We start from the raw sequence: 45,715 nt of genomic DNA, 5'->3' as shown, positions 1-45,715 counted from the left end.
TCGTGAAGTCGCCGTCGTCCAAGGCACCGGTGTTGCCAGTGTTGAAATCGGTGATCGTGTCGTGGCCGTCCCCGGGATTGTAGACAAAGAAGTCGTCGCCCAGCCCGCCGGTAATCGTATCGTCACCGGTGCCGCCGTGAAAAGAGTCGATCGCGGCGGGATTGATGCTCTGCACCACGTCCTCGCCATCAGGGGACTTGTCATTTTCGGTTCCCGTTGTGAAGCCAGCATCGGCGAATGTGCCGAGCGTGGGGACGCCGTCCAATTCGCAGAGTTTAATCGGGGAATGTTGTTTGGACTTCATCCAACTCGCCGCCAGCCGCGGTGGTGTCGTCGCGGGCCCATGCAACCCACTGGTTGCCATGGTCGACCACCTCCGCCTTGTCTGGGGCGATCCCGACCGGATAGCCCGTTTCGGCTGCTCGCCTATGCGAATTTAGCGAGACGACATGCGCAACCATTCTTGTTCGGCGTTCAGCGCTCGGTCCATGAAACCGCAGCGTCTCAGACGACTCAAGAGAGGCAAATGAACCATACGACCGAACTGCAGGCATCTGACAGAGCGCTCTGCCAATTGATCAGGCTCACGGGATGTCGGATGATCAAGACAGCGCAGCGGCCACTACCCGGTTACAAGTTGAGAGCAGAGGTTTCGACGGCCAGTACCATCCCAATCGCAACATGCGGACAAATCGGGGGGATAAACCAAGCTTAACCTCAGACAACCACTTGTCCAGAATAGGCTTTTCAAGAAATTTTGGTGCGGTCGAGAGGACTCGAACCTCCACGGGTGTTACCCCACAGCGACCTCAACGCTGCGCGTCTACCAATTCCGCCACGACCGCACTGTCTTGACTTGGTGGAGGGGTCTCTAACGGAGCCGCGCAAGGTTGTGAAGAGGAAAAAACCCTGTTCGGCGGGTTTCTTGCACAGTCGGACCGGCGCAGCGCGCGCCACCGCCCGCTGGACAAGTCCCCCGATGCCGTGCCATCCCCCAAGGCGGCAAAACGGAGGCGGGGCGTCACCCCCGGACAGCGCATGGAATGGAAGATCACCGAGGGTCTGACCCCCTATGATGAGGCGCTGGCCTTTATGGAGGATCGCGCCACGGCGATTGCCGAAGGCCGGGCCGAAGATTGCATCTGGCTGCTGGAACATCCGCCGCTCTATACCGCCGGCACCTCTGCCCGGATCGAGGATCTCAAAGACCCTGACCGCTTTCCCGTGCATCCCTCCAAGCGCGGCGGGCAGTACACCTATCACGGGCCGGGACAGCGGGTGGTCTATGTGATGATGGACCTCAACAAACGCGGGCGCGACATTCGCTGTTTCGTTCAGGATCTTGAGACATGGGTGATCGCAACGCTGGCCGACTTCAACCTGACCGGCCACATCCGCGACGGCCGCGTCGGCGTATGGATCGAACGGCCAGACCGCCCGCGCCTGCCCAGCGGGGCCATGGCCGAGGACAAGATCGCTGCCATCGGTATCCGGCTGCGCAAATGGGTAAGCTTTCACGGCCTGTCGATCAACGTGGAACCGGACCTGAGCCATTTTGACGGTATCGTGCCCTGTGGCATCACCGACTACGGCGTTACCAGCCTTGTGGATCTGGGCCTGCCTGTCACGATGGCCGATCTGGACGTCGCCCTGCGGACGCAATTCGATCAGGTGATGCTGGGGCGCTGACGGGCCATTGCCCAGCCCAGCAAAGGCGAGGGGCCGTGCATCCGCGCGGCCCCTCCTTGGTCGGGGCAGAAAAATGACCCCGCGTCCGTCTTAAATGTCTTGGTGCTTTCAAATCGTTCGGTGCAACGCGGCCCCGGACAGCGGGCCGCGCCACGAATCCCAAGCCTTGCCAGTCTCAGAGCTTGCCAGTCTCAGAGCTTGCCAATCTCAGAGCTTGCCGGTGAAGACGTGGAACAGGATATCCTCACGGGCGATGCCACGGGTGACAAGTTCGGCGTCGGACATGGCGCGCAGGGCCTCGACGCGGGCGGTGCGCTGGCGGTAACGGCGGTCAAAGGGCGTCTCGAAGAACCGGGCCATACGCTGGCGAAGGGTGGCGCGGCTGCTCACAAAGCTATTGTCGAAATAGGCCATCTTGATCTCCCCCCAGTGGGATGCGTGTCGGGATGTCGTGTTCAGCAGATGGTCTCAATCTACGCCCTTGGCCGCGCCCGCATCAGTCAGGAAACCCGGACAGTCCGGAATACCGGACCTGCGCCGGGCCAAATCGCTGTCTTTGGGGGAAGACGACAAAAAGAGAGGGGGCGCACTCACAACGCCCCCTCTTGCAATCATTGCAAAAAATCGTGGGGCACGCGGCCCGTAAAGGGTTTGGTTCTAAAAACTCTCGACGCCGCCGGGCGGCGCCCGTGACGGTCAGGCCTTCGACAATCAGGCCTTACCGGCGAAGACATGCAGCAGGATATCCTCGCGGGCGATCCCGCGGGCGGCCAGATCGGCGTCCGACAGGGCGCGCAGCGCCGCGATCCGGGCGGTGCGCTGGCGGTAGCGGCGGTCAAACGGCGTCTCGAAGAACCGGGCAACACGCTGCCGCAGGCTGGTGCGGTTGGAAACAAAGCTGCTGTCGAGATAAGCCATTGTGATTTCCCCTTGTCGATCTGGTGCAGGATCTGGTGTCGCTGTGTTGATCCCAAACTAGAAAATCCGCCGCCGCGCCAACAGTCTGGAAACCATGACCGTATGGTTTACCCGACCCACCTGCCCCGCCTGCATCCGCTCGTGAGCGGGCCGGTTGGACCCGCCAGCGCAAACATGCGTTTTCGACAATCCTTTCGATGCCTTGGCACGTGGGGCCACGCCACGGGCCAAGGTGCGACAAAAAGATTTGATCTGCGTCAAATCCGGCCATTGCCGCCCCTAGGGTCACATTCTAAAACGTGAAAGGAACATTGGGCGCGGGCGGATTCCCGATCCGTACCCTATGCATTGGGATCAGCAGGAGGCAAACAATGGCAGACGCCGCCATTCACGGCCACGAGCATGAAGACAACCGGGGGTTCTTTACCCGCTGGTTCATGTCGACGAACCACAAGGACATCGGGATTCTCTATCTCGTCGTCTCGGCATTCGCAGGCTTCATCTCGGTGGCTTTCACCGTCTACATGCGGCTCGAGCTCATGGAGCCGGGCGTTCAGTACATGTGTATGGAAGGCATGCGCCTTTCCGCAGCGGCGATTGCCGATTGTACGCCAAACGGACACCTCTGGAACGTGCTGATCACCGGCCACGGCATCCTGATGATGTTCTTCGTGGTCATTCCGGCGCTCTTCGGCGGTTTTGGCAACTATTTCATGCCGTTGCAGATCGGCGCGCCGGACATGGCGTTCCCGCGGATGAACAACCTGTCGTTCTGGATGTACGTCGCGGGCACCACGCTGGCGGTCTGTTCGGTCTTTTCTCCGGGCGGCAACGGCCAGCTGGGGTCCGGTGTGGGCTGGGTGCTCTACCCGCCGCTGTCCACCAATGAGGCCGGGTTCTCGATGGATCTGGCGATCTTCGCGGTCCACGTCTCGGGTGCCTCGTCGATCCTTGGCGCGATCAACATGATCACCACCTTCCTGAACATGCGTGCCCCCGGCATGACCCTGTTCAAGGTGCCGCTGTTCTCTTGGTCGATCTTTGTCACCTCGTGGCTGATCCTGCTGTCGCTGCCGGTTCTGGCGGGCGCAATCACCATGCTGCTGACCGACCGCAACTTCGGCACGACCTTCTTTGATCCTGCCGGTGGTGGCGACCCGATCCTGTACCAGCATATCCTGTGGTTCTTCGGCCACCCCGAAGTGTACATCGTGATCCTGCCCGGCTTTGGCATCATCAGCCACGTCATCGCGACCTTCGCGCGCAAGCCGATCTTCGGCTACCTGCCGATGGTCTGGGCGCTGATCGCCATTGGCGCACTGGGCTTTGTCGTCTGGGCGCACCACATGTACACCGTCGGCATGTCGCTGACCCAGCAGAGCTACTTCATGCTGGCGACGATGGTCATCGCGGTCCCCACAGGGGTCAAGATCTTCTCGTGGATCGCAACCATGTGGGGCGGCTCGATCGAGTTCAAGACACCGATGCTCTGGGCGTTCGGCTTCCTGTTCCTGTTCACCGCAGGCGGCGTGACCGGCATCGTGCTCAGCCAGGCAGGCATCGACCGCGCCTATCACGACACCTACTATGTCGTGGCGCACTTCCACTACGTGATGTCGCTGGGCGCCGTGTTCGCGATCTTCGCGGGGATCTACTTCTACTTCCCCAAGATGACCGGCCGGATGTACAACGAAACCATGGGCAAGATCCACTTCTGGGCGATGTTCATCGGGGCCAACCTGACCTTCTTCCCCCAGCACTTCCTGGGCCGTCAGGGCATGCCGCGCCGCTACATCGACTACCCGGAGGCGTTTGCCACTTGGAACTACGTGTCGTCCTGGGGCGCTTTCCTGTCCTTCGCGTCCTTCGTGTTCTTCTTCTACGTCATGTTCCACGCGCTGACCCGTGGCGCACGAGTGACGCAGAACAACCCGTGGAACGAATACGCGGATACGCTGGAATGGACCCTGCCCTCGCCGCCGCCCGAACACACGTTCGAGCAGCTGCCAAAGCAGGAAGACTGGGACAAGAGCCCCGCGCACTAAGCGCCGCACTGACCCGACAGACAGAAAAGGCCCCGACACATGTCGGGGCCTTTTTCATAGGCGCCGCGCAAAACCTTCCGCCAGCGCCCGATCAGGCGACATCCGCCGGCCGACACGTCCCGCGCGCCCGCTCCTGCCGCTTGTGCGGGCCGTCCATAGCCCCTGCCACAGGCCTCGAAATCCCCCAAACGCCAGGCCACCAAGGCCGCGACGTGCCATCGCTTTGACGCATCGCATTTCTGAGGTATATCCAATCAGGTAGCGTCGGCGGTCCGGTCCCCCGGCAAATGGAATTCGACAGATCAATGCCCTACCAATGGAAAACCCCAAAGCGTGAAGTCACCCAACATCTGCAACTCTGGCCGCATAACTCGCTGTCACCAGAAGGTTTTGCAGCGATGATCCTTGGGTTCTTCCTGTTTGCGTCATTGCCCCTTTACGGGGTGATCGGCACGGCTGTGCTGTGGGGATTGCTGCCTTTCATGCTGGCCGCCACCGCGGCGCTGTACTATGCGCTGCGTCGCAACCAGCGGGACCGCCGCATTCTGGAGGACCTGACCGTCACACCCGATACCACACGCCTGATCCGGACCAATCCCAAGGGCGACCGACAGGATTGGGAAAGCAACACCTACTGGGTCAAGGTCGCCTGCCACGAGACCGGCGGCCCGGTGCCCTATTACGTCACGCTCCAGGGACAGGGCCGCGAGGTCGAAATCGGCTCGTTCCTGAGCGAGGATGAACGCAAAGCCCTGTTTTCCGACCTGTCCGACGCGGTCCGCCGCGCGGCGCATCCCTGAGGGCGCGCGGCATGGCTCAGGTTCCCGCAACGCCCAAATGGCACCGCGCCGCGCTGCGGCTCTCGGTGGCGCTGGACCGCGAAGGCTGGATTGACCGTCTGACGCCCGCGCCCAGCGAGGCAGCGGCCCTGCGGCTGCGCGACGCGCTGGAAACGCGCGTGCCGCCGCTGCGCAAACAGGTGGTCTTTCTTATCCCGCTGGTTGGCCCGGACAGCGTCGGCGACTGGGAGGCGGTGACCGCGCGCCTGTCCGCGACGCTGGACTGTTTCATCGCGCAAAACGATCCACACTGGCAGGCCGTGATCTGCTGTCAGGACCGCCCGCCCCTGCCCGACGATCCGCGCATCACGTTCCTGCCCTACACCGCGCCGACACCCGGCAATGACAAATGGATGAAGCTGGCCGCGCTGACCGCCCATCTGGACAAGATGGATCTGCCGCCCTGCTACGTCATGAGCTTTGACGCCGACGACCTGCTGCGTCAGGGCAGCGTGCGTGAGATGCTGCGCCGTCAGGCCCCCGGCGGGTATCTGGTGCAATCGGGCTATGTCATGGATGAGGCGGCAGGCACCATCGCGCTGGCCGATGTGCCCACCCTGCGGCAACCGCTGCGCAAACCGTTCTGGAAGCTGTGTGGCTCCTGCGCGGCATTGGGGCATGACCCGGACCTGCCGCAAAGCGCCGCCTTTCTACAGGCGATGACGCAGCACGAACACCGGATGTTCCCCTATCTGGCCGCGCTTGCGGGGCGCAAGCTGTCGCCGCTGTCCGAACCGGCGGTGCTCTACGTGCTGAACCACGGCGAGAATTTCGGCGCGCGGCGCGGTCGGGTCAGTTTCAAGACCCGCTTCGTTGAACGCTTCCGCATCGACGACGCCGAGGAACTCTCGGCCATTGCCGACGGGTTCCCGGTGCCCGATGCCGTCGACGACGAGATGCCGCAAGCGCCCGCCTGACCTCTGCCTGTGGAACGGCCAAGGCCGTGCGGCTTTGCCCCGCCGGTCAGGCCGACAGCCTGTCCTTGACCTTGGGGCCCACCGCGCCGAAATCCATCTGTCCGGTGTATTTCGACTTGAGCACGCCCATGACGCGCCCCATGTCGCGGATCGACTCGGCCCCGACCTCGGACATGGCCGCGTCGATGGCTGCGGCGACTTCCTTGTCGGTCAGCGCGCGCGGCAGGAATTCCTCGATCACCTCGATCTCGGCCAGTTCGCGTTCTGCAAGATCCAGCCGGCTGGCCTCTTCATAGCTCTTTGCGCTTTCGCGCCGTTGCTTGACCATCTTGCCAAGGATCGCCAGCACGCCGCTGTCATCGACGCCCTGTTCGTTGCCTTCGGCCCGGACCGCGATGTCCCGGTCCTTGATCGCCGCGTTGATCAGCCGAAGGGTCGACAGACGCTCACGCGCCTTGTCCCGCATCGCCTGTTTCACCGCCGCGTTCACTCTTTCGCGCAGCTCCATGAGCCCCATCCCCAGTTCTGGTCTCCGAATGCGGCAGGCTACATCATGCCCAGCGGTGTTGCAAGCGCAGCAATTTCCGCCAACCCCCTGATACCAAACGATTTATGTTTTTACTCAAGCACTTGACCCGCGCTGCCCCGCGCAATACGTTCCGGCAAATTTGCCGCCATCGAGGATCTGCTCATGCCCGCTGCTTCCGCACGCCCGACCGCCTGCCTTGCCCTTGCCGACGGCACGCTCTTTTACGGCACCGGGTTCGGGGCCACCGGCCAGACCACGGCGGAACTGTGTTTCAACACCGCCATGTCCGGCTATCAGGAGATCATGACCGACCCATCCTATGCCGGTCAGATCGTCACCTTTACCTTTCCGCACATCGGCAACACCGGCGTGAACCCCGAGGACGATGAGACCAACGATCCCGTCGCCGCCGGGATGGTTGTGAAATGGATGCCGACGCAAAGCTCGAACTGGCGCGCCGCGCAGGAACTGGGTGACTGGCTGGCGACACGGGGCCGCATTGCCATCGGCGGCATCGACACCCGCCGCCTGACCCGCGCCATCCGGCAATTGGGTGCGCCGCATGTGGCGCTGGCCCATGACCCGGACGGCAATTTCGACACCGATGCGCTGGTCGCAGCGGCGCGCGGCTTTCCGGGCCTCGAAGGGCTGGACCTCGCACTGGATGTCACCTGCGCGCAAAGCTATCGCTGGGATGAAATGCGGTGGGCCTGGCCCGAGGGCTATCAGCGCCAGACAGAGGCGCGGCACAAGGTGGTCGCCGTCGACTATGGTGCAAAACGCAATATCCTGCGCTGCCTTGCCTCGGCGGGCTGTGAGGTCACGGTCCTGCCCGCCACCGCCACCTATGATGAGGTCATGGCCCACCAGCCAAACGGCATCTTCCTGTCGAACGGTCCCGGCGACCCCGCCGCCACCGGCGCCTATGCGGTGCCGATGATCCAGCGCCTGTTGTCAGAGGCAAATCTGCCGGTCTTTGGCATCTGCCTTGGCCACCAGATGCTGGCGCTGGCCTTGGGGGCCAAGACCATCAAGATGAACCACGGCCACCACGGGGCAAACCACCCGGTCAAAGAGGTCGAGACCGGCAAGGTCGAAATCACCTCGATGAACCACGGCTTTGCGGTGGACAGCCAGACCCTGCCCGAGGGCGTGCTGGAAACCCATGTGTCGCTGTTTGACGGTTCCAACTGCGGCATCCGCATGGCCGACCGCCCGGTGTTCAGCGTCCAGCATCACCCAGAGGCCAGCCCCGGCCCGCAGGACAGCTTTTACCTGTTTGAACGCTTCGCCGCCTCGATGGACGCGGCCTGACCGGCGCGCAGCCTGAAAAATCTTGCCGGGTTAAGGGTTTGACCGCCGAAAGCGGCCAAACCCGCAGGTCTGGTTAAGACTTCGTTTACCATCTCTGTGCAAACCTTCTGTTAACTGTGTTTATCGGACAGGGGTATGTCGGAGCAACGCCTCCATCTCGCCGCCGCCAAACTGGCGCAGGCAAAGGCCCGCCGCGGTCAGCCCATCAGCCATATCCTGATGGAGGACGGCAATGTTGCCCCCTCCGACATGCTGGGCGCGATGGCAGAGGCCACGCGCATCGACCAGCCGGTGCCGCAGGTTGTGGTGGCAGAGGCCATCGCCTCGCGTGAGGATGTGCTGGACGCGCAGGCCCAGCATTACGGGGCCATGGTCCTGAAACGCGGTGACAGCCCCCCCGATCCCGCTGTCATGGACCTGCTGCCGCCAGAGTTCTGCCTCGAATACGGGGTGCTGCCGTGGATGCGGGTCGGCGATACGCTGTTGCTGGCCACTGCGCGGCCCGATGAGTTTCCGGCCTTGCTGCACCTTCTGCCACCCGACACCGGGCCGGTCGTCATGGCCTTGGCGCTGGAGGCGGATATTCACCACCTGATCTCGGCCCGTGCCGGCGCGAAACTGGCCAAGGCGGCAGAGACATGGGTGCCCGCAGAGGACAGTTGCCGCGACCTGAACCGGACAACGCCGCGCGGGCGGCTCTTGGCCATTGCCGCCGCCGCGATCTGCCTGCTTCTGCTTGTCCTTGCGCCGCACCTGCTGTTCGCCGCCGCGCTGGCGCTGGCGCTTGGGTCACTGGTCCTGTCGCAACTGATGAAGCTGGCCGCCCTCGCCGCCCTGCCCCGCCAGACGACCCCCGCCCCGGCGCGTCTGCCGCCGAACCCGCCGCTGGTGTCGATCCTCGTGCCGCTGTTTCACGAACAGGACATCGCCCGCACGCTGGTTGCGCGGCTGTCGCGGCTGACCTATCCCAAGGCGCTGCTGGACGTGGTTCTGGTGCTGGAGGCAGAGGACAGGCTGACGCGGGACACCCTGTCCCGCACGGAATTGCCGCCGTGGATGCGCACCATCACCGTGCCGCCGGGGCGTGTCACCACCAAACCGCGGGCGCTCAACTACGCCTACCGCTTTACCCGTGGTCAGATCGTTGGCATCTACGATGCCGAAGACGCGCCCGCGCCGGATCAGATCGACCGCGTGGTGGCCCAGTTCCATGACGCCCCTGCGGATGTGGGCTGTCTGCAAGGGATACTGGATTACTACAACCCGCGCGCCAATTGGCTGTCGCGCTGTTTCACCATCGAATACGCCAGTTGGTTCCGCGTGCTTCTGCCGGGCCTGTCGCGTCTGGGGCTGGTCGTGCCACTGGGCGGCACCACGGTCTTTTTTCGCCGCGAGGTGCTGGAAAAGGTTTGCGGCTGGGACGCGCATAACGTGACAGAGGACGCGGATCTGGGAGTCCGTCTGGCCCGCCACGGCTTTCGCACCCACCTGATGCCCTCTGTGACGCGCGAAGAGGCCAATAACCGGTTCTGGCCGTGGATCAAGCAGCGGTCGCGCTGGCTCAAGGGGTACGGGATCACGTGGTGGGTCCACACCCGCCAGCCGCGCAGGCTCTGGCGGGATCTGGGGCCAAAACGCTTTGCCGGGATACAGCTTTTGTTCCTGACCACGCTGGTCCAGTTTGCCCTTGCGCCGGTGCTGTGGTCCTTCTGGCTGATCCTGATGGGCCTGCCACATCCTCTGGACGCGCATCTGACCCGCCCGGTGATCCTTGGCCTCACCACCGTGTTCCTCAGCGCCGAGGCGGTGTCGATCCTTGTCGGGCTGGCCGCACTGGCCCGCAGCCCGCACCGCTTTCTGATGCCTTGGGTGCCAACGCTCTTTGCCTATTTCCCACTCGGGACGCTGGCGATCTACAAGGCCCTGTGGGAGACGATCAAGAACCCGTTTTACTGGGACAAGACCCAGCATGGACGCTCTGCCCCTGACCGCCCGGGCGAGGACCTGCCGCCCGACGCCTGACCGGGGCAAAGGTTAAGACCGGGTAAAAACGCCTCTGTAAGCCATTGATTTATTTAAGGCGTGAGCCTGTCCACGCGTGGACAGGCCATTTGGATCAGACCGACATATGCTCTGCATTGTCCTGTTTGAGGCGGGTGATGAAGGCGACAGAGATATGATCCCGCAGCGCCCGGTAGGCCGCCTCTTCATCGCGGGTCGAGATCGCATCGACAATCGCACTGTGTTCGCCCAAGGCGATCTCCCCGCGCCCCTCCGCCGCCAGCGAGGTCGTCGCCATCAACGCCATCGACCGATAGACAAGGTCCAGTTGCTGCACCAGATAGCGATTGTGCGAGGCAAGGTGAATCATCCGGTGGAACCGCCGGTTGGCCCGCGCCATCGCCGCCGGATCGGCCAATAACGCGCGATCCTCCTCGATCATGTCGCGCAGCACCATGACCTCTTCCTCGGTTGCATGCCGCGCCGCCAGCCGCGCCGCCAACCCCTCCAGCTCGGACCGCACCGCGTACAGCTCGGCCATCTGGTTGTGATCCAATGAGGCCACGATCAGCGACCGCCCGTCCCGCGCCAGCAAAGACTGCGTCTCCAGCCGCTGCAACGCCTCACGGATCGGTGTGCGCGACACGCCGAAACGCTCTGCCAGTTCGCTCTCCACAAGACGGTCGCCGGGCCGGTAAATGCCTGAATCGATCGCCTCGAGGATCATCGTGTAGGCATCTTTTTGTGCCGATTTGACCTCGTGCATCCGAACCCTCCCTGCGTCCACCGCGCCACGATAGCGCCACCGGCCCCGCCGGTTCAAGCTGGGCGGATTGCCGCGCGCCCTGAATCACCCTAGCTAGGTTTCATGACCAAGGACAGATTTGCCCACGTACGGGCCTGGGTCTTTGACCTGGACAACACGCTCTACTCCCCGGCCGTCCGGCTTTTCGACCAGATCGAAGCGCGGATGAACGCCTATGTCTCGCGCGTCACTGGCTTGGCCAAAGAGGACGCCGCCCACCTGCGACGCGACTACTGGGCCCGGTATGGCACCACGCTGGCCGGGTTGATGACGCATCACGAGGTCGATCCCGAAGATTACCTGATCGACGTGCATGACATCTCTTTCGACGCGCTTGCCCCCGATCCGCATCTGGCAGAGCTGATCGCCACCCTGCCCGGCCGTCGCATCGTCTATACCAACGGCAGCGCGCCCTATGCGGCCCAGGTGCTGAAAGCACGCGGGCTGGATGCGGCCTTTGACGCGATCTATGGCGTCGAACACGCCGACTATACGCCTAAGCCCCGGGCCGAGGCCTTTGACCGGATCTTTGCCCTCGACGGGCTGGACCCGACAGAAGCCGCGATGTTCGAGGATGACCCGCGTAACCTCGCCGCCCCGCACGCCTTGGGGATGCGCACCGTCCACGTCGCGCCCGAAGCCACCCCCGCCCCGCATATCCAGCACCACACGGACGATCTCGCAGGTTTCCTGCGGCGGCTGCGCTGATGCACCGGGAATTGGTCCATCAAAGCGCTATCTGAGATGCGTCATTTCGCGCCTGTCCGCATGGCTCGGAAATGTTATGTCCTCTGCAAGACAAATAAGGAGTTGTGAATATGTCGACAGCCGAGCCCCCTGTCACCGCCGACATCGCGAAGACGCCGCTGTCGGGCGAAAAGATGTTTTACCTGATCGCCCTTGTTCTTGTCGCCGTTGGCGCCGGCATGACGCTGCTCTTTGGCCTGCCCGGACTTGCCATGACGGCGCTGGCGCTGGTTCCGGTGATCTACGTCCTGCTTATCGCCATCAGCGTCGGCAAGTAAGCCGCATGGTCTCTGCCCCTGTCGCGCCCTAGATTTCGGAAAAATCGGAGGCAACGGCATGGACTACGACATAGTCATTTCCGGCGGTGGTATCGCGGGCCTGACCGCAACCGCCGCCTTTGCATCTGCCGGGTTCTCGACCCTGTGTGTGGACCCGACCCCGCCAGTGACAACCCGCGACGGCGACGGCGCGGACCTGCGCACCACGGCCTTTCTGCAACCGGCTCAGGCTTTTCTGGATAAGATCGGCCTCTGGCCCCGGCTGGCCGACCATGCCATGCCATTGCAGGTCATGCGCATTGTCGATGCGGGCGGGCCAGTGGCCGAACCACGCGTGACCAAGGATTTCGAGTCCGCCGACATCTCGGGCAAACCCTTTGGCTGGAACCTGCCCAACTGGCTGCTGCGGCGCGAGATGGCCGCGCGGCTGGGTGAACTGGCCAAAGTCGATTTCCGCCCCGGCACCGCCACGACGGCGCTGTTCACCCGCGAGGGCGAGGCTCGCGTGACACTGTCTGACGGCAGCAAGCTGCGCACGCGGCTGGTGGTGGCGGCGGACGGGCGCGGCTCTCCGATGCGGCAAGCCGCGGGAATCGGGGTCAAGACCACGCGGTTCGGGCAAAAGGCGCTGGCCTTTGCGGTCACCCACCCGATCCCGCACTGCAATGTCTCGACCGAGGTTCATCGCACCGGAGGGCCATTCACCCTTGTCCCCTTGCCAGACCTGAATGGGCAGCCCTGTTCCGCTGTGGTCTGGATGGAGGGCGGGCCCAAGGCGGAACGGCTCTTCGCGCTGGACCAATCGGATTTTGAGGCGGAAATGTCGGCCCGCTCCTGCAGCCTGTTCGGCCCGCTGAAGCTGGCCTCGCGCCGCACGATCTGGCCAATCATCGCGCAAGAGGCGGAACGCCTGACCTCTCAACGTCTTGCACTGATCGCCGAGGCGGCCCACGTTGTCCCGCCAATTGGCGCGCAGGGCCTGAACATGAGCCTCAAGGATCTCACCGCGCTGCGCGATCTGGCGATGGACCGCCCCGGGGGGCTGGGCGACCGTCAGATGCTGGACGCCTACCACCGCGCCCGCATTGCCGATATCCGCGCCCGCGTGGCGGGGATCACCGCGCTCAACCGTATCTCACAACTCTCGACAGAACCGCTGCGCGACATCCGCGCAAAGGGTCTGGATGCGCTCTACAGCCTCAAACCCGTGCGCACCTCGCTTATGCGTCTTGGTCTGGGCGCGAGCGGCTAAAAGAAAGGGGGCGCTGCCCCCTCTGCGCCTTGGGCGCATTCACCCCCGGAGGTATTTGGACCAAGAAGAAGCGCAGAACGGTTCGGCTTCTTCTTGGTCCAAATACCTCCGGGGGAGGCTTCCAGCGGAAGCCGGGGGCAGCGCCCCCAGCCCGGTCGCGTCAGAGAACCTCGTCAACGACCTCGCGCAACCGCGTTACTGTGCCATCGACATCATAGAGCTTGTCCAGCCCGAACAGTCCGATCCGGAAGGTCGAGAATTCCGGTGGCTCATCGCATTGCAGCGGCACGCCTGCCGCGATCTGCACGCCCTTCGCAGCAAAAGCCTTGCCCGTCTTGATCTCGGGATTGGCGGTGTAGCAGACCACCACGCCCGGCGCGCCAAAGCCCTCAGCAGCGACGGATGTCACGCCTTTTTCAGCGAACATCGCCCGCACGGCATTGCCCAGCGCCCATTGCGCATCCTTGAGCTTGCCAAAGCCATAGTCGCGGGTCTCGACCATTGTATCGCGGAAGGCGCGCAGCCCGTCGGTGGGCATGGTGGCGTGATAAGCGTGGCCGCCGTCTTCATAGGCCTTCATGATCTGGTGCCACTTTTTCAGATCCACCGCAAAGCTGTCCGAGGCGGTCTCTTCCAGCCGTGCAAGCGCGCGCTTGGACATCATCACCAGACCGGCGCAGGGGGTCGAGGACCAGCCCTTTTGCGGGGCAGAGATCAGCACGTCAACGCCGGTCGCTTTCATATCGACCCAGACGCAGCCAGAGGCGATGCAGTCCAGCACCATCAGCGCCCCCACGTCATGCGCCGCCTTGGCCAACCGGGTCACGTAGTCGTCGGGCAGGATCACACCGGCAGAGGTTTCCACGTGCGGGGCAAAGACCACGTCCGGTTTGACCTCGGCGATCTTGGCCTCGACCTCTTCGATCGGGGCCGGCGCAAAGGGCGCGTCGACCGCGTTGCCCGTGCGCCGCGCCTTCATCACCGTGGTGTCGCCACCAAAGCCGCCCGCGTCAAAGATCTGCGACCAGCGGAACGAGAACCAGCCGTTGCGCACCACCAGCACGTCCGCGCCGCGCCCGAACTGGCGGGCGACCGCCTCCATCCCGTAGGTGCCGCCGCCGGGCACCACGGCCACGGCATCGGCGTTGTAGACCTCTTTCAACATGCCAGAGATGTCGCGCATCACCTGCTGAAAGACGGCGGACATGTGGTTGAGCGAGCGGTCGGTGAAAACGACCGAGAATTCTTCCATCCCCGTGGGGTCGATATCGTCGCGCAAAGGCATGAGGGTTCCTCCTGATTTCACATCCCGTGTTACCGCGCCCGCGCCAGCACGCAAGCGGCAGCCCTGTGTCAGGCCGCCGCAGGTGTCATAAAGGACCGGGGCGGCGTTCCTCACTCAGCAGCACATTGGCATCAATGTTTCCGACACCGGGCAGCGTCATCACGCGGCGCCGCAGGACACGCTCAAAGTCAGCAATATCGCGCGCCACCACCCGCAGGCGGTAATCATAGGCCCCCAGCACATGTTCCACCGTCTGCACTTCGGGGATGGCGGACACCGCGCGCTCGAAATCTTCAAGGCTGACGCGGCCCTTGGTGGCCAGCTTGACCCCCAGAAAGACTGTCACGCCAAAGCCCAGCGCCGGTGCGTCCAGATCCAGCCGTGCGCCGCGAAACACCCCCGCCTCACGCAGCCGCCGGATGCGCCGCCAGCAGGCCGGTTGCGACAGACCCAGTTCCCGGCCCAATGCCCCCGCAGAGGCCGTCGAATCCTCTGCCAAGGCCCGTACCAGTGCGCGGTCGATGTCATCCAGAGCAATCACAGCGGCAGCGCCTCTTGTTCCTTGACCCGCGCCACATGCATCAGCGCCTCGATGTCGGCAATATGCGGCAGGGTCAGCAGGCGCTCGCGGTACAACTGTTGATAATGGCCCATGTCGCGGGCGATCACCGAGAGGCGCACGTCCACCTGTCCCAGAAAGGTCTGGATCTCCAACACCTCGGGCACCTCGCGCGCGGCGGCGATGAATTCGTCGAACGCCCGGCTTTGCGTCTTATCCAAGGTCACGCGCAGGGACACCTCTACCTCATAGCCCAGCGCCCGCCAGTCGATCACGCCGCGCACGCCGTTCAGGATGCCTGCGGTCCGCAACCGCTCCAGCCGCCGCGCCAAAGTCGAGGCGGTCACTCCGGCCCGCTCGGCCAGCGCGCCACCGGCTATCTCCGGCTCTGCCATCATGTGGCGCAGGATGCGCCGGTCCGCGTCGTCAAGCATGATTTCACCACTAATCTCAAGAATCGAGAATGATATATCTTCTTCTTGGGAAAAATACTCAAAAAACGCAACCACTCTCACCGCGCTGGCGGTAGGGTGCCCGCCACAACAACACGACGCCACAAAAACAAGACACGGAAGGAATGCCCCATGCGCGTTTACTATGACCGCGACTGCGATGTGAACCTGATCAAGGACAAGAAGGTTGCTATCCTCGGCTACGGTTCGCAGGGCCACGCCCACGCGCTGAACCTGCGCGACAGCGGTGCCAAGAACGTCGTCGTCGCCCTGCGCGAAGGCTCTGGCTCCATCGCCAAGGCCGAAGGCGAAGGCCTGAAAACCATGGGCATCTCCGAGGCTGCCGCATGGTGTGACGTCCTGATGTTCACCATGCCCGACGAACTGCAGGCCGACACGTGGAACCGCTACGTCAAGGACCACATCCGAGAAGGCGCGGCGATTGCCTTTGCCCACGGTCTGAACATCCACTTCGGCCTGATCGAGGCGCCCAAGGGTGTCGACGTCATCATGATGGCCCCCAAAGGCCCCGGCCACACCGTGCGCGGCGAATACACCAAAGGCGGCGGCGTGCCCTGCCTTGTGGCGGTTCACAACGACGCTTCGGGCAAGGCGCTGGAAATCGGCCTGTCCTATTGCTCGGCCATCGGTGGCGGCCGTTCGGGTATCATCGAAACCAACTTCCGCGAGGAATGCGAAACCGATCTCTTTGGCGAACAGGCGGTTCTCTGTGGTGGTCTGGTCGAACTGATCCGCATGGGGTTCGAGACGCTGGTCGAGGCCGGGTATGAGCCGGAGATGGCCTATTTCGAGTGTCTGCATGAGGTGAAGCTGATCGTGGACCTGATCTACGAAGGTGGCATCGCCAACATGAACTATTCGATCTCGAACACCGCCGAGTATGGCGAGTACGTCAGCGGCCCGCGCATCCTGCCCTACGATGAGACAAAGGCCCGGATGAAGGCGGTTCTGACCGACATCCAGACCGGCAAGTTCGTCCGCGACTTCATGCTGGAAAACGCCGTTGGTCAGCCGTCGTTCAAGGCGACCCGCAAGATCAACGACGAACACCAGATCGAAGCGACCGGCGAAAAGCTGCGCGGCATGATGCCGTGGATCTCGGCCGGCAAAATGGTCGACAAGTCCAAGAACTGAGCCGGCCCGAGCAGATCACATCAAAACGGCAAAGGCCCCGCTTCGGTGGGGCTTTTTTCTGCACAGAGACTGCGTTTTTTCGGACAACCGTTCGTTTCCGCCCTAGGCTCACGTCTATTAACCAAATTGCGCGGGGCGATCCCTTCATGTGGCGGTCCGCAACCGTCCCCGTGGCGGCAAGTCCCCAGCCCCCAGAGCTTGCAACCAGACAGGGATAGTCACATGGCCCTCATCATTCGCAGCACCGACCAGACCACTGCCGACACGATCAGCACCGGCGACGACTATATTCTGCGCGAGGGCGTTCTGCTCAGCAATGACGCCAATACCGCGCTGACCTTTGACACTGTCGGGGGCAGCTATGCCCAGATCGCGGGCATGATCGCCGTGTCCGGTGGGGCATGGGCGCTTCAGGTCAACTCGGACGCGCCAAACGTCACAGTCGGCGTCCTGTCGACCGGATCCCTGTCTGCATCTGACGTCGCGGTCAGTCTTTTGGGGGCGGGTTGGATCGCCAACAATGCGGGCAGTATATCGGGGGGTCAGGGTGCCTCTGGTTTTGCGGTGCAAGTCGGCGGCACCGGGACGGGCGGCGTCTTTACAAATTCCGGCGCGGTCACCGGTAGATATGGCTTTGCTGTCTTTGCAGACGACACCGGGATCACCAACAGCGGCACCATCACCGCCGTACTTGACGCAGTCTTTACCGGCACTTCAGTCGATGACCTGTCGCTGGACAACAGCGGCACCATTCGCGGAGGTGACTCTGCGGTCAGCCTGAACGGAACCAGCAGCACGCTCGTCAATTCCGGCTCTATTGCCGGGGGGGTCAACGGTGTCTTCAGCGGCGCAAATGGCAATGACATTGTCAATTCCGGCACGATTGACGGCGGCAGCTATGGGATCCTTCTCAGCGGGGCAGGCGCTGGCAGCGCGACCCTGATCCAGAACCTTGGGGGGATCACCGGGGCAGATACCGGGCTTCGTTCCTCACAAGAGGTCATCCTGACCTCCTCCGGCGCGCTGTCCGGCTCCAGAGGCATCCACCTCAATGATGGGGCGGATACCTCTATCATATCGAACTCCGGACGGATCGACGGCGATTTCTTCGGAATTGATATCGATGCAGGAGCGGACAACGTGACCGTGGGCAACCAAGGCGTGATCGCTGCGGCGGGGTTTGGCGTAGTGAGCGATGCCGTGAACACGCGGGTCACCAACAGCGGCACAATCGAAACCGGTCCATCAGGCACGGCCGTTTATCTCGGCGCGGCAGGCGGGGTGCTGACCAACAGCGGCACCCTGACCGGACAGGACGCCGTCACCTTTCTGGCCTCCGGCCGGGTGATCAACAGCGGTGAGATCCATGGCTCGCGCTCCGGTCTGGAACTCTATTCCTACATCGCACCCACGCCCGCGATGGTGGTCCACAACGCAGGCACGATCAGCGGCGGCAGCCGGGCCGCCGTCGACAGCTTTATCGATGCCGTCACCCCGCTGGTGGTGCGCAACACCGGGACGCTGACCTCGGACCAGACCGCGGCCATCTCGACCTCCAACGACTCCGCCGTCAGCCTGTTCAACTCGGGCCTGATCATCGGCGGCGCGGGGACAGCCCTGTCCACCGGGACAACCAAGGTCGACCGGGTGACCAACCTGGGCCAGATCGAGGGCAACGTGCTGCTGGCAGGCGGCAACGACGTGATGGTCAACGGCGGCACGGTGATCGGCAATGTCGACCTCGGCTCTGAAAATGACCTGTTTCGCGCCACCGGCGATGGGATCGTCACCGGGCAGGTCATCGGTCAGACCGGCAACGACACGCTGATCGGCGCCAATGGCAACGACAATTTCGCCGGGCTCGCGGGCGCGGACCTTCTGGTCGGCCACGGCGGCGACGACACGCTGTCGGGCGGCGCCGACGCGGACTTGCTGTCGGGCAATGCCGGCGACGACAGCCTCGACGGCGGCACCGAAAACGACACGATCAACGCCGGCGGCGGCAACGACACGCTGCTCGGTGGCGACGGCGACGACGTGCTGTCGGGCCAGGCCGGCGACGACCTGATCGACGGCGGGTTGAACAACGACATCCTCGACGGTGGCGACGGGGTCGACACCCTGCTGGGCGGCGCCGGTGACGACCAGCTGCGCGGACGCGATGGCGTGGATTTCCTGACCGGCGGCGCCGGACGGGACGTGTTGTCCGGCGGGTCGGATGCCGACACCTTCGTCTTTGGCGCGCTGACCGACAGCGTTGTCGGGGCCAACCGCGACGTGATCGTCGACTTCGAGAAGGGCATCGACATCATCAACCTTGTCAACGTCGTACCCGGCGTGCTGAGCTTCCGCGGAACTGCCGGATTTACCGCCAGTGGCACGGCAGAACTGCGCCTGCAGGAAACCGCCGGAGGCTCGACGTTGATCTGGGTCGACGCTGACGGCAACGGCACCGTCGACATGGAAATCAACGTGGCAGGCGTGCAGGGCCTGACGGCAGACGATTTCGGCCTCTGAGGTCGTCGCACGTTCGCTGTGCGCCCCTGCGGATAGTTATATCATAACAATCCGCCCATTTAGGGGGGCATGACCCACGACATCGAAACCCGCAGCGGTCTGCCCGAAGACATGCAGACGCTGCTCCGGGTCCTGCCACGCGATGGCTGGCAGGATCACCCGGGCCTTGCCGACAGCACGCGCAACTGGATGCGCGCCCATCAGGGCTTTCGCCAGTTGGGTGCGATCGTGCAAGACGACACCGAACGCTTTCTGGACAAAGGGCTGGACGATCAGGCCTATGCCGGACGGCTGGCGCATTTCGGCAATCTGCTGGTGCGCAACCTGCACGGCCATCACACGTGGGAAGACCGCAAGTTCTTTCCCGAACTCGAAGGCGCCGACCCGCGTTTTGCCGATGGGTTGCAGATGCTGGAAAGCGATCACGTGGCACTGGACAGCCTGCTGAACCGGTTCACACGGGCCGCCAACCGGACCGTGCAACTGGCCACGCTGGACCCGCGCCAGATGGACGAAGAGGCGCGCCCCGTGCGCGACATGGCCGAAACGCTGGGCGGTTTTCTAGAGCGCCACCTGACCGACGAAGAGGATCTGGTGGTGCCGATCCTGCTGCACCACCGCCTGCGCGAGTAAGGCTCCGCGCGCTGCCGCAGCGTCTTGTTAACCGCGCTGCGGCAAAACCACCGGCGGTCGACCATGAAAACAGGATCAGCGCCCCACCCTCTCGGGGTCCGTTCGATCTGCGCAGAATGGGGCGTCATACGCCCCTCAGTGCCGGGATTGGCACCCCGGCGCAGATGATCCGTTTCCGGCGGCCGCCGGCCTTACATAGCCCAAGTGGGCAAGGCACAAAAAAAACCGCCCCGGTCGATCTGACCGGGGCGGCGTTTCGGCTGCGCGCAGCCCATGTTTACCAGCAGCTCACCAGCACCGTCATCTCTGCGGCCAACGCCGTCAGGTCCTCGGGGGCCAGCGGATCAAGCCCGCCACGCGCCACCGGCTGGATGCCGTTGTTGCGCAGGAAATCAAGGATACGATCCCCCTTGGTGGCAAAGCTCACCTGCTCGGGCAGAACGCGACCGCCCGGCTGATCCTTGGGCAACAGCATTCCCAACACAGTGCCGCCGGTGTCAAAGACCGGACCGCCCGCGTCGCCGGGCAACGCCGACAGCGCCAGCCGCTTGATCCCGTCCTCACCGTTGAGGCCGCGCAGGTCCTCCAGCGTGCCAAAGGTCAGCGTCGGTGCGGTCAGCACGCCGCCAAAGGAAAAGCCCGCCACCGCCACTTCGGACTGCAGCCGCAACTCACCGGACCGGAACTGCGCCACACGGCGCGGGGCAAGCCGTTCCACCGGGCTGAGTACCGCGATGCCCAATGCCTCATCCGTTGCCAGAACCCGCGCGTCATGCACGCCGTTCAGCGTGACACGCTCACAGCCCGCCACCAGAGACGCCGAGGTCAGGACCGTGCCCCGTGCCTCGATGAAGAACCCCGTTGCGCTGGCCTTGGCGGTACGCACCTTGAGGCCCGACACAAGGTCAATCGCCTGCCCGTCATCGCTGACCAGCGCGGGATCCAGCACGCCGTCGATCCGGCGATAGCTGTCCTGCATGATCTTGAGCACGCGGCTGCGCCGTTCCTCATCGCCTGCGGGCCAGATCAGGCCAAAGCCCTTGATCTCACCGTTTTGCAGGCCAACCTCGAAATGCGCGATGATGCGGTCATTTTCACCGATGATGTTGAACCCGCGTCGGTCGCGTGTGCGCTCCCCCTCAACCGGGATAATCTCCAGCGTCTGCATGATCTCATACAGACCGGCAAGGCTGCTTTCATCGCCCGGCTGGCTGACAAGGATCACCCGCGCGCCGATGTCCGTCTTGGGCTTGTAGATCGCAAAGGGAGACTCGTAGCGGTCCAGTTCGACCGCGCCCAGCGGCAGTTGCATGGCGATGCCGACGCGCGCGTCCTCGACCATTTCCATGTCCATGCCCTCAAGCACGGCGTTGTACTGGCGTTGCAGTTCGGCCCGTTGCCGGGTGGTCAGAACGCCGGTCGGGTCGAACTCATTGGCTTCCTGCCAGCGGGACATCGACGCGCGGGTGCCGGGACCAAACGCACCGTCAATGCCGCCATTGTAGAAACCGGCCCACTTGAGCGCGATCTGCAAGGCGTCGCGTTCCTCCCGCGTCAGCTGCGCCTCGGACTGCCGCGCCTGTTGCAGGGTTTCCTCTGGCACGGGCTGCGGTTCCGGATCGGCAACCGCAATCGGGGCTGGATCGGGTGTGGCCGCAGGGGCCGTCACAACCGCCTCCGGGACAACCGGCGCGGGCGTCGGGTCCTGCGGAACGGGCACCACCGGGGCGCCATCGTTGCGCGCGCCCACCGGCCAGAACTGCTGCCCATAGGCGTCGCGCGCCTCGATATAGCTGTCCACCGGGATGCGCCGCGCCTGCAACAGCTCTGTCAGCTTGCCCTGCGCCTGCGGCCGTGTGTAGGGGCCTAGCGCCACACCGTACCATCCGCCGCCCAGCGAAAAGCCGTTCACATCGTCCACCCGATCGGCGTACTCGCGCACGCTGATCTGTGCGCTGGCCAACGATGTGCGCGCCTCAACCTGAATGTAGACGATATCAGCAGCCGCCTGCGACGCCGGATCATCCTGAGCCATAGCCCCCGCCGCGCTCAGAACCAGCACGAAGAGAGCCGAAAAAAGTCTTTGTATCATGGGTGTTATGGACCCCTTGGGTTTACAATCTCAACCTTATCCACCGACCGAGTCTTATCAGAAGACCCGGCACATGCACGCAAAAAGGGCGTGAGCCGCGCCCCTCGTATCAGATTGACCCTGTCGGCGCACCGGCCTAATCAGACGCCAGCCGAAAAAAGGGAGCGCTGACATGGCCGAGAGCCTGCAGAAGCCACGCAGTTTTCAGGAAATCATCCTGCGCCTTCAGACCTATTGGGCGGCCAAGGGCTGTGCGATCCTGCAACCCTACGACATGGAGGTCGGCGCCGGCACCTTTCACCCGGCCACCACCCTGCGCGCGCTGGGGTCGAAACCTTGGGCTGCCGCCTATGTGCAGCCGTCGCGCCGCCCCACCGATGGGCGGTATGGCGAGAACCCCAACCGGCTGCAGCATTACTACCAGTATCAGGTGCTGATCAAACCCAGCCCGCCCGATCTGCAAGAGCTGTATCTCGGCTCGCTGCGGGCCATTGGCATCGACATGGCCCTGCACGACGTGCGCTTTGTCGAGGACGACTGGGAAAGCCCGACACTGGGCGCCTGGGGTCTGGGATGGGAGGTCTGGTGCGACGGCATGGAAGTGTCGCAGTTCACCTATTTCCAGCAGGTCGGCGGGCACGATTGCACGCCGGTTTCCGGCGAACTGACCTACGGGTTAGAGCGTCTGGCGATGTACGTGCTGGGCGTCGATCACGTCATGGACATGCCGTTCAACGATCCCGACGCGCCCATCGCGCTGCAATACGGCGACGTCTTCCGCCAGACGGAAGAGGAATACTCGCGCTGGAATTTCGACGTGGCCGACACGGATGTGCTGCTGCGCCATTTTGAAGAGGCAGAGGCCGAATGCGCCCGCATCCTTGATGCGCCGCACAAGGACCCCAAGACCGGCAAACGTATCATCATGGCGCATCCCGCCTATGACCAGTGCATCAAGGCCAGCCATGTTTTCAACCTGCTGGACGCGCGCGGCGTGATCTCTGTCACCGAACGACAGGCCTATATCGGACGTGTGCGGGCACTGGCCAAGATGTGCGCCGACGCCTTTGTCATGACCGACGCCGGGGGCACCTCGTGACCGCAGGCAAACTCATGGCAGGACTGATCGTGCTCTGCGGCCTGATCGCAGGGGTGTCGATGTATTACCTGCAAGTTTACCATTTCTACGCGGAGGTCCCCGCCACTGGACCCCGTGACGTGATGGTGACCACGCGGACGGGCGACCGCACCCCCCTGCCCCATAGCGATTTCCGTGCCATCGACGCCAACAGCTCGCCCATCCGCTACCGCGCCTGTTTCACCACCGACATCTCTCTGGCAGAGGCCGCGACAACCTTTGAACCCTATGAGAACGCCGATCCCAGAGTCGCCCCCGGTTGGTTCGACTGTTTCGACGCCGAGGCCATCGCCGACGGTATCGACGCGGGCACCACGCGGGTCTTTGTGGGCCAACGCAACATGGATTACGGTATCGACCGCGTCGTCGCGATCACCGAAAGCGGCCAAGGATACGTCTGGCACGAGATCAACGACTGCGGCGACAAGGCCTATGACGGGACGCCCTTGGGCGATGACTGCCCGGACCGCGCCAGTTTCGAGAAGGACAAGTAAATGCCCGATCTGCTGATCGAACTCTTCTCCGAAGAGATCCCCGCCCGGATGCAGGCCAAGGCCGCCGAGGACCTCAAGAAGCTGATGACCGACGGTCTGGTCGAGGCCGGACTGACCTATGCCGGGGCCGAGGCGTTCTCGACCCCGCGCCGTCTGGCGCTGACCGTACACGGGCTGACGGGAGAAAGCCCCACCCAACGCGAGGAACGCCGCGGCCCCAAGGTGGGCGCACCGGACAAGGCGCTGGAGGGCTTTATGCGCGGCGCGGGTGTGACACGGGACCAACTTGAAGAACGGGCCGAGAAAAAGGGCAGCTTTTATTACGCTACCGTGGTGACCCCCGGCCGTCCCGCAGCCGAAATCGTGGCCGAGGTGCTGGAAAAGACCGTGCGCACCTTCCCTTGGCCCAAGTCGATGCGCTGGGGCGCGGGCAGCTTGCGCTGGGTGCGCCCGCTGCACCGTATCCTTTGCCTTTTGACCGATGAGGCGGGCGACCACCCGGTCGACGTGACCATCGACGGCATCAAGGCGGGCCAGACAACCGAAGGCCACCGTTTTATGGGGGACGGCACCTTTGATGTCACCAGCTTTGAGGATTACGAGACCCGGCTGAAACGGTCCAAGGTCGTGCTTTCGGCAGAGGCCCGCGCCGATGCGATCTGGCACGACGCCACCAACATGGCCTTTGCACAGGGGCTGGAGGTGGTCGAAGACCCCGGCCTGCTGCGCGAGGTGGCCGGGCTGGTCGAATGGCCGGTGGTCCTGATGGGCGAGATCGGGCCGCAATTCCTCGACCTGCCGCCAGAGGTGCTGCAAACCTCGATGAAGGAACATCAAAAGTTCTTTTCGGTGAAAAACCCCACTTCGGGCCGGATCGAGAAATTCATCACCGTCGCCAACATCGAGACGGCGGACAATGGCGCGACCATCCTTGCGGGCAACCAGAAGGTGCTGGCCGCCCGCCTGTCGGATGCCAAGTTCTTTTGGGAAAACGATCTGCGCGTCGCCAAGGATGAGGGCCTGAGCGCGTGGACAGAGCGGCTGGGCAACGTCACCTTTCACCACGCGCTTGGCAGTCAGCGCGACCGCATCGCCCGCATCACCGGGCTGGCACGGGAAATCGCGCCGATGGTCGGGGCCGACGCCGGTCTTGCCGCGCAGGCCGCCGACGTGGCCAAGGCCGATCTCAGCTCGGAAATGGTGTATGAGTTCCCCGAATTGCAGGGCCTGATGGGCCGCTACTATGCGCAGGCCGCGGGCCTTGATCCCTCTGTCGCCGCCGCCTGTGAACACCACTACGCGCCGCTTGGCCCCTCCGATGATGTGCCCGACGCGCCGGTTTCCGTCACCGTGGCGCTGGCCGACAAGCTGGACACGCTGACCGGCTTTTGGGCCATCGACGAAAAACCGACGGGGTCCAAAGACCCCTATGCGCTGCGCCGCGCCGCCCTTGGCGTGATCCGTCTGGTGCTGGAGAACGGCCTGCGCCTGCATCTGGATCGGCTGATCGACGCGCAACTGCTGCGCCACAAGATCGTGACCAACGGCGACGAGGGCGAAGAAGAGCTGCGTGAGGAACTGCTGTCAGAGATCGCCGAACACGGCGTCTTTGGCTCGGCGGTGCGCGAAGTGATCGAGCATCTGGGCCAGTCCCGCCCCGCTTGGGTCGACACGGTGGTGGAACACACGCCCGACCTCAGCGATGACCTGCTTGGCTTTATCCACGACCGGCTGAAGGTCCATCTGCGCTCTGAGGGCATCCGCCACGACGTGATCGACGCCTGCCTTGCCATGCCCAACCGCGACGACCTTGCGCTGGTGGTCAAACGGGCGCAGGCCCTGTCCGCGTTCCTTGGCACAGAGGATGGCGGCAACCTGTTGCAAGGCTTCAAACGCGCCAACAACATCCTGACACAGGCGGAAGACAAGGATGGCGTCGAATACAGCTTTGGAGCAGATGTGAAATTCGCCGAAGTCGAGGAAGAGCGCGCGTTGTTCACCGCTTTGCAGGCGGCAGAGGCCCGCATCGCTCCGGCGATGGAGTCCGAGACTTTCGAGACCGCGATGGAGGCCATGGCCGATCTGCGCGCGCCGATTGACGCGTTCTTTGAGGCGGTGCAGGTGAATTCGGACAACCAGGTGGTGCGCCGCAACCGTCTGAACATGCTGGCCAACATCCGCAAGACCTGCCTGCAGGTCGCCGACCTGACAAAGATCGAAGGCTGACTGTCTGACTATGCCAGTGGACGCCGGAGGCAAACCACGCGCCCCGGCGTCTTCTCCGTTAAAGTACCCATTCTACCCGACCTGACCCTGACCACCCGGCCTGCTTCGCCGCCCCGCCCGCAGCCACGGATGGCGCGGCGGCGCGGGGTGGGCGGGTGGGAGCAACGCCGCGCCCGCGCCGGCAGGCGCGCCTGCCCTCGGGCAAGCGCCACCCCCCCTTTTTCCTGTCTTGCCAAGCCGCCCGCAGCGCCTATGCTGCACCTCACTCCGGAGGTGCTGCAGTGCAGAAACCCGATCACCAGAACCCGAATATCACGGTCATCACGCCCGATGCACCGATGTCGACGCCCACCCACGGCGGGCGCGCGAAATGCCTTCAGCGGCTTGTGCGGCTGGACCTGCCGGTGCCGCGCACCGTGGCGCTGTCCTTCGACGCCGTCCATCGCATCGCCGCTGGCCGGTTTCCCGACATGCCCGCCTTGGTCAACGCCTTTGAGCCCGATACGCTGCTTTGCGTGCGCCCCTCCTCCGAAGACCCCGACTGGGGTGGTCCCGGCGCGATCCTGAACATCGGCATGAACGACGCGCGCTTTGTCGATCTGGCCGACAAGATCGGCCAAGAGGCCGCCGCCGGGCTGTATCTGCGATTTGTGCAGGCCTATGCGATCCACGTCGCCCGTCTTGATCCTGACCACTTTGATGAGATCGAGGACAATGGCGCCGTAGGCCTGTCCGCCGCGCTGCGCGCCTACGAGGAAGAGGCAGAGGAACCCTTTCCGCAGGACCCCGCCCGCCAGCTACGTGAGGTGCTGCGCTCGATGGCCCGCGCGTGGGAGGGCACCTCGGCCCGGCTCTTGCGACAGGCCAAGGGTGCGCCGGTCGACGCCGGTCTGGGCCTTGTGGTGCAGGAAATGGCGCTGGGGCTGGGCCACGGCGAATGCGGCTCGGGCGTGCTGCAACTGGTCAACTCCGAAACCGGCCAGCGCCTGATCACCGGGCGTTACCTCAGCCAAAGTCAGGGCCGCGAGGCATTGCAGGGGGGCAACGCCAGCCTGTACCTCACCCGCGACCCGCGTGGCCCGTCACTTGAGGAACTCGCCCCCGAGGCGTTTGCCGCACTCACCCATCACGCCGACCTGATGCGCCGCCGCCTGCGCGCCGAGATGCAGATCGAATTCACCATCCAGAACGGCCAGCTTCACATCCTTGACGGTGTGCGGGTCAAAGCCTCGTCTCGGGCCGCCCTCGCCATCGCGGTGCGCCTCGCCGAAGAGGGCATCATCACACCAGAGGACGCGGTTCTACGGATCGAACCGCGCGCCGTCAGCGAGTTGTTGCACCGACAGGTCGCGCCAGAGGCCACGCGCGAAGTGATCGGCAGAGGCGTCGCCGCCTCCCCCGGCGCGGCCACCGGCAAGATCGTCTTTTCCTCGTCCGAGGCGCAGGCCAGCGCGGCCCGCAATGAACCCTGCATTCTTGTGCGGCGTGAAACCTCACCCGAGGATGTGCGCGGCATGCACGCGGCGGCAGGTGTTCTGACCGAGCGCGGCGGCATGACCAGTCACGCCGCCGTCATCGGTCGCGGTCTTGGCCTGCCGTGTGTGGTCGGCGCGGCGCGGCTGAATTTCAACCTGCAACGCAAGACGATTCAGGGCGAAGACGGGCGTATTTACCGCGAAGGCGATGTGATCACGCTGGACGGCACCTCGGGCGAGGTGCTGCGCGGCAGCCCCGAGATGGTCGAGGCGGCGCTGGACGAGGCCTTCAACACGCTGATGAGCTGGGCCGACGACGCGCGCGACATCGGGGTGCGGGCCAATGCCGACACGCCCGCAGACGCCGCCACCGCGCGCAATTTTGCCGCGCAGGGGATCGGGCTGTGCCGGACCGAGCACATGTTCTTTGAGTCCGACCGCATCACCCCCATGCGCGAGATGATCTTTGCCGACACGGTCGAGGACCGGCAGGCGGCTCTTGCCCTGCTCCTCCCTATGCAACGCAATGACTTTACAGAACTTTTCCGCATCATGGAGGGCTTGCCGGTCTGCATCCGGCTGTTCGATCCGCCGCTGCATGAATTCCTGCCCACCGACCGCGCCGGTCTGCGGGATCTGGCCGAAGCGCTGAACCTGCCGGTCTCGGACGTGACCCGCCGGGTCGAGGCGATGGGCGAGTACAACCCGATGCTGGGCCTGCGCGGTGTGCGGCTGGGCATCACCGTGCCGGAAATCTACGACATGCAGGCGCGCGCCATCTTTGAGGCCACGCTGGACGCCAGCCGCGAGGGCGCTCCGGTGGTGCCCGAGATCATGCTGCCGCTGGTGTCCGCCAAGCGCGAGGTCGAGCTGGTCCGCACGAGGATCGAGGCGGTCGCGGCAGCGGTCCACACCGAACGCGGGCGCGACTTTACCTATCGGCTGGGGGTGATGGTCGAGACCCCGCGCGCCTGTCTGCGCGCCGATGAAATCGCCCCTTATTCGCATTTCCTGTCCTTCGGCACCAACGACCTGACCCAGATGACCTACGGGCTGTCCCGCGACGACGCCGGGCGCTTTATGTCCGACTATGTGCAACAGGGCGTGTTCAACGAAGACCCGTTTCATGTGCTGGATGTCGATGGCGTGGGCGAGTTGATCGCCACCGGCGTGCATCGTGGGCGGTCGACGAACCAGACCGTCACCCTGTCGATCTGTGGCGAACACGGCGGCAACCCCGAATCGATTGCCTTTTGCCGCGCCGCTGGCATGGATTACGTCAGTTGTTCGCCCTTCCGTGTGCCCGTCGCCCGACTGGCCGCGGCCCATCTCGCGCTGCACGACCGGGGCCTGACTGCGGGCGGAAAACTCTAGAAAATTAAGGCCAACCGGCCCGCTTTGAGCCGTGTCGGGGCGGTCGGCCGTGCGCCGTCCGCCCCCGCGACATGCCGTTATCTTTACCGATTTGCGATTTTTCTATATGCAGATTTTCGTTGTGTGACGTGAGGCACCACGCGACGCATGTTCGATTGGGGGATTTTTTCGACATGAACGCTTTGACATCTGCCCTGCGACGGGCCCTGTTTCTTGCGGCCTTCGCTCTGGTTGCCGTCCCTTTGACGTCTGCGTCTGGCCCCGCCGCCGCAGACCCTTCGCGCAGCGCACAGACGCTGCTGACCCTTGAAAGCCGCGCATTGGCGCGTGTCGGCAATGGCCACCTCAAGGGGCTTGTGACACCCGTCGCCCCAATTCCGGCCGCCGCTGGCGCGGTCACCGGAAAGAGCGCCGCCAAGTTTGACGAATCCTGGGTCGCCAAACAGCCCAAGGCCAAGGGTGGCGCACAGTGGCGCTGCCTTGCAGAGGCGCTGTATTTCGAGGCCCGCGGAGAAACGGTCGAGGGACTGTTTGCCGTCTCCGAGGTGATCATCAACCGGGTCGCGTCCAAACGCTTCCCCAGTTCGATCTGCGGTGTCGTCAATCAGGGCACCGGGCGCAAGTTCGCCTGCCAGTTCACCTATACCTGTGACGGCCGCCCGGAGAACATCGACGATCCGCGCTCTTGGGATCGCGTCGGCAAGGTGGCCCGCGCCGCACTGGACGGCAAGAGCAACGGCCTGACCAAGGGTGCCACCCATTACCACGCCACATGGGTCTCTCCTGATTGGTCGCGGAAATACACCAAGACCTACGCCCACGGCGTGCATATCTTTTATCGCCACACCTGGCGCGGCCAGTAATCCGTCGCCAAAAGGGTAAAAAGGGGCGCGCGCGGCTGGCCGTTGCGCGCCCTTTTTCGTAGTTTGCGCCGCGACGCATTCCGAAAGGGGCCACCATGCCCAGTGACATCCGCCTAGCCTTTGCCCACCCGTCCGAGCGCAGCATCGCCACCGCCGGCGACACCCCGCATGACCGCATCTCTGTGCGCGACCACATCGTCGAGGTCGAGATCGGTGCTTTTCAGGCCGAACGCGGCACCACCCAGCGGGTGCGTTTCAACGTCGTGGTCGAGGTAATCCCTTTTACCGGCGCAGTGGACGACGATGTCGACCGCATCCTGTCCTATGACCGGGTGACAGAGGCGATCGAACATGAACTGGCGGCAGAGCGGCTCAACCTGTTGGAAACGCTGGCCGAACACATCGCCGAACGGATCTTGCTGGAACCACAGGCGCTGCGCGCCTTTGTACGCATCGAGAAGCTGGATCGCGGACCCGGCGCGCTGGGGGTCGAAATCGTGCGCGCGCGGCGCGACGTGGCCGACCACCTGAACGCTTTGGCCCAGACGGTGGCGCAGGAACGCCCGCATCCGCGCGTTGTCTACCTGTCGAACGCCGCCATCGCCGATCCGCGCCTGACTGGCTGGCTGGACGAGCTTGAGGCACGCCGCGCGCCTCTGATCCTGTGCGTCGGACGGCCCGACCTGCCGGTGCCGCAGACCGCCCACAAGATGACCCAGCGCCGGATCGACTTGCTGGCCATCGAGCAGAACGGCTGGTGCCTCGCGGCCCGCGATCCCCGCGCCAAGGTGGTCGCTACAAGGACCGAACTGGACTGGGCCATGCGCCACGGCCAGATCTGTGTCTGGGCCCCGTCCAAGATCGTTCTGGATGCGACCGAGGGCCCCCGGTTTCAGCCCCGCGATTCCGTCGCGCTGGCGGGCTGGTTCGCAGGGGAACTGGAAGCCTGCGAACTGCTGGTCATCGGCGAAGATTTGCCAGACGATCCGCCGGTCACGGCGCGCGCCGTGCCAGAGGGCGCGGCGCTTTTCTAACCGCTTGCCAAGTTCGAACTTATCGGTCAGTCAGTCGCCATGTGCGTTTATTATCGTCCGATTGTCCGTTTTGATGGCCCCCGCCCGGCCGAGGCGCTTGACCTTGCGGGCGGGCCCGGCTGGTTTGCCGAAGCCGTCTGCCTGCGCCGCAATGCCCCGCCACAAGCCGTTCATGTCAATGACATACCCGAGGACTGGCGGGCGCGGCTGTCGACACCGCGCGCACCGCTTGCGGGCCTGGTCTTTGACCGCCCGCGCGTCATGGGCATCCTCAATGTCACCCCGGACAGTTTCTCGGACGGGGGCACCCACCAGACCGCCTCAAAGGCCGTCCAGCGCGCGCAGGACATGGCCGCCGCGGGGGCCGATATCATCGACGTCGGCGGCGAAAGCACGCGCCCCGGTGCGCTGACCGTCCCGCATCAGGCCGAAATCGCCCGGGTTGAGCCGGTGATCACCGCGCTCAGCCGCGAGGTCGCGACCCCGATCTCGATCGACACGCGCAAATCCTCGGTGGCAGAGGCCGCTGTCCGCGCCGGGGCGGCGCTGGTGAATGACGTCTCGGGGTTCACATATGACCCGATGCTGGTGCGCTATTGCCGCGACCAAGGTCTGCCGGTTTGCGTGATGCATGCCCGCGGCGACCCCGAAACCATGCAGAGCGATCCGCGCTATGACGACGTATTGCTGGATGTCTACGATTTTCTGGCCGCGCAGGTCGCAATGTTGGAAGAAGCCGGCATTCCGCGCGCGCGGATTCTTGTCGATCCGGGCATCGGCTTTGGCAAGCGTATCGAACACAATCTGACGATCCTGCAAAACATCGCGCTGTATCACGGCATCGGCTGCGCGGTGCTGGTCGGTGCCTCGCGCAAGCGATTCATTGGCACCATCAGTAACACCCAGGCGCCTGCAGAGCGCACTTTCGGCTCTGTCGCCGTGGCGCAGGCCGTGGCCGCGCAGGGTGTGCAGGTTGTCCGCGTACACGATGTCTCGGAAACTGTGCAGGCGCTGGCCGTCTGGCGAGCTATTTCAATAGGAGACTTTCCATGAGCCGCAAGCTGTTCGGCACCGACGGTGTCCGTGGCACTGCCAACACTTTTCCCATGACCGCCGAGATGGCCTTGATGCTGGGGGCTGCTGTCGGGCGTTATTTCCGCAACGAACATTCTGGCGTCCACCGGGTGGTGATCGGCAAGGATACGCGGCTGTCGGGCTACATGTTTGAAAATGCCCTGACCGCCGGTCTGACATCGACCGGCATGAACGCGCTGCTGCTGGGGCCAGTGCCGACGCCTGCCGTGGGACTGCTGACCACCTCCATGCGCGCCGATCTGGGGATCATGATTTCCGCCAGCCACAACCCCGCCGCCGACAACGGGATCAAGTTCTTTGGCCCTGACGGGTTCAAGCTGTCCGACGGCGTGGAGGCCGAGATCGAGGCGCTGGTCGAAGAGGGCGTGCGCCCCGCGCAACCCGACAACATCGGCCGGGCGCGGCGGATCGACGATGGCCGCTTTCGCTATCAGGAGCGGGTCAAGGGCACCCTGCCTCCCGGTTTGCGGCTGGACGGGATCAAGGTGGTTGTGGATTGCGCGAATGGCGCAGCCTACAAGACAGCGCCAGAGGTCCTGTGGGAGCTTGGCGCAGATGTCGTGACCGTCGGAACAGAGCCGAACGGCCTGAACATCAACGACAATTGCGGCTCCACCAAACCGGCGGCAGCGGCAGAGGCGGTACGCCGCCACGGTGCGGATGTGGGCCTGTGTCTGGACGGCGACGCCGACCGCATCCTGATGATCGACGAAAATGGCCTTGTGGCCGATGGCGATCAGTTCATGGCCCTGCTGGCGGCTCGCTGGGCCGAAGAGGACCGGCTGAAAGGCGGCACTCTGGTGGCCACGGTGATGTCGAACCTCGGGCTGGAACGGTTTCTGGGCGATCGCGGTCTGCGGCTGGAACGCACCAAGGTGGGCGACCGTTATGTGGTCGAGGCGATGCGCGCAGGTGGCTGGAATCTTGGCGGTGAACAGTCGGGCCATATCGTCATGACCGACTATGCCACCACCGGCGACGGGCTGATGGCGGGGCTGCAATTCCTTGCCGAGATGGTGCGCACCGGCAAGCGGGCCTCGGAACTGGCGCAAAGCTTTTCCCGGGTGCCGCAACTGTTGAAGAACGTGCGTTACGGCACGGGGCAACTTCCGCTGGATGCAGAAAGCGTCAAGAAAGCGATTGCCGACGCCGAAGGGATGCTGACCGGCAAGGGCCGCCTGTTGATCCGCAAGTCGGGGACCGAGCCGCTGATCCGCGTCATGGCGGAATGTGAGGATGAGGCCCTGCTGAGCCAGGTCGTCAACGGCATCGTGGCCGAGGTTGAGGCCGTCGCCTGAGCTGAGGATCGCCACACCGTCCCGGGCCTGACCCGGGACCTCTGACCGCCGCCGCCGGGGGTGGTCAGGCCTCTGTCTGGTTGGGGCGTTGTGACCGCCCGCCCAGCGTGCCCCACATCATCCGCCACGACCGTCGCAGGATGGCAAACCCCAGCGCCAGCACCACCCAGCCGCTGAGAAATCCCACCCCGGCAAAGACCGCGCCTTCAAAGGTCGCGGGCACGGCGGGTTTGTAGACCTCCAGCGCCCGCGCGGCGACCTCGCTGTCGGGCATCATGTCAAAGGCCAGCCTTGCGCGCATAAAGGGGCCCGCGCCCTCCAATGTCTCCAGCGCGGACGACAGGCGCTGATAGCGCGCAATATCGCTGGCCATGTTCCCGGCCTGCGTCTGCGCCATTTCGCCCTCATCCGCCAAGGCAACAAGGTAGGAGTCCAGCGGCATCCCGACCTCTGCGGCATCCTCTTCGTAGCGGGTGACCTGACGTTCCAACTCATCCACCGCGCCCCCAAGGCGCTGCATGTATTGCTGCGAGAACTCGGGAAACTGCGACAGGCCAACAGCGCCGGTCAGCCCGCCCACAAGGGTCAATAGCCGCAAGATCATCTGCCTGTCTCCCGTCGCTTCTGTGGCGATCTCTGGCCGCATGGTGCCAGAAGAGGGCCGGTCAGACGAGGGTAAACCGAAAGCAGCGTGTCAGTCGGCGAAAACCGCCCGCGCAAGGGACCGGTCCAGCGCCATCATCGCATCGCCATCGACGCAGGCCCCATAGGCCGCGACAATCGTGTAGCGCCCCGCCCAGTTGACAGCAAACGTGCCCAGCCCCGTATCCTCAAAACACAGCGCGCCAAAGTGCCAGTGGTTCGCCGCGTAGGACCCGGCGCGAAACACCATGCCCAGCCCGTAGGACACGCCATCGCCCATGTCTGCGTGGGGCGTGGTCATAGGGTCTGCGCCCGCGTACGCGCCGTTCATAAACTGGGCGTAGTCGCGCACCGACATTTGCCAGCCGCCCCAAGGGCCAAAGCCACCGTAGTCGGGCGACAGGTCCGCCGTGGTGACCCCCAGCGGGTCCAGCACGCGGGCGCGGCAGGCGGCATCGTACCAGTCGCCCGCAACCTCTTCGATTATCAGACCAAGGACCGCGTAATTCTCATTGTTGTAGCGGAACGTGCCGCGCGTGCCCTCCTGCTTGGGGCGATCCAGCACATTGGCCGTGACCTCTTGCCAGCGCCGGGTGGTGTCCCCGCGCCAGTCCGCCATTGGCCCTTGGGTACTGTCGGGCCAGTACCCCGAGGTATGGGTGACAAGCTCTGCCAATGTGACCGGCCCGCCCCCCTCGATCCAGTCGCCGACGGTATCGTCCCAGTGCATCTTGCCTGCGTCCACCAGCGAGGCGGCACAAAGGGCGGTGATCGCCTTGGAGTTGCTGGCCAGCGGCAGCGGGACATCGACCGACGCGCCGCTTTCACGCGCCAGCAGTTCGGTCCCCGCAAGGGTAAAGACCAGCGCGCCGGGCGGATTGCCCTCTGCCGCCAGCCAGTGGTCCCATTCAAGCGCGACACGTTCGGATTGCGCGGCAAGTGGCGTCGCCCAAAACAGTGCCAGACAAAGCGCCCTCAGCATGGGCCGAACCCCAAAGAGTTGGCGATGGCACCGATCTGCGGGTCGTAATACGCCCTGACATCGACAGGATAGAGCAGTTCCAGATGCGCCAGCGCAGCCTCGCCGCCGCACGTGCGCCCCTGTTCGACGCGCAGGTAGAAAATGGCATTGCCAAGGAAGCCCGACAGCACGTACCAGTCCGCCCCGGCAGCGTCATAGGTGATCTCTGCGCCATCGCTCAGGTAATAGCCGCGCCGGTCCGCGCGGTCGCTTGCCAGAGTGTCCATCAACCAGCCACCCCAAAGCCGGATTTCCGCACCATCCGGATAGAGGAACGTCCGCCCGTCATCGTTTCCGGGTGGTGGGTCTATGGTATACCCGCCCGGTAACGTAGCATGAACGCCAAAGCGCCCGACGGTTTCGGCGGGCGCTTGGCTGGCAAGCAGCACAAGGGCAGTCAGCAGGGCAAGGCGCATGGGGCGTCTCCGGTCAGGGGCGTGTCGCCCCCCGGATCATGCCCCCGGCAGCACCTTGTTGTAAATCGCCGCGATCCGCTCAACGGCCTGTTCGGGCGGCAGCTCTTCGCTTTCCCCCGTGCGGCGCGAGGTCAGTTCGACCACGCCGTTTTTCAGACCGCGCGGGCCGACGGTGATCCGCCACGGCAAACCGATCAGGTCCATCGTCGCGAACTTGCCCCCTGCCCGCTCGTTGCGGTCATCATAGAGCGGCTCCAGCCCCAGCGCGGTCAGCGATTTGTACAGCGCCTCACAGGCACCATCGGCCTCGGCGTCGCCCTGTTTCAGGTTCACGATGCCGGCGTGGAAGGGTGTCACGCCCTCGGGCCAGATGATGCCCTTGTCGTCGTGGCTGGCCTCGATGATCGCGCCCAGCAGGCGCGACACGCCGATGCCGTGCGACCCCATGTGAACCGGCACCTTGTTGCCGTCGCTGTCCTGCACGGTGGCCCCCATCGGTTCCGAATACTTGGTGCCGAAGTAGAAGATTTGACCAACTTCGATGCCGCGCGCGGTGCGGCGGCGCTCTTCGGGGATCTGGTTGAACAGCGCCTCGTCGTGGGTCTCATCGGTGCGCGCATAGCGTGAGGTGAACTCCTCCAGCACGGCCTGACATTCGGCGTGGCTGTCGTAGTCGATCTCTCGGTCACCGAATTTCAGGTCGGTGATCTGGCTGTCATAGAATACCTCGGACTCGCCGGTGTCGGCCAGCACGAGGAATTCATGCGTGTCGTCGCCGCCGATGGGACCACTGTCGGCGCGCATCGGGATCGCCTGCAGGCCCATGCGTTCATAGGTGCGCAGATAGCTGACGAGGTGGCGGTTATAGGCGTGCAGCGCGTCCTCTTTGGTGAGGTCAAAGTTGTAGCCGTCCTTCATCAGGAACTCGCGCCCGCGCATCACGCCGAAACGGGGGCGGATCTCGTCGCGGAACTTCCACTGGATGTGGTAGAGGGTCAGCGGCAGGTCCTTGTAGCTGCCCACGTGGCTGCGGAAGATATCGGTGATCAGCTCTTCGTTGGTGGGACCGTAGAGCATGTCGCGGCCATGCCGGTCGGTGATCCGCAGCATCTCTTCGCCGTAGTCGTCATAGCGGCCGGATTCGCGCCAGAGATCGGCCGATTGCAGCGTCGGCATGAGCAGCGGGATATGGCCCACGCGCTGCTGTTCCTGATGGACGATCTCCTCGATCTTGCGCAGCACCTTGAAGCCGAGCGGCAGCCACGAATAGATCCCGGCGCTGGCCTGTTTGATCATGCCCGCGCGGAGCATGTAGCGGTGGCTGACGATCTGCGCCTCGGAGGGCGTTTCCTTGAGAACGGGCAGGAAATAGCGGGACAGGCGCATGGTGTGACCTCTGGGCAAGCGATTTTTCCCCTCGTAGCGGGTTGGTGGGGGGCAGGCAAGCGGCGGCAGGGGCGGCATGGGGGTGTCCACGCGTGGACAGACCTGCGGGTGTGGAATATCAAGGGGTTACAGAGACGGTTTTACGTTGCCTTAAGACTTGAGAGGAATTTGCCCCCTTCCCGGAGGCCGCGCATTGGGCCAGAGTGATGCGCATTGGCATCGGGGATTTTGGACATGGATAGTGAGAACGTGACCTCATTGGGCGAGAATCTGATGCAGGCGGTCGCGTTCTTTTCCATGCCGCTGGTGCAGACGGTTGCGATTGCCGTCCTTGCCGCCGCGCTGGCTGCGTTTCTGTTTATTGGGTTCCGGGAAAAGTCACGAACCGAAAGAAACGAGGAACCCGCGACGCTGACGGGACTGCGGGTGCTGGCGGTTCTTCTGGCCCCCATCTGGCTGCTGATTGTCGGGTATATCCTGCGGTCCTTGGGCGCGCTGGCGATGGATTTCGATGTCACGCTGTACAACACCAAGGATGGCTCTGAACTGCGCTGGCATGTGTTGGGCTTTGTCGGCCTGATCACCGCGTTGGGCGCGCTTGTCTCTGCCCCTCTGGCGCTAATCCGGGTCTGGACGACCGAACGTCAGACGCGAACGTCGGAACAGGGGCATATGACCGACCGCATCAGCAAGGCGGTAGAGCAGCTTGGGGCGGAGAAGACGGTCAAGGATGCGGAGGGTGAGCGCACGGTGCCCAACATCGAAGTCCGCATCGGCGGGCTGTTGTCGCTGGAACGCATCGCACAGGACAGCACCAGATACGACAAGGGGCGCGACCATGTGCGGGTGATGGAGATCCTCTGTGCCTATGTGCGGGAGAATGCGCCCGCCTCAGGGGCGGTGGTTTTTCCGCTGATGGATTGGGAGCCGCTGAAGGATGATGCGGGCGAGGAAGAGCGCGAGGCGCATTTGGCTTGGCGGGCGATTCGTTTCGGAGGTGAGGAAAATCCGAATGCGCTGGAATGGGCGCAATCGCTGGACGGCCCGCGCGCGGATATCGCCTTGGCGCTGCGGATCATCGGGCGGCGGGATGTGGATCAATTGCGGGTTGAGGCGCGATGGTTGCCAGAGGCCTTGGACACGGCAGAGTGGGTCTTTGCCGAGGACTGCCCGAAGTTGCCGGACCCGCCTGACGGCAAACGGCATCCAAAGGGCGCAATCGAAGATTACATAGCCCGGCTGGAGGATTGGAAGGCGAAGATTTCCGGCTATCGCGGATATGTGCCCGACCTCCGCAACACCAACCTGCAAAAGGCGGACTTGAGCAAGCTGACCCTGTCCGGGGCAAATCTGATCGGCGCGCGGATGGAGGGGGCGTTCCTCAGGCTGGCGCGGATGGAGGGGGCGGACCTCAGGAAGGCGCGGATGGAGGGGGCGATCCTCAGCGACGCGCGGATGGAGGGGGCGATCCTCAGCGACGCGCGGATGGCTGCGACAACCGATCTGACCGATGCGGTTGTCTCATCCGCATCGGTCAGATCGGTTGATTATACCAATGTGCCGCTGTCGCAGGCGCAGATCAATGGGATGTTCGGCGACGCGAGCGTGACTTTGCCCGAGCGGAGTGAGAGGCCAGCGCACTGGCCAACATGGGAATTGCCCTCGGGAGGCAAACACTCCTTCCACGCACAATGGCGCAAGTGGCAGGATGATCCCGAGGGGTATGTGCCGCCCGATCCACCGGAGGAGACGGCGGGGTGAACCCCGCCCTACGGTGGGGTGTGCGGGCTGAAGGGCCGCGTGGCTGGGTTGGGGGCGCGGCAGGGCCAGTTCTCCACATGATCCTCCCCAGATTTCATGCGCCTTTCCCGCGCATTCCCTTGAATCCGGACGGGTTGCGGGCGATGTAGGGCGATACGAAAGGATATTCATGGCTCTGCCCGTTCAGGATCAGATGAAGTACTGGGGGCTCGCGGCGGCGGGGTTTGCCGTTGTGCTGTGGTTTCTGGGCGATGTCCTGCTGCCCTTTGTGCTTGGCGGCGCCATCGCCTATTGCCTTGACCCCGTCGCCGACTGGCTGGAGCGGGTCGGGCTGACGCGGGGCGCGGCAACGGCGGTGATCACGGTCGCCATGCTGCTGGTCTTTGTCATCATGACGCTGGCGGTGATCCCGCTGCTGATCCAGCAGGCGGTGTCCCTGTTCGAATTCGCGCCGCAACTGTTCCGCGACTTGCAGGCCTCTCTTGCCGAACGCTTTCCCAACATGCTGGACGAAGGCAGCGTCGTGCGCTCGACCCTGCTGGATCTGGGCGAGAGCATCAAGCAGACCGGCGGGCAATTGATCCAGACGGTGCTGACCTCTGTCGGCACGCTGCTGAACTTTGTCGCGCTGTTCCTGATCACGCCGGTGGTCGCGGTTTACCTGCTGATGGACTGGGACCGCATGGTGGCGCGGGTCGATGAGCTGGTGCCGCTGGACCATCGCCCGGTGATCCGCCATCTGGCCAAGGAAATCGACCGCGTGCTGGCGGGGTTCATCCGCGGCATGGGATCGGTCTGCCTGATCCTTGGCACCTATTACGCGGTGGCGCTGTGGCTGGTCGGCCTGCAATTCGGTCTGGTGGTGGGCGTGATCGCGGGCCTGCTGACCTTTATCCCCTATGTCGGGGCCATCGTGGGCGGGGTGCTGGCGGTGGGGCTGGCGCTGTTCCAGTTCTGGGGCGAATGGTGGTGGATCGTGGCGGTCTACGCCATCTTTCAGTCGGGCCAGTTCATCGAAGGCAATATCCTGACGCCGAACCTTGTGGGCAATTCGATCGGGCTGCACCCGGTCTGGCTGTTGCTGGCGCTGTCGGTTTTCGGGTCGCTGTTCGGCTTTGTCGGGCTGTTGGTGGCGGTGCCGCTGGCGGCGGCGCTGGGGGTGATCGCGCGGTTCCTTGCCGGGCAATACCGGAACTCGCGGCTGTTTCGCGGGCTGACCGGCGGAGAGACCGGCTTTTTCGAAAGCGACGGCGAATGATCAGGGAGACCGGGCAACTGCCCCTGCCCCTGCCCACGCGGACGGCGCTGGGGTGGCAGGATTACTTTGTCAGCCCGTCGAACGCGCTGGCGGTGGCGCAGGTCGAGAACTGGCGCAACTGGCCGACGCGCAAGCTGATCCTTGCGGGGCCGAGGGGGGCGGGCAAGACCCATCTGGCGCATATCTGGGCGCAGATGGCGGGCGCGCGGATCGTCGATGCGGATGCGCTGCGCGGGGCGGATATTCCGGCGCTGGCCGAAGGGCCGGTCTGCGTCGAGAACGTGGAAAAGATCGCCGGGTCGCGGGCGGACGAAGAGGCGCTGTTCCACCTGCACAATCTGGTGCTGGCCAGCGGTGGCGTGCTGATGATCACCGCGACGCGCCCGCCGGCGCTGTGGAACCTGTCGCTGCCGGATCTGGCGAGCCGGATGATGGGCGCGCAACTGGCCCATATCAGCGAACCCGACGACACGCTGCTGGCGGCGCTGCTGGCCAAACTGTTCGCCGACCGCCAGATCGTGCCCGCGCCCGAAGTGATTGCCTATCTGGTGCGCCACATGCCGCGCAGCTATGCTACCGCTGCGCGGATCGTGGCGGCGCTGGACGCGGCGGCGCTGGCGCATCAACGCCGCGTCTCGCGGCCGATGGCGGCGCGCGTGCTGGCGCAGGTGGTGCCGCCGGGGGCCGAGGACCGCGGCACGCCACGCTGATTTGGTCGCGCCACGCGGGCCGTCATAACCCTGTTTCATATCAAGAGGCATAAGCGCCCCATGACCCAAGCCGATTTTCTCAAAGCCCCGCTGCCGCCCGCCACCGACCTGCCGGATCTGGATACGACCGGACCGGGGCGTTTCTTTAACCGTGAGCTGAGTTGGCTGGGGTTCAACTGGCGGGTGCTGGAAGAGGCCGAAAACCCGCGTGTGCCGTTGCTGGAGCGGATGCGCTTTCTGTCGATCTCGGCGGCCAACCTTGACGAGTTCTATACCGTGCGCGTCGCGGGCCTGCGCGAGTTGGCCCATGCGGGCAACACAACCCCCGCCGCCGACGGGCTGACGCCCGCCGAGCAACTGCTGCTGATCGACGAAGATGCCCGCAACCTGATGGCCGAACAGCAGCGCGTGCTGACGGAGTTACGCAGGTTGATGATGGATGAGGGCATTTCCATCGTCACCCGGACCGAACTGAACGAGGGCGATGTCGCCTTTCTGGCCGAGGCGTTTCTGGCCAATGTCTTTCCGGTGCTCTCGCCGCTGGCGATCGACCCGGCGCACCCCTTCCCGTTTATCGCCAACATGGGCTTTTGTCTGGCGCTGCAACTGGAGCGCACCCGCGACAAGCGCCCCTTGCAGGCGCTGCTGCCGATCCCGGCGCAGATCGACCGGTTCATGCCGCTGCCTGCGGCCGACGGCGAGCACCGGTTCATCCAGCTTGAAGAAGTGCTGCTCTTGCACATCGACAGCCTGTTCCCCGGCTACCGGATCAAGGACCACTTTGGCTTTCGCGTGCTGCGCGACAGCGATCTGGAAGTCGAAGAAGAGGCCGAAGACCTCGTGCGCGAATTCGAGGTGGCGCTGAAGCGCCGCCGCCGGGGTGAGGTTGTCCGCCTGACCATCTCCAAAGGCTCTCCCGACGGGCTGCGCAAGATCGTCATGGATGCGCTGCATGTGCGCCCCAACGAGGTGATCGAACTGGAAGGCATGGTTGGCGTCGCCCACACCAAGGAACTGGTGATCGACGCGCGGCCCGACCTGCTGTGGCCACTGTTCACGCCGCGCGTGCCCGAGCGGGTGCAGGACCACGATGGCAATATGTTCGAGGCGATCAAGCAAAAGGACATGCTGCTGCACCACCCCTATGAGACCTTCGACATGGTGGTGCGGTTCCTCAAACAGGCGGCCCTGGACCCGGATGTGGTGGCGATCAAGCAGACGCTGTACCGCACGTCCAAGAACTCGCCCATCGTGGATGCCCTGTGCGATGCCGCCGAAGAGGGCAAATCCGTCACCGCGCTGGTCGAGCTGAAGGCGCGCTTTGACGAGGCCGCCAACATCCGCCAGTCGCGCCGTCTGGAACGATCGGGCGCGCATGTGGTCTACGGGTTCCTTGACTGGAAGACCCACGCCAAGATCAGTCAGGTGGTGCGCCGCGAAGGCGACCGGCTGGTGACCTATACCCATTGGGGGACCGGCAACTATCACCCGATCACGGCAAAGATTTACACCGACCTGTCGTTCTTTACCTGTGACGCGGCGCTGGGGCGCGATGCTGCCAAAATCTTCAACTATCTCAGCGGTTACGCCATGCCCGCCGGGCTGGAAAACCTGCTGATCTCTCCGCATTCGCTGAAGGCGGGCATGATCGAGATGATCAATCAGGAGATCGAACACGCCAAGGCGGGCCGTCCGGCGCAAATCTGGATCAAGATGAACTCCTTGATCGAGCCGGACATGATCGACGCGCTGTACCGCGCCAGCCAAGGCGGCGTAAAGATCGACTGCGTGATCCGGGGTATCTGCGGATTGCGTCCCGGCATCAAAGGCCTGTCCGAGAATATCCGGGTGAAATCCATCATTGGCCGCTTTCTGGAACATTCGCGGATCGCCTGTTTCGGCAATGGCCACGGATTGCCCAGCAAAAAGGCGCGGGTGTTCATTTCCTCCGCCGACTGGATGGGGCGTAACCTGAACCGCCGGGTTGAAACGGGCGTGGAAATCCAGAACCCGACCGTCAAGGCGCAGATCGTCAGTCAGGTCATGGCGGCCAACCTTGCGGACACGGCGCAAAGCTGGGTCATGGAGCCGTCGGGCAAATTTGTCCGGCACGCACTGCCGGACGGCGCGTTTTCGTTTAACTGCCACCGCTTCTTCATGGAGAACCCCTCACTTTCGGGGCGCGGATCGGCGGGGGCCTCGGACGTTCCGAAACTGACCCATACCAGCGATTAAGGCAGGCCCGGTCGCCGGACCGTTTGTTTCGAACCTATGAACAAAGGCGTCCCGATTGGGGCGCCTTTTGTTTGGCCGGGTCCGGTTTCGGGGGAAAAGCATGCGATTTGCGCCACCTGTTCCCGGTGGTCGCGTATCCGGGGCCGGATCGTCACCGATTCGCAGTGCGATCGTTTCCAAGATGACAACAGCCCCCCCTCCGAACCCGGAATCGGCATCGGTAAATCGCTCAAATCCCTGTCGCATTTTCGCCCCAATATCACCCCTGCCCTGCCGCAAATCGTTAAACGACAGTTAAAACGGACTTCGGACACTCATTCGGCACGACATGTCTCGTGGCGCGGGCGGATTGATTCGCCTGCAACGTCAGAACGGCGCTTCCCGGATCGGGCATTTTCCCGATTTTTCCGGCGCGAAACGCGCCCATCTGACGAGAAAGGCGAGAGCTTTATGTCGAGTATCAATACCAACCACGGGGCCACAACGGCCCTGCAAACGCTGAAGGCGATCAACGCCTCGATGGCGGACACACAGATGCAGATTTCGACGGGCAAGAAAGTGGCCTCGTCCAAGGACAATGCCGCTGTCTGGGCGATTTCCAAGACGATGGAGGCCGATGTTCAGGGCTTTAGCCGCGTCGCCGACAGCCTCAATCTGGGTCAGTCGACCGTGGCCGTCGGTCGACAGGGCGCAGAGACCGTCACCGAATTGCTGACCGAGATCAAGGGCAAGGTCGTCGCCGCGCAGGAGGAAAACGTCGACCGCGGCAAGATCCAGACCGATATCGTGGCGCTGCGCGAGCAGATTTCCTCGATTGTCAGCGCAGCGCAGTTCAACGGGCAGGCGATGCTGTCCAATACAGACCAGACCGCCGGGTCGGGCGGGATCAACGTGCTGGCCTCGATCAACCGGTCGATGACCGGCGTGACCTCCAGCGATATTCGCGTCGGCAAGCAGGATCTCAGTCAGGGACAGGCCAGCATCGGGTCCGGCCTGTCGGCGCTGTCCGGGGCCGCCAATGACATCACCGGCTCTGGCGATGGTGCGGCGGCGACGCTGACCGGCAACGCCACCGCCCCCACCGGCACCACCACCTTTGGCGCATCGGCCACCACCACCGTCGCGGCGGGCACCGGGTTTTCGGTCGCGATCTCGGCCAGTGCGGCCAACGCCCCCGGCAACACCGCCGGACGCGACGACATCAGCTATGTGGCGCGTGACGGCGACACGATGGAGGATGTTGCGGCGGGTCTGGCGGCGGCGTTCAACAAATACGTCACCGATGATCTGGGCGCGGGCAACGAAGGCACGGTCGGCGCCACCGCCAGCGGCAATCAGGTGACCTTTACCGGGGCCGACCAAACCGGCGACAACTTTTCGGTCACGGTGAACCAATACGCCGCCGACGCCACCACCACCATCGGCGGCGGGCTGGCGGAACTGGCCAATATCGACGTGACCACGCAGGCCGGGGCCGACGCGGCGCTGACCGAGATGGAGGGGCTGATCCAGACCGCCATCGACTCGGCTGCGGCATTTGGTTCCGCCGAAGGCCGGCTGGACACCCAAAAGGAGTTCATCAGCGGCCTGAGCGATGCGCTGAAATCCGGCATCGGCACGCTGGTGGACGCCGACCTGGAAGAGGTGTCGGCCAAGCTGCAGGCGCAGCAAGTCCAGCAGCAACTGGCGATTCAGGCGCTGTCGATTGCCAACCAGTCGCCGCAATCGCTGTTGGCGCTGTTCCGCTAAAGCGCGGCCTGACACCACGCACCAGCCCTTGAGACACGCAGGACCCTCTGCGCAAGGGCTGGTGCCTTTCGATTGACCCATCGCGCAGTTGCGGGCGATAACCCGGGAAAGCGGTTCGGGATTCGCATGGACGGGCAAGACGACACACACGGGCACTGGGACCCGTTCGGGCGGCCCCTCTTCGATGATCCGAAGGCGCGGGCACTTAGCCGGGTTGGCGTGGTGGACATCGGGTCCAACTCTGTCCGACTGGTGGTCTTTGACGGCGCGGCGCGCAGTCCGGCCTATTTCTACAACGAAAAGATCATGTGCGGCCTTGGCTCTGGCATGGCCGAAACCGGGCGGCTGAACCCCGAGGGGCGTGAGCGCGCGCTGCGCGCGATGCTGCGCTTTCGCGCGCTGGCCGAGGGCATGGACCTGCCCGACCTGACAGTGGTGGCCACCGCCGCGATGCGCGACGCCGAGGATGGGCCGGGGTTCCGTCAGGTGCTGGAATCCGCCACCGGCCTGCGGGTCTGGGTGATCGACGGCGCCGAAGAGGCGCGGCTGTCGGCGCAGGGTGTGTTGTTGGGCTGGCCCGGCAGCTACGGTCTTGTCTGCGACATTGGCGGGTCGTCGATGGAACTGGCCGAGATTCACGACGGTGAGGTCGGGCGGCGCATGACCTCGCCGCTGGGGCCGCTGAAACTGCGCGACATCGAGGACGGCCGCAAGGGCCGCGACAAGCAGATCAAGCGCGAGCTCAACCGGCTGGCAGAGCACATGGGCACCCAGCGCGACCGGTTGTTTCTGGTTGGCGGCAGTTGGCGCGCCATCGCGCGGATCGACATGCATCGGCGCGGATACCCTTTGCAGGTGCTGCACGAATACCGCATGGACGCCACATCGGTGCGCGACACCATCGCCTTTATCGAGGCCTCCGAGGATCACGACACGCTGCGCAAGGCCTGCGGCGTCTCTGGCACCCGGATGGCGCTGGTGCCCTACGCCAGTGAGGTGCTGCTGCGCCTGCTGGAGACATTCGAGCCCAAGGACATCGCGATTTCCAGCTACGGTATCCGCGAGGGTCTGCTGTATGAGCAGATGCCGCAGGACCTGCGCGACCGCGATCCACTGATCGAGGCCTGCCGCTTTGCCGAGGCCAAGGATGCCCGGATGCCCGGTTTCGGCGCGGCGCTCTATGATTTCGTGCTGCCGCTGTTCCCCGAGGCCAGCGCCTCGCGCAAGCGGCTGATCCACGCCGCCTGCCTGTTGCACGACGTCAGTTGGCGCGCGCATCCCGATTACCGCGCCGAGGTCTGTTTCGACAACGCCACCCGCGCCAACCTTGGCGGGCTGAAACATTGGGAACGGGTGTTTCTGGGGCTGGCTCTGCTGCACCGCTATCGCAACAAGCGTGAGGGCACGCGGTTCGAAGACCTGTACGCGCTGCTGGACGACGCCCATCAGAACGAGGCAGAGGTGCTGGGCAAGGCGCTGCGCTTTGGCGCGATGCTCTGGACGCTCAAGGCCG

At 64.2% G+C, this 45,715-nt stretch carries 38 protein-coding genes, 1 tRNA gene and 1 pseudogene (1 of these 40 cut by a window edge); 26 read left to right on the top strand and 14 right to left on the bottom strand.

The window, feature by feature from the left end:
- Positions 1 to 364 (bottom strand): annotated as a pseudogene (locus VOI21_RS18530) (hypothetical protein); the annotation flags it as partial.
- 394 nt (positions 365 to 758) lie between these two features.
- Positions 759 to 845, bottom strand: a tRNA-Leu gene (locus VOI21_RS18525).
- A 193-nt stretch (positions 846 to 1,038) separates the two neighbouring features.
- On the opposite strand from VOI21_RS18525, the gene lipB reads away from it, so the two are divergent.
- Positions 1,039 to 1,689, top strand: coding sequence for a lipoyl(octanoyl) transferase LipB (lipB, locus tag VOI21_RS18520; protein WP_323771437.1), 651 nt, complete (start codon positions 1,039 to 1,041; stop codon positions 1,687 to 1,689).
- A gap of 207 nt (positions 1,690 to 1,896) precedes the next feature.
- Here lipB and VOI21_RS18515 read toward each other — a convergent pair whose 3' ends face one another.
- Both VOI21_RS18515 and VOI21_RS18510 read right to left on the bottom strand, forming a co-directional pair.
- Positions 1,897 to 2,103 carry a hypothetical protein gene (locus tag VOI21_RS18515; protein ID WP_323771436.1) on the bottom strand — a complete coding sequence of 69 codons (207 nt, stop codon included), beginning with the start codon at positions 2,101 to 2,103 and terminating at the stop codon, positions 1,897 to 1,899.
- A 297-nt stretch (positions 2,104 to 2,400) separates the two neighbouring features.
- The gene (locus VOI21_RS18510; RefSeq protein ID WP_323771435.1) at positions 2,401 to 2,607 is read right to left on the bottom strand and encodes a hypothetical protein; all 207 of its coding nucleotides are present in this window, start codon (positions 2,605 to 2,607) and stop codon (positions 2,401 to 2,403) included.
- 371 nt (positions 2,608 to 2,978) lie between these two features.
- On the opposite strand from VOI21_RS18510, the gene ctaD reads away from it, so the two are divergent.
- From ctaD to VOI21_RS18495, 3 genes are all read left to right on the top strand, one after another.
- Positions 2,979 to 4,652 carry a cytochrome c oxidase subunit I gene (gene ctaD / locus VOI21_RS18505; protein WP_323771434.1) on the top strand — a complete coding sequence of 558 codons (1,674 nt, stop codon included), beginning with the start codon at positions 2,979 to 2,981 and terminating at the stop codon, positions 4,650 to 4,652.
- 305 nt (positions 4,653 to 4,957) lie between these two features.
- Positions 4,958 to 5,452: a DUF2244 domain-containing protein gene (locus VOI21_RS18500; protein WP_323771446.1), complete on the top strand. Its 495-nt coding sequence runs from the start codon at positions 4,958 to 4,960 to the stop codon at positions 5,450 to 5,452.
- 11 nt (positions 5,453 to 5,463) lie between these two features.
- Positions 5,464 to 6,408 (top strand): hypothetical protein, encoded by a 945-nt coding sequence (locus VOI21_RS18495; RefSeq protein WP_323771433.1) that lies wholly within the window; start codon positions 5,464 to 5,466, stop codon positions 6,406 to 6,408.
- A 46-nt stretch (positions 6,409 to 6,454) separates the two neighbouring features.
- Here VOI21_RS18495 and VOI21_RS18490 read toward each other — a convergent pair whose 3' ends face one another.
- Complete coding sequence (locus VOI21_RS18490; protein ID WP_323771432.1) at positions 6,455 to 6,916, bottom strand: GatB/YqeY domain-containing protein; 462 nt, start codon at positions 6,914 to 6,916, stop codon at positions 6,455 to 6,457.
- A gap of 183 nt (positions 6,917 to 7,099) precedes the next feature.
- Between VOI21_RS18490 and carA the strand changes: the two genes are divergently transcribed.
- Together carA and VOI21_RS18480 are read left to right on the top strand one after the other, a co-directional pair.
- Positions 7,100 to 8,251, top strand: coding sequence for a glutamine-hydrolyzing carbamoyl-phosphate synthase small subunit (gene carA, locus VOI21_RS18485; RefSeq protein WP_323771431.1), 1,152 nt, complete (start codon positions 7,100 to 7,102; stop codon positions 8,249 to 8,251).
- A gap of 135 nt (positions 8,252 to 8,386) precedes the next feature.
- Complete coding sequence (locus VOI21_RS18480) at positions 8,387 to 10,273, top strand: glycosyltransferase (RefSeq protein WP_323771430.1); 1,887 nt, start codon at positions 8,387 to 8,389, stop codon at positions 10,271 to 10,273.
- A gap of 94 nt (positions 10,274 to 10,367) precedes the next feature.
- On the opposite strand, the gene VOI21_RS18475 is transcribed toward VOI21_RS18480, so the two are convergent.
- Complete coding sequence (locus tag VOI21_RS18475) at positions 10,368 to 11,018, bottom strand: GntR family transcriptional regulator (RefSeq protein ID WP_323771429.1); 651 nt, start codon at positions 11,016 to 11,018, stop codon at positions 10,368 to 10,370.
- Positions 11,019 to 11,120: 102 nt separating this feature from the next.
- Between VOI21_RS18475 and VOI21_RS18470 the strand changes: the two genes are divergently transcribed.
- From VOI21_RS18470 to VOI21_RS18460, 3 genes are all read left to right on the top strand, one after another.
- A complete protein-coding gene (locus tag VOI21_RS18470) occupies positions 11,121 to 11,765 on the top strand; it encodes a pyrimidine 5'-nucleotidase (RefSeq protein WP_323771428.1) in 645 nt (214 codons plus the stop codon).
- Between the two features lie 110 nt (positions 11,766 to 11,875).
- On the top strand, positions 11,876 to 12,082 hold the full coding sequence (locus VOI21_RS18465; protein WP_323771427.1) for a hypothetical protein: 207 nt from the start codon (positions 11,876 to 11,878) through the stop codon (positions 12,080 to 12,082).
- A gap of 58 nt (positions 12,083 to 12,140) precedes the next feature.
- Complete coding sequence (locus tag VOI21_RS18460; RefSeq protein WP_323771426.1) at positions 12,141 to 13,334, top strand: UbiH/UbiF family hydroxylase; 1,194 nt, start codon at positions 12,141 to 12,143, stop codon at positions 13,332 to 13,334.
- A 160-nt stretch (positions 13,335 to 13,494) separates the two neighbouring features.
- On the opposite strand, the gene VOI21_RS18455 is transcribed toward VOI21_RS18460, so the two are convergent.
- The 3 genes from VOI21_RS18455 to VOI21_RS18445 form a co-directional block, all read right to left on the bottom strand.
- The gene (locus tag VOI21_RS18455; protein ID WP_323771425.1) at positions 13,495 to 14,619 is read right to left on the bottom strand and encodes an aminotransferase class V-fold PLP-dependent enzyme; all 1,125 of its coding nucleotides are present in this window, start codon (positions 14,617 to 14,619) and stop codon (positions 13,495 to 13,497) included.
- A gap of 85 nt (positions 14,620 to 14,704) precedes the next feature.
- Complete coding sequence (locus VOI21_RS18450; RefSeq protein ID WP_323771424.1) at positions 14,705 to 15,160, bottom strand: Lrp/AsnC family transcriptional regulator; 456 nt, start codon at positions 15,158 to 15,160, stop codon at positions 14,705 to 14,707.
- A complete protein-coding gene (locus tag VOI21_RS18445) occupies positions 15,157 to 15,612 on the bottom strand; it encodes an Lrp/AsnC family transcriptional regulator (protein WP_323771423.1) in 456 nt (151 codons plus the stop codon). The genes VOI21_RS18450 and VOI21_RS18445 overlap by 4 nt, the downstream gene beginning before the upstream one ends.
- Positions 15,613 to 15,762: 150 nt before the next feature.
- Here VOI21_RS18445 and ilvC point away from each other — a divergent pair, with 150 nt between their 5' ends.
- The 3 genes from ilvC to VOI21_RS18430 all read left to right on the top strand — a co-directional run bounded on the left by ilvC (position 15,763) and on the right by VOI21_RS18430 (position 19,935).
- The gene (gene ilvC / locus VOI21_RS18440; RefSeq protein WP_323771422.1) at positions 15,763 to 16,785 is read left to right on the top strand and encodes a ketol-acid reductoisomerase; all 1,023 of its coding nucleotides are present in this window, start codon (positions 15,763 to 15,765) and stop codon (positions 16,783 to 16,785) included.
- A 222-nt stretch (positions 16,786 to 17,007) separates the two neighbouring features.
- Positions 17,008 to 19,302: a calcium-binding protein gene (locus VOI21_RS18435; RefSeq protein ID WP_323771421.1), complete on the top strand. Its 2,295-nt coding sequence runs from the start codon at positions 17,008 to 17,010 to the stop codon at positions 19,300 to 19,302.
- Positions 19,303 to 19,371: 69 nt separating this feature from the next.
- Positions 19,372 to 19,935: a hemerythrin domain-containing protein gene (locus tag VOI21_RS18430; RefSeq protein ID WP_323771420.1), complete on the top strand. Its 564-nt coding sequence runs from the start codon at positions 19,372 to 19,374 to the stop codon at positions 19,933 to 19,935.
- A 277-nt stretch (positions 19,936 to 20,212) separates the two neighbouring features.
- Here VOI21_RS18430 and VOI21_RS18425 read toward each other — a convergent pair whose 3' ends face one another.
- Positions 20,213 to 22,027, bottom strand: a complete 1,815-nt coding sequence (locus VOI21_RS18425) for a serine protease (RefSeq protein ID WP_323771419.1) — start codon at positions 22,025 to 22,027, stop codon at positions 20,213 to 20,215.
- Between the two features lie 172 nt (positions 22,028 to 22,199).
- Here VOI21_RS18425 and VOI21_RS18420 point away from each other — a divergent pair, with 172 nt between their 5' ends.
- From VOI21_RS18420 to glmM, 8 genes are all read left to right on the top strand, one after another.
- Positions 22,200 to 23,126, top strand: coding sequence for a glycine--tRNA ligase subunit alpha (locus VOI21_RS18420; protein ID WP_323771418.1), 927 nt, complete (start codon positions 22,200 to 22,202; stop codon positions 23,124 to 23,126).
- A 14-nt stretch (positions 23,127 to 23,140) separates the two neighbouring features.
- The gene (locus tag VOI21_RS18415; protein ID WP_323771417.1) at positions 23,141 to 23,659 is read left to right on the top strand and encodes a DUF6446 family protein; all 519 of its coding nucleotides are present in this window, start codon (positions 23,141 to 23,143) and stop codon (positions 23,657 to 23,659) included.
- Positions 23,660 to 25,885, top strand: a complete 2,226-nt coding sequence (glyS, locus tag VOI21_RS18410) for a glycine--tRNA ligase subunit beta (RefSeq protein ID WP_323771416.1) — start codon at positions 23,660 to 23,662, stop codon at positions 25,883 to 25,885.
- Positions 25,886 to 26,223: 338 nt separating this feature from the next.
- Positions 26,224 to 28,734: a putative PEP-binding protein gene (locus VOI21_RS18405; protein WP_323771445.1), complete on the top strand. Its 2,511-nt coding sequence runs from the start codon at positions 26,224 to 26,226 to the stop codon at positions 28,732 to 28,734.
- A 173-nt stretch (positions 28,735 to 28,907) separates the two neighbouring features.
- Positions 28,908 to 29,597: a cell wall hydrolase gene (locus tag VOI21_RS18400; RefSeq protein ID WP_323771415.1), complete on the top strand. Its 690-nt coding sequence runs from the start codon at positions 28,908 to 28,910 to the stop codon at positions 29,595 to 29,597.
- A 95-nt stretch (positions 29,598 to 29,692) separates the two neighbouring features.
- On the top strand, positions 29,693 to 30,631 hold the full coding sequence (locus VOI21_RS18395) for a dihydroneopterin aldolase (RefSeq protein WP_323771414.1): 939 nt from the start codon (positions 29,693 to 29,695) through the stop codon (positions 30,629 to 30,631).
- Between the two features lie 39 nt (positions 30,632 to 30,670).
- Complete coding sequence (folP, locus tag VOI21_RS18390) at positions 30,671 to 31,684, top strand: dihydropteroate synthase (RefSeq protein ID WP_323771413.1); 1,014 nt, start codon at positions 30,671 to 30,673, stop codon at positions 31,682 to 31,684.
- The gene (gene glmM, locus VOI21_RS18385; RefSeq protein ID WP_323771412.1) at positions 31,681 to 33,024 is read left to right on the top strand and encodes a phosphoglucosamine mutase; all 1,344 of its coding nucleotides are present in this window, start codon (positions 31,681 to 31,683) and stop codon (positions 33,022 to 33,024) included. Before folP ends, glmM begins: the two co-directional genes overlap by 4 nt.
- A gap of 64 nt (positions 33,025 to 33,088) precedes the next feature.
- On the opposite strand, the gene VOI21_RS18380 is transcribed toward glmM, so the two are convergent.
- The 4 genes from VOI21_RS18380 to proS all read right to left on the bottom strand — a co-directional run bounded on the left by VOI21_RS18380 (position 33,089) and on the right by proS (position 36,489).
- Entirely contained in the window at positions 33,089 to 33,628 is a 540-nt protein-coding gene (locus VOI21_RS18380) for a DUF2937 family protein (protein WP_323771411.1), read from the bottom strand.
- A 90-nt stretch (positions 33,629 to 33,718) separates the two neighbouring features.
- On the bottom strand, positions 33,719 to 34,648 hold the full coding sequence (locus VOI21_RS18375) for a serine hydrolase domain-containing protein (protein WP_323771410.1): 930 nt from the start codon (positions 34,646 to 34,648) through the stop codon (positions 33,719 to 33,721).
- Positions 34,642 to 35,103 carry a hypothetical protein gene (locus tag VOI21_RS18370; protein WP_323771409.1) on the bottom strand — a complete coding sequence of 154 codons (462 nt, stop codon included), beginning with the start codon at positions 35,101 to 35,103 and terminating at the stop codon, positions 34,642 to 34,644. The genes VOI21_RS18375 and VOI21_RS18370 overlap by 7 nt, the downstream gene beginning before the upstream one ends.
- A gap of 36 nt (positions 35,104 to 35,139) precedes the next feature.
- Positions 35,140 to 36,489 carry a proline--tRNA ligase gene (proS, locus tag VOI21_RS18365; protein ID WP_323771408.1) on the bottom strand — a complete coding sequence of 450 codons (1,350 nt, stop codon included), beginning with the start codon at positions 36,487 to 36,489 and terminating at the stop codon, positions 35,140 to 35,142.
- A 234-nt stretch (positions 36,490 to 36,723) separates the two neighbouring features.
- Between proS and VOI21_RS18360 the strand changes: the two genes are divergently transcribed.
- The 6 genes from VOI21_RS18360 to VOI21_RS18335 all read left to right on the top strand — a co-directional run.
- A complete protein-coding gene (locus VOI21_RS18360) occupies positions 36,724 to 38,250 on the top strand; it encodes a pentapeptide repeat-containing protein (RefSeq protein ID WP_323771407.1) in 1,527 nt (508 codons plus the stop codon).
- A gap of 169 nt (positions 38,251 to 38,419) precedes the next feature.
- On the top strand, positions 38,420 to 39,508 hold the full coding sequence (locus VOI21_RS18355) for an AI-2E family transporter (protein WP_323771406.1): 1,089 nt from the start codon (positions 38,420 to 38,422) through the stop codon (positions 39,506 to 39,508).
- On the top strand, positions 39,505 to 40,218 hold the full coding sequence (locus tag VOI21_RS18350; RefSeq protein ID WP_323771405.1) for an HdaA/DnaA family protein: 714 nt from the start codon (positions 39,505 to 39,507) through the stop codon (positions 40,216 to 40,218). The genes VOI21_RS18355 and VOI21_RS18350 overlap by 4 nt, the downstream gene beginning before the upstream one ends.
- Positions 40,219 to 40,278: 60 nt before the next feature.
- On the top strand, positions 40,279 to 42,453 hold the full coding sequence (locus VOI21_RS18345) for an RNA degradosome polyphosphate kinase (protein WP_323771404.1): 2,175 nt from the start codon (positions 40,279 to 40,281) through the stop codon (positions 42,451 to 42,453).
- A 450-nt stretch (positions 42,454 to 42,903) separates the two neighbouring features.
- Positions 42,904 to 44,202, top strand: a complete 1,299-nt coding sequence (locus tag VOI21_RS18340; RefSeq protein WP_323771403.1) for a flagellin — start codon at positions 42,904 to 42,906, stop codon at positions 44,200 to 44,202.
- Between the two features lie 126 nt (positions 44,203 to 44,328).
- Positions 44,329 to 45,715: the 5' portion of a Ppx/GppA family phosphatase gene (locus tag VOI21_RS18335; RefSeq protein WP_323771402.1), read on the top strand. It continues 161 nt past the right edge of the window; only the first 1,387 of its 1,548 coding nucleotides appear in the window; it begins with the start codon at positions 44,329 to 44,331; its stop codon lies off the right edge, out of view.

This window comes from Antarctobacter sp. (genome assembly GCF_034670325.1).
Taxonomy (GTDB): Bacteria; Pseudomonadota; Alphaproteobacteria; order Rhodobacterales; family Rhodobacteraceae; genus Antarctobacter.
Note: the sequence above shows the minus strand (reverse complement) of the source record. Positions and strands in the feature narration are given on the sequence as shown.

Excerpts from the sequence above, each read along its gene's own strand:
- VOI21_RS18350 (WP_323771405.1), top strand. The coding sequence starts at position 39,505 with ATGATCAGGGAGACCGGGCAACTGCCCCTGCCCCTGCCCACGCGGACG.
- ctaD (WP_323771434.1), top strand. The coding sequence starts at position 2,979 with ATGGCAGACGCCGCCATTCACGGCCACGAGCATGAAGACAACCGGGGG.
- VOI21_RS18445 (WP_323771423.1), bottom strand. The coding sequence starts at position 15,612 with ATGCTTGACGACGCGGACCGGCGCATCCTGCGCCACATGATGGCAGAG.
- ilvC (WP_323771422.1), top strand. The coding sequence starts at position 15,763 with ATGCGCGTTTACTATGACCGCGACTGCGATGTGAACCTGATCAAGGAC.
- VOI21_RS18500 (WP_323771446.1), top strand. The coding sequence starts at position 4,958 with ATGCCCTACCAATGGAAAACCCCAAAGCGTGAAGTCACCCAACATCTG.
- VOI21_RS18425 (WP_323771419.1), bottom strand. The coding sequence starts at position 22,027 with ATGATACAAAGACTTTTTTCGGCTCTCTTCGTGCTGGTTCTGAGCGCG.
- VOI21_RS18515 (WP_323771436.1), bottom strand. The coding sequence starts at position 2,103 with ATGGCCTATTTCGACAATAGCTTTGTGAGCAGCCGCGCCACCCTTCGC.
- VOI21_RS18415 (WP_323771417.1), top strand. The coding sequence starts at position 23,141 with ATGGCAGGACTGATCGTGCTCTGCGGCCTGATCGCAGGGGTGTCGATG.
- carA (WP_323771431.1), top strand. The coding sequence starts at position 7,100 with ATGCCCGCTGCTTCCGCACGCCCGACCGCCTGCCTTGCCCTTGCCGAC.
- VOI21_RS18495 (WP_323771433.1), top strand. The coding sequence starts at position 5,464 with ATGGCTCAGGTTCCCGCAACGCCCAAATGGCACCGCGCCGCGCTGCGG.
- VOI21_RS18480 (WP_323771430.1), top strand. The coding sequence starts at position 8,387 with ATGTCGGAGCAACGCCTCCATCTCGCCGCCGCCAAACTGGCGCAGGCA.
- VOI21_RS18340 (WP_323771403.1), top strand. The coding sequence starts at position 42,904 with ATGTCGAGTATCAATACCAACCACGGGGCCACAACGGCCCTGCAAACG.
- VOI21_RS18510 (WP_323771435.1), bottom strand. The coding sequence starts at position 2,607 with ATGGCTTATCTCGACAGCAGCTTTGTTTCCAACCGCACCAGCCTGCGG.
- VOI21_RS18455 (WP_323771425.1), bottom strand. The coding sequence starts at position 14,619 with ATGCCTTTGCGCGACGATATCGACCCCACGGGGATGGAAGAATTCTCG.
- VOI21_RS18360 (WP_323771407.1), top strand. The coding sequence starts at position 36,724 with ATGGATAGTGAGAACGTGACCTCATTGGGCGAGAATCTGATGCAGGCG.
- VOI21_RS18400 (WP_323771415.1), top strand. The coding sequence starts at position 28,908 with ATGAACGCTTTGACATCTGCCCTGCGACGGGCCCTGTTTCTTGCGGCC.
- VOI21_RS18420 (WP_323771418.1), top strand. The coding sequence starts at position 22,200 with ATGGCCGAGAGCCTGCAGAAGCCACGCAGTTTTCAGGAAATCATCCTG.
- VOI21_RS18430 (WP_323771420.1), top strand. The coding sequence starts at position 19,372 with ATGACCCACGACATCGAAACCCGCAGCGGTCTGCCCGAAGACATGCAG.
- VOI21_RS18395 (WP_323771414.1), top strand. The coding sequence starts at position 29,693 with ATGCCCAGTGACATCCGCCTAGCCTTTGCCCACCCGTCCGAGCGCAGC.
- VOI21_RS18460 (WP_323771426.1), top strand. The coding sequence starts at position 12,141 with ATGGACTACGACATAGTCATTTCCGGCGGTGGTATCGCGGGCCTGACC.
- VOI21_RS18405 (WP_323771445.1), top strand. The coding sequence starts at position 26,224 with ATGTCGACGCCCACCCACGGCGGGCGCGCGAAATGCCTTCAGCGGCTT.
- VOI21_RS18375 (WP_323771410.1), bottom strand. The coding sequence starts at position 34,648 with ATGCTGAGGGCGCTTTGTCTGGCACTGTTTTGGGCGACGCCACTTGCC.
- VOI21_RS18490 (WP_323771432.1), bottom strand. The coding sequence starts at position 6,916 with ATGGAGCTGCGCGAAAGAGTGAACGCGGCGGTGAAACAGGCGATGCGG.
- VOI21_RS18475 (WP_323771429.1), bottom strand. The coding sequence starts at position 11,018 with ATGCACGAGGTCAAATCGGCACAAAAAGATGCCTACACGATGATCCTC.
- proS (WP_323771408.1), bottom strand. The coding sequence starts at position 36,489 with ATGCGCCTGTCCCGCTATTTCCTGCCCGTTCTCAAGGAAACGCCCTCC.
- lipB (WP_323771437.1), top strand. The coding sequence starts at position 1,039 with ATGGAATGGAAGATCACCGAGGGTCTGACCCCCTATGATGAGGCGCTG.
- VOI21_RS18465 (WP_323771427.1), top strand. The coding sequence starts at position 11,876 with ATGTCGACAGCCGAGCCCCCTGTCACCGCCGACATCGCGAAGACGCCG.
- VOI21_RS18470 (WP_323771428.1), top strand. The coding sequence starts at position 11,121 with ATGACCAAGGACAGATTTGCCCACGTACGGGCCTGGGTCTTTGACCTG.
- folP (WP_323771413.1), top strand. The coding sequence starts at position 30,671 with ATGTGCGTTTATTATCGTCCGATTGTCCGTTTTGATGGCCCCCGCCCG.
- VOI21_RS18345 (WP_323771404.1), top strand. The coding sequence starts at position 40,279 with ATGACCCAAGCCGATTTTCTCAAAGCCCCGCTGCCGCCCGCCACCGAC.
- glmM (WP_323771412.1), top strand. The coding sequence starts at position 31,681 with ATGAGCCGCAAGCTGTTCGGCACCGACGGTGTCCGTGGCACTGCCAAC.
- VOI21_RS18355 (WP_323771406.1), top strand. The coding sequence starts at position 38,420 with ATGGCTCTGCCCGTTCAGGATCAGATGAAGTACTGGGGGCTCGCGGCG.
- glyS (WP_323771416.1), top strand. The coding sequence starts at position 23,660 with ATGCCCGATCTGCTGATCGAACTCTTCTCCGAAGAGATCCCCGCCCGG.
- VOI21_RS18380 (WP_323771411.1), bottom strand. The coding sequence starts at position 33,628 with ATGATCTTGCGGCTATTGACCCTTGTGGGCGGGCTGACCGGCGCTGTT.
- VOI21_RS18435 (WP_323771421.1), top strand. The coding sequence starts at position 17,008 with ATGGCCCTCATCATTCGCAGCACCGACCAGACCACTGCCGACACGATC.
- VOI21_RS18370 (WP_323771409.1), bottom strand. The coding sequence starts at position 35,103 with ATGCGCCTTGCCCTGCTGACTGCCCTTGTGCTGCTTGCCAGCCAAGCG.